The organism is Brevibacterium sp. 91QC2O2 (genome assembly GCF_024580695.1).
Taxonomy (GTDB): Bacteria; Actinomycetota; Actinomycetes; order Actinomycetales; family Brevibacteriaceae; genus Brevibacterium; species Brevibacterium moorei.
On sequence record NZ_JANIJY010000006.1, the window covers coordinates 1 to 57,671 of the forward strand.

General features: G+C 67.9%; 45 protein-coding genes and 1 tRNA gene. 22 read left to right on the plus strand and 24 right to left on the minus strand.

Annotation, left to right across the window (positions count from 1 at the left end):
• Nucleotides 1–301 precede the first annotated feature (301 nt).
• From NQ036_RS06235 to chrA, 3 genes are all read right to left on the minus strand, one after another.
• Nucleotides 302–1,039, minus strand: a complete 738-nt coding sequence (locus NQ036_RS06235) for a VIT family protein (protein ID WP_373456828.1) — start codon at nt 1,037–1,039, stop codon at nt 302–304.
• Nucleotides 1,036–2,994, minus strand: a complete 1,959-nt coding sequence (locus tag NQ036_RS06240) for a heavy metal translocating P-type ATPase (protein WP_257048963.1) — start codon at nt 2,992–2,994, stop codon at nt 1,036–1,038. The genes NQ036_RS06235 and NQ036_RS06240 overlap by 4 nt, the downstream gene beginning before the upstream one ends.
• Before the next feature lie 72 nt (nt 2,995–3,066).
• Complete coding sequence (chrA, locus tag NQ036_RS06245) at nt 3,067–4,281, minus strand: chromate efflux transporter (RefSeq protein ID WP_257048962.1); 1,215 nt, start codon at nt 4,279–4,281, stop codon at nt 3,067–3,069.
• Between the two features lie 205 nt (nt 4,282–4,486).
• On the opposite strand from chrA, the gene mobF reads away from it, so the two are divergent.
• Nucleotides 4,487–7,951 (plus strand): MobF family relaxase, encoded by a 3,465-nt coding sequence (gene mobF / locus NQ036_RS06250; RefSeq protein WP_257057726.1) that lies wholly within the window; start codon nt 4,487–4,489, stop codon nt 7,949–7,951.
• A gap of 53 nt (nt 7,952–8,004) precedes the next feature.
• Here the strand turns inward: mobF and NQ036_RS06255 are convergent, their stop codons facing one another.
• Complete coding sequence (locus NQ036_RS06255) at nt 8,005–8,388, minus strand: helix-turn-helix transcriptional regulator (protein ID WP_054682430.1); 384 nt, start codon at nt 8,386–8,388, stop codon at nt 8,005–8,007.
• A gap of 87 nt (nt 8,389–8,475) precedes the next feature.
• Here NQ036_RS06255 and arsM point away from each other — a divergent pair, with 87 nt between their 5' ends.
• Genes arsM through NQ036_RS06270 form a run of 3 tightly spaced genes read left to right on the plus strand, consistent with a single transcriptional unit; the run spans nt 8,476 to nt 10,839 of the window.
• Nucleotides 8,476–9,300: an arsenite methyltransferase gene (arsM, locus tag NQ036_RS06260; RefSeq protein WP_257048959.1), complete on the plus strand. Its 825-nt coding sequence runs from the start codon at nt 8,476–8,478 to the stop codon at nt 9,298–9,300.
• 25 nt (nt 9,301–9,325) lie between these two features.
• Nucleotides 9,326–10,438, plus strand: coding sequence for an ACR3 family arsenite efflux transporter (arsB, locus tag NQ036_RS06265; RefSeq protein WP_257048958.1), 1,113 nt, complete (start codon nt 9,326–9,328; stop codon nt 10,436–10,438).
• Nucleotides 10,435–10,839, plus strand: coding sequence for an arsenate reductase ArsC (locus NQ036_RS06270; protein ID WP_054682427.1), 405 nt, complete (start codon nt 10,435–10,437; stop codon nt 10,837–10,839). Before arsB ends, NQ036_RS06270 begins: the two co-directional genes overlap by 4 nt.
• Before the next feature lie 47 nt (nt 10,840–10,886).
• Here NQ036_RS06270 and NQ036_RS06275 read toward each other — a convergent pair whose 3' ends face one another.
• The 3 genes from NQ036_RS06275 to NQ036_RS06285 form a co-directional block, all read right to left on the minus strand.
• Nucleotides 10,887–11,939: a zeta toxin family protein gene (locus NQ036_RS06275; RefSeq protein ID WP_054682426.1), complete on the minus strand. Its 1,053-nt coding sequence runs from the start codon at nt 11,937–11,939 to the stop codon at nt 10,887–10,889.
• Nucleotides 11,936–12,223 (minus strand): hypothetical protein, encoded by a 288-nt coding sequence (locus NQ036_RS06280; protein WP_054682425.1) that lies wholly within the window; start codon nt 12,221–12,223, stop codon nt 11,936–11,938. Before NQ036_RS06280 ends, NQ036_RS06275 begins: the two co-directional genes overlap by 4 nt.
• A 92-nt stretch (nt 12,224–12,315) precedes the next feature.
• Nucleotides 12,316–12,534, minus strand: coding sequence for a helix-turn-helix domain-containing protein (locus NQ036_RS06285; protein WP_054686942.1), 219 nt, complete (start codon nt 12,532–12,534; stop codon nt 12,316–12,318).
• Between the two features lie 97 nt (nt 12,535–12,631).
• Here NQ036_RS06285 and NQ036_RS06290 point away from each other — a divergent pair, with 97 nt between their 5' ends.
• Nucleotides 12,632–13,285 (plus strand): helix-turn-helix domain-containing protein, encoded by a 654-nt coding sequence (locus NQ036_RS06290; protein ID WP_156366452.1) that lies wholly within the window; start codon nt 12,632–12,634, stop codon nt 13,283–13,285.
• On the plus strand, nt 13,282–14,550 hold the full coding sequence (locus tag NQ036_RS06295; RefSeq protein WP_257048954.1) for a tyrosine-type recombinase/integrase: 1,269 nt from the start codon (nt 13,282–13,284) through the stop codon (nt 14,548–14,550). The genes NQ036_RS06290 and NQ036_RS06295 overlap by 4 nt, the downstream gene beginning before the upstream one ends.
• 79 nt (nt 14,551–14,629) lie before the next feature.
• Here NQ036_RS06295 and NQ036_RS06300 read toward each other — a convergent pair.
• A tRNA-Leu gene (locus NQ036_RS06300) sits at nt 14,630–14,713 on the minus strand.
• A gap of 235 nt (nt 14,714–14,948) precedes the next feature.
• Here NQ036_RS06300 and NQ036_RS06305 point away from each other — a divergent pair.
• Together NQ036_RS06305 and NQ036_RS06310 are read left to right on the plus strand one after the other, a co-directional pair.
• Entirely contained in the window at nt 14,949–16,280 is a 1,332-nt protein-coding gene (locus tag NQ036_RS06305; RefSeq protein ID WP_257048952.1) for an ABC transporter permease, read from the plus strand.
• Between the two features lie 39 nt (nt 16,281–16,319).
• Nucleotides 16,320–21,566: an ATP-dependent helicase gene (locus NQ036_RS06310; RefSeq protein WP_257057737.1), complete on the plus strand. Its 5,247-nt coding sequence runs from the start codon at nt 16,320–16,322 to the stop codon at nt 21,564–21,566.
• A gap of 23 nt (nt 21,567–21,589) precedes the next feature.
• Here NQ036_RS06310 and NQ036_RS06315 read toward each other — a convergent pair whose 3' ends face one another.
• The 3 genes from NQ036_RS06315 to NQ036_RS06325 all read right to left on the minus strand — a co-directional run bounded on the left by NQ036_RS06315 (nt 21,590) and on the right by NQ036_RS06325 (nt 23,790).
• Nucleotides 21,590–22,033, minus strand: coding sequence for a hypothetical protein (locus tag NQ036_RS06315; RefSeq protein WP_257048950.1), 444 nt, complete (start codon nt 22,031–22,033; stop codon nt 21,590–21,592).
• The gene (locus tag NQ036_RS06320; RefSeq protein ID WP_257057739.1) at nt 22,030–23,106 is read right to left on the minus strand and encodes a serine hydrolase; all 1,077 of its coding nucleotides are present in this window, start codon (nt 23,104–23,106) and stop codon (nt 22,030–22,032) included. Before NQ036_RS06320 ends, NQ036_RS06315 begins: the two co-directional genes overlap by 4 nt.
• A 90-nt stretch (nt 23,107–23,196) precedes the next feature.
• Nucleotides 23,197–23,790, minus strand: coding sequence for a helix-turn-helix transcriptional regulator (locus NQ036_RS06325; RefSeq protein WP_257057742.1), 594 nt, complete (start codon nt 23,788–23,790; stop codon nt 23,197–23,199).
• Nucleotides 23,791–23,933: 143 nt separating this feature from the next.
• On the opposite strand from NQ036_RS06325, the gene NQ036_RS06330 reads away from it, so the two are divergent.
• From NQ036_RS06330 to NQ036_RS06340, 3 genes are all read left to right on the plus strand, one after another.
• Nucleotides 23,934–25,187, plus strand: coding sequence for an MFS transporter (locus NQ036_RS06330; protein WP_257057744.1), 1,254 nt, complete (start codon nt 23,934–23,936; stop codon nt 25,185–25,187).
• A 134-nt stretch (nt 25,188–25,321) separates the two neighbouring features.
• Nucleotides 25,322–26,431, plus strand: a complete 1,110-nt coding sequence (locus tag NQ036_RS06335) for a zinc-binding alcohol dehydrogenase family protein (protein ID WP_257057746.1) — start codon at nt 25,322–25,324, stop codon at nt 26,429–26,431.
• Between the two features lie 38 nt (nt 26,432–26,469).
• Entirely contained in the window at nt 26,470–28,617 is a 2,148-nt protein-coding gene (locus NQ036_RS06340; protein WP_257057747.1) for an NAD(+) synthase, read from the plus strand.
• Nucleotides 28,618–28,637: 20 nt separating this feature from the next.
• Here NQ036_RS06340 and NQ036_RS06345 read toward each other — a convergent pair whose 3' ends face one another.
• Together NQ036_RS06345 and NQ036_RS06350 are read right to left on the minus strand one after the other, a co-directional pair.
• Nucleotides 28,638–30,014: a M20/M25/M40 family metallo-hydrolase gene (locus NQ036_RS06345; protein ID WP_257057750.1), complete on the minus strand. Its 1,377-nt coding sequence runs from the start codon at nt 30,012–30,014 to the stop codon at nt 28,638–28,640.
• Between the two features lie 100 nt (nt 30,015–30,114).
• Nucleotides 30,115–30,465 carry a VOC family protein gene (locus NQ036_RS06350; RefSeq protein WP_257057752.1) on the minus strand — a complete coding sequence of 117 codons (351 nt, stop codon included), beginning with the start codon at nt 30,463–30,465 and terminating at the stop codon, nt 30,115–30,117.
• A gap of 267 nt (nt 30,466–30,732) precedes the next feature.
• On the opposite strand from NQ036_RS06350, the gene NQ036_RS06355 reads away from it, so the two are divergent.
• Nucleotides 30,733–31,956, plus strand: a complete 1,224-nt coding sequence (locus NQ036_RS06355) for a serine hydrolase (RefSeq protein WP_257057754.1) — start codon at nt 30,733–30,735, stop codon at nt 31,954–31,956.
• A gap of 26 nt (nt 31,957–31,982) precedes the next feature.
• Here the strand turns inward: NQ036_RS06355 and NQ036_RS06360 are convergent, their stop codons facing one another.
• The 3 genes from NQ036_RS06360 to NQ036_RS06370 all read right to left on the minus strand — a co-directional run bounded on the left by NQ036_RS06360 (nt 31,983) and on the right by NQ036_RS06370 (nt 36,638).
• Nucleotides 31,983–33,056 (minus strand): Rv2578c family radical SAM protein, encoded by a 1,074-nt coding sequence (locus NQ036_RS06360; RefSeq protein ID WP_257057756.1) that lies wholly within the window; start codon nt 33,054–33,056, stop codon nt 31,983–31,985.
• A gap of 46 nt (nt 33,057–33,102) precedes the next feature.
• On the minus strand, nt 33,103–35,490 hold the full coding sequence (locus tag NQ036_RS06365) for an FAD/NAD(P)-binding protein (protein ID WP_257057758.1): 2,388 nt from the start codon (nt 35,488–35,490) through the stop codon (nt 33,103–33,105).
• A 185-nt stretch (nt 35,491–35,675) separates the two neighbouring features.
• Nucleotides 35,676–36,638 carry an aldo/keto reductase gene (locus NQ036_RS06370; RefSeq protein ID WP_257057760.1) on the minus strand — a complete coding sequence of 321 codons (963 nt, stop codon included), beginning with the start codon at nt 36,636–36,638 and terminating at the stop codon, nt 35,676–35,678.
• A gap of 143 nt (nt 36,639–36,781) precedes the next feature.
• Between NQ036_RS06370 and NQ036_RS06375 the strand changes: the two genes are divergently transcribed.
• The gene (locus NQ036_RS06375; RefSeq protein WP_257057762.1) at nt 36,782–39,307 is read left to right on the plus strand and encodes a VaFE repeat-containing surface-anchored protein; all 2,526 of its coding nucleotides are present in this window, start codon (nt 36,782–36,784) and stop codon (nt 39,305–39,307) included.
• Between the two features lie 60 nt (nt 39,308–39,367).
• Here NQ036_RS06375 and NQ036_RS06380 read toward each other — a convergent pair whose 3' ends face one another.
• The 4 genes from NQ036_RS06380 to betT all read right to left on the minus strand — a co-directional run bounded on the left by NQ036_RS06380 (nt 39,368) and on the right by betT (nt 47,769).
• On the minus strand, nt 39,368–42,196 hold the full coding sequence (locus tag NQ036_RS06380; protein ID WP_257057764.1) for a LuxR family transcriptional regulator: 2,829 nt from the start codon (nt 42,194–42,196) through the stop codon (nt 39,368–39,370).
• Between the two features lie 99 nt (nt 42,197–42,295).
• Nucleotides 42,296–43,888: a GMC family oxidoreductase gene (locus NQ036_RS06385; protein ID WP_257048924.1), complete on the minus strand. Its 1,593-nt coding sequence runs from the start codon at nt 43,886–43,888 to the stop codon at nt 42,296–42,298.
• 3 nt (nt 43,889–43,891) lie between these two features.
• Nucleotides 43,892–45,391 (minus strand): aldehyde dehydrogenase family protein, encoded by a 1,500-nt coding sequence (locus tag NQ036_RS06390; protein WP_257048923.1) that lies wholly within the window; start codon nt 45,389–45,391, stop codon nt 43,892–43,894.
• Nucleotides 45,388–47,769 carry a choline BCCT transporter BetT gene (betT, locus tag NQ036_RS06395; protein ID WP_257048922.1) on the minus strand — a complete coding sequence of 794 codons (2,382 nt, stop codon included), beginning with the start codon at nt 47,767–47,769 and terminating at the stop codon, nt 45,388–45,390. The genes NQ036_RS06390 and betT overlap by 4 nt, the downstream gene beginning before the upstream one ends.
• Nucleotides 47,770–47,908: 139 nt before the next feature.
• On the opposite strand from betT, the gene NQ036_RS06405 reads away from it, so the two are divergent.
• Genes NQ036_RS06405 through NQ036_RS06415 form a run of 3 tightly spaced genes read left to right on the plus strand, consistent with a single transcriptional unit; the run spans nt 47,909 to nt 49,340 of the window.
• The gene (locus tag NQ036_RS06405; protein WP_306439954.1) at nt 47,909–48,562 is read left to right on the plus strand and encodes a TetR/AcrR family transcriptional regulator; all 654 of its coding nucleotides are present in this window, start codon (nt 47,909–47,911) and stop codon (nt 48,560–48,562) included.
• Nucleotides 48,562–49,020, plus strand: coding sequence for a multidrug efflux SMR transporter (locus NQ036_RS06410; RefSeq protein ID WP_257057765.1), 459 nt, complete (start codon nt 48,562–48,564; stop codon nt 49,018–49,020). Before NQ036_RS06405 ends, NQ036_RS06410 begins: the two co-directional genes overlap by 1 nt.
• Nucleotides 49,017–49,340: a multidrug efflux SMR transporter gene (locus tag NQ036_RS06415; protein WP_257057767.1), complete on the plus strand. Its 324-nt coding sequence runs from the start codon at nt 49,017–49,019 to the stop codon at nt 49,338–49,340. The genes NQ036_RS06410 and NQ036_RS06415 overlap by 4 nt, the downstream gene beginning before the upstream one ends.
• A gap of 9 nt (nt 49,341–49,349) precedes the next feature.
• Here NQ036_RS06415 and NQ036_RS06420 read toward each other — a convergent pair whose 3' ends face one another.
• Nucleotides 49,350–49,757: a hypothetical protein gene (locus NQ036_RS06420; RefSeq protein WP_257057769.1), complete on the minus strand. Its 408-nt coding sequence runs from the start codon at nt 49,755–49,757 to the stop codon at nt 49,350–49,352.
• Between the two features lie 216 nt (nt 49,758–49,973).
• Here NQ036_RS06420 and NQ036_RS06425 point away from each other — a divergent pair, with 216 nt between their 5' ends.
• From NQ036_RS06425 to NQ036_RS06435, 3 genes are all read left to right on the plus strand, one after another.
• Complete coding sequence (locus tag NQ036_RS06425) at nt 49,974–50,471, plus strand: MerR family transcriptional regulator (protein WP_257057770.1); 498 nt, start codon at nt 49,974–49,976, stop codon at nt 50,469–50,471.
• Between the two features lie 35 nt (nt 50,472–50,506).
• Complete coding sequence (locus NQ036_RS06430) at nt 50,507–51,628, plus strand: aldo/keto reductase (RefSeq protein WP_257057772.1); 1,122 nt, start codon at nt 50,507–50,509, stop codon at nt 51,626–51,628.
• 152 nt (nt 51,629–51,780) lie between these two features.
• Nucleotides 51,781–52,146 (plus strand): hypothetical protein, encoded by a 366-nt coding sequence (locus NQ036_RS06435; RefSeq protein WP_257057774.1) that lies wholly within the window; start codon nt 51,781–51,783, stop codon nt 52,144–52,146.
• Nucleotides 52,147–52,175: 29 nt separating this feature from the next.
• Here the strand turns inward: NQ036_RS06435 and NQ036_RS06440 are convergent, their stop codons facing one another.
• The 3 genes from NQ036_RS06440 to NQ036_RS06450 form a co-directional block, all read right to left on the minus strand.
• On the minus strand, nt 52,176–53,525 hold the full coding sequence (locus NQ036_RS06440; protein ID WP_257057776.1) for a threonine/serine exporter family protein: 1,350 nt from the start codon (nt 53,523–53,525) through the stop codon (nt 52,176–52,178).
• Between the two features lie 35 nt (nt 53,526–53,560).
• Nucleotides 53,561–55,252: an ATP-binding cassette domain-containing protein gene (locus NQ036_RS06445; RefSeq protein ID WP_257057779.1), complete on the minus strand. Its 1,692-nt coding sequence runs from the start codon at nt 55,250–55,252 to the stop codon at nt 53,561–53,563.
• 220 nt (nt 55,253–55,472) lie between these two features.
• Nucleotides 55,473–55,688 carry a hypothetical protein gene (locus NQ036_RS06450; protein ID WP_257057782.1) on the minus strand — a complete coding sequence of 72 codons (216 nt, stop codon included), beginning with the start codon at nt 55,686–55,688 and terminating at the stop codon, nt 55,473–55,475.
• 59 nt (nt 55,689–55,747) lie between these two features.
• On the opposite strand from NQ036_RS06450, the gene NQ036_RS06455 reads away from it, so the two are divergent.
• From NQ036_RS06455 to NQ036_RS06465, 3 genes are read left to right on the plus strand one after another with little or no spacing between them, the layout of a single operon-like run.
• Nucleotides 55,748–56,059, plus strand: a complete 312-nt coding sequence (locus NQ036_RS06455) for a transposase (RefSeq protein ID WP_257057784.1) — start codon at nt 55,748–55,750, stop codon at nt 56,057–56,059.
• A gap of 50 nt (nt 56,060–56,109) precedes the next feature.
• The gene (locus NQ036_RS06460; RefSeq protein WP_257057944.1) at nt 56,110–56,979 is read left to right on the plus strand and encodes an IS3 family transposase; all 870 of its coding nucleotides are present in this window, start codon (nt 56,110–56,112) and stop codon (nt 56,977–56,979) included.
• A 36-nt stretch (nt 56,980–57,015) separates the two neighbouring features.
• Complete coding sequence (locus NQ036_RS06465; protein WP_257057788.1) at nt 57,016–57,504, plus strand: hypothetical protein; 489 nt, start codon at nt 57,016–57,018, stop codon at nt 57,502–57,504.
• The last annotated feature ends 167 nt before the right edge of the window (nt 57,505–57,671 follow it).

Sequence of the window (57,671 nt, forward strand, 5' to 3'; positions counted from 1 at the left end):
ATGCCTATCGGAACCCGGTGACAACACCCCCCGGATCATCAATGACTGGGGGCATAAGTCATGCCGGGCCCGACGGGCCAGCAGTCCTGATCCTGTCACGAACCAGGGCTACTAAAAAGGTAACGGGACTTGAACTGATCCGTTCCCCCTCGCACACGAAATCGTGAATCGGCGTTCTGCCGCATGATTCCGCGGTTTCTGCGAGGCCCACCTGTGGATAACTGCACCGCGATTCACAACCTAGCAGCGTCGGTAGCACATGAGTTAGCACATGAAAGCGGGCCGGATCACGAGAAGCGGCCTATCCGATGGCCACGCCAAAGAGTGCCCCAATGGCGTATGTGGCGATCATGGTCGCTGAGCCCATGACCACGTTCCGGAGAATTGCGCGACCGCGCGGCGCGCCACCGAGCGCAGCGCTGATCCAACCGGTGAGGAAGAGGCCGATCACAACTGCGATGGCTGCGATCCAAACTCGGTGTCCGCCGACGGGGAGCAAGATCATGATGAGTGGGATCAGCGCTCCAACGGCGAACGCAATGAACGATGACACGGCGGCTGCCCACGGGCTTGTGAACTCTTCATGGTCGATTCCGAGTTCGACCTCTGCGTGAGCGGCGAGAGCGTCCGTCTCGGTAAGCTGCACCGCGACCTGATGTGCGAGGTCATCTGAGAGGCCCCGCTGTCGATAGAGCTCGGTGAGTTCTTCAAGCTCCTCCTTGGGCATGGTTTCGAGCTCCCACCGTTCTTTTGCGATGAGCGCTTTCTCTGTGTCGCGTTGGGTGCTCACCGAAACATACTCTCCGCCAGCCATTGAGAACGCCCCGGCAACTACGGCGGCGATACCGGCCGTCGCGATTGCCAGTACGTTGTTTGGTGTAGCGGCAGCGACACCGACGACGACACCCGCGGTAGAGACGATGCCGTCGTTTGCGCCGAGCACCCCTGCACGTAGCCAGTTCAAACGTTGGCCCACGTTCTGCAGGTGGGCTTCGCCGGGATGCGGCGTGGTGCTTGATCCGGATGCCATATTGTTCATTTCCTGTCTTGGGTCGTGCTGAAGTGAAGTTGTTCCGTCGATGCGACTGGTGATGATCGTGTGATTCGCTCAGATCGTGGGCCGACTGCACGGAGTGCGCCGAGGATGGCCACCAGGTCAACGACTTCTTGCAGCCACGCGCCGAGGAGTGCGGGGAGGAACCCGAAGGCGGCGATGAGCATGAGGCCGACGCTGATGATGATGCCGAGCCAGATGCTTTGCAATGCGATGCGCACGGTGTCTTTGCCGATGCTCACCGCGCGCGGCAGGGCCGAGAGTGTGTCGTAGCGGTTCACGATGTCCGCAGACTCCGATGCTGCGGTTGCACCGCGCGCCCCCATCGCAAAGCCAATATCCGCAGCAGCGAGCACTGGGGCATCGTTGAGGCCGTCACCGACCATGATGAGCGGGCGGGGCTGCACGCTACTGACAATGCGAACTTTGTCGCCGGGGCGGCACTCGGCGTGCACCTCGCCGATTCCAAGGTGCTGTGCGATGGGTTCGGCGGTGGCTGCAACGTCTCCGGTAACCATGAGCGTGCGCACGATGCCAAGTTCGCCCAGATCTTGGAGCGCTTGGCTTGCTTCTTCGCGCACTTGGTCGCGCATGACGATGGCTCCGGCGAAGCGGTCATCGACCGAGACGTAGATCGCGAGTTCCCCTGGAGCAAGGTCTGCCAGCACGAGGTCGGGCGCGGAATCGCGCACCCAGGAGGGCTTGCCGATACGAACCGTCACTGCCTCAGATGCGTCAGGAGTGCGGAGCACAGCCGCGACTCCGTTCGTCGCGATCTCCTCGGCATGTTCGGCTTCGATGAGCGACAGACCGTGCTGTTTCGCGGCCTGCACGACGGAGCCCGCGAGCACATGGGAGGAGTACACCTCCGCTGAGGCTGCGAAACGCAGCAGTTCGTCTTTGCCGGTGCGGGCGGCGGGCAGGATGCGTTCGAGCACCGGTTTGCCGGTAGTGATGGTGCCGGTCTTATCGAATGCCGCCGAGCGGGCTCGTGAAAGCTGTTCGAGAGTGCCGCCACCCTTCACGATCAGCCCGAACCTCGCGGCACGGCTCATGCCCCCGAGAAATGCGACCGGCGCGGCGATCAGCAGCGGGCATGGCGTCGCCACCACCAGCACCTCGGCAAACCGGACAGCCTCTCCACTGACCGCCCACGCGATCCCAGCGATCACGAGCGCGAGCACTGTGAACGGCACCGCGTACCGATCTGCGAGCCTCACGACTTTGGCTTTGCTGCCCGCGGCCTGTTCGACGAGCCGAACAATCTGCTGATACTCGCTCTCGGCGGCCGGAGCCGCGGCCCGCATGGTGACTGCGGCTTGTCCATTCACCGCACCGCTCGACACTTTCTCTCCCGCGTCACGCTCAACGGGCAGGCTTTCACCGGTCAATGACGACTCATCGAACACGGCGTGCTCGGAGACGAGGATCGAGTCCACAGGCACGAGTGCACCCGGCCGCACCAACAACAGATCACCCACCTCGACTTCTTCGACCGGTATGTCCTCGGTCGTGACCTCGGCAGTATGCCCGTGCATGTCCGCGCCGAGTGCGCTTGGGGCGAGAATGCGCGTGGCCTGCTGGGGTGCCTTACGCAGCAGCGCGGTCAGTTCCCGCTTCGAACGGTTCTCAGCGTAATCTTCGAGGGCCGCCCCGCCGGTGAGCATCAGCACCACCACGAGCGCCGCCCACGGCTCCCCAACGAGCACTGCAGCGGTGATTGCCGTCACCGCAAGAATGTCGAGCCCGGCGTGCCCTCGGATGAGCTGCCGGATCATCCCGACCGCCTCCCACCCGGCAATCACGAGCGCATACGCACCCACAATCCAGCTGGCCGACTCACTGGCCGGAGTCGCTAAGAGAACCAACCCGATCATAGCCACCAACAGTGTTGCGATCACGAGTGGATATGCCCTGACCAGAGATGAAAAACGGCTCATGCTTCAATCCTCCCAGGCGGGCACGCTTCTCGCATTGCAGGCCAGCCTCGTCTGAGTATCCGCGTAGCGCATTCAGAGCAGCAATGCCCCGGCTCCTGCGGCCCCGAGCACTACCGCCCATGCCGGTGTTTTCCAGGACGTGAGTGCGACGAACGCGAGTGCCGCGACGACGAGTGATGCGGCGTTCGTGACACCCGCGGTGAATACGGGGTCGTACAGCGCGGCGGCAAGCAGCCCGACGACTCCGGAGTTCACGCCCGTCAGCACACGCTGCACTCTCGGCGCACGACGCAACCGCTCACAGAAGGGCAGCACCCCCATCACGAGCAGCGCAGACGGCAGAAAGATCGCGAGCAGCGCAATGGATGCGCCGAGCAGCCCACTCGGGCCGCTCGTGGTGACCGCTCCGAGAAACGCGGCGAAGGTGAACAGCGGCCCTGGCACCGCCTGCGCGGCACCATACCCCGCGAGGAACGCACCCGGCTCCACCAGTCCAGTCTGCACTGTCTCAGCCTGCAAAAGCGGGAGCACGACATGCCCGCCGCCGAACACGAGCGACCCCGCACGATAGAAGGTGTCAATCAGGCCTACCGTGGCGTTGCCGGTGAACGCAGCAAGAATCGGCAACCCTGCGAGCAGCATGACGAACACAGCCAGGCTCAACCATCCGACTGCGGGCCGCAGGCGCACCCGGAAACGCGGTTCATCGTTCTCGGCCGTGCTCGGGGATCGACAGACGAAGAACCCCGCGATCCCGGCCAAGGCCATCGCGCCGAACATCGTCAGCGGGCCGGGTACGAGCAGCACGACAGTGAGCACCCCGACAGCAATCGTCGCTCGTCGCGCATCAGGCGTGAGTGACTTTGCCATCCCGAGCACAGCATGACCCACGACCGCGACCGCCGCAGCCTTCAGGCCCAGCACCCATCCAGCCTGCGATACGTCGCCAAGGGTCGATACGCCGAGCGCGAACCCGAACAGCAATACCGCAGATGGCAGTGTGAACCCGAGCCATGCCGCGACAAGACCGAGTATTCCAGCTCTCTGCAAACCGATCGCCATGCCGACCTGGCTTGATGCCGGGCCGGGAAGAAACTGGCACAATGCGACAAGATCCGCATACGCGCGATCACCCAGCCACCTGCGTCGCTCGACGAACTCTGCTCGAAAATATCCAAGATGAGCGACCGGGCCACCGAACGACGTGCACCCTAACCTCAAGAACACCAGAAGGACCAGCAATGGCGCGCCAAAGTCGGTTCGACGGCCACCTTCTGCGGATAACATTTCTTACTCAGAATGGGGCACCGTCCGGGACTGGCGCTACTCGCCGCGCTGCATTCACGCAGTGTTCACTCGCGGCTCAGAAGCCGTCACCGACTTACGCGAACCTTCCGTGTCGCACAGTGCGATTCTAAGATCGCTCTGCTGACTTCTGAATGAACGTATGTTACCGTGGTAGGTAACACAGTTTCTGTATTAGAAACATCAGGTGGTGGTCCTCATGCATGGCGGCGTGATCCTGTTCCGGAGAACCGGAGCCGACGCGCGCCGCTATGTCGAAGCTGACCGTTCCCGCGCTGACGATTACTACCTCGGGGACGACGCCTCTGTCGCGCAGTTCACGACCCTCGACAGTAAGGGCAACGTCACCGCTGCTCTCGGGCTCGACCCGGAGGCCTACGCCGGATGGGTGGACTGGGTGAACCCGGTCACGGGCGAGTCGATGGGAAAGCCGCGACTGCCTGGTCAGGGGCGGCAGGGATCGCCGCGGTTCGCGGAGATGGTCGTCAACGCCCCCAAGTCTTTGTCGATCGCCGCCGCACTCCACCCGGAGGTCTCCGATGCCCTCGACCTGGCGGAACAGGATGCCGTGGCGGAGATTCGGCGATGGATTGCCCAGCACTCCGTTACTCGCGTCGGCCCTCGCGGGAAGCAGGAGGTCGTGCCCGCCCGCGAGGTGCAGACGGTTGCCGTGTCGCACCGCACGAGCCGTGCGGGTGATCCGCATCGGCATATCCATTTCCAGATCGGCACCCGCGTGCAAGCGGCCGGGAAATGGCGCGCCTTGGATACGGCGGCGTTATTCAAGCAGCAGGGAGCGATCCGTGCCCTCGGCACCGCCGTCATCGCCGCGCACCCCGAGCTCGCCGAGGTGCTCGACCGGCACAGCCTCACCCTCGACACCATGACGGGTGAGGTGGTCGAGCTCGAACGGTTCAACCCCGTGATGAGCAAACGCGGCGAGCAGGTGCGCAAGCATCTGGAACGGTTCGAGGCCGAATGGGAGGCGGCGCATCCGGGCGAGACGATGGGGCCGGTCGTCTCCGCCCGCCTCGCGGCGAAAGCGTGGGCGCACGAGCGCCCCGCGAAGAAGACCACCACCCTGCACGAGGAACAGGCGTGGATCGCGGAGTTACGGGAGGCCGGCTACGACCCCGACACGTTGCAACGCCCCGCCCCACGTGCACGGGTATCGCTCGATGACCTCTCCGTGCAAGAGGTGGCGAGTCGTGCACTCGATCGCTGCGCGGCAGGCGGGTCGGCGTGGACGCGGCACAGCGTGCAGGGGCACGCGACTCGCGTCATGACCGACTACGGCGTGCACGCCACCCCTGCCGAGATACGCGAGTTCGTCAGTATCGCAACGGGGTTGGTGTTGGAGGATTGCTTATCGATCCTCCCGCCCGGCGCACCGACGCCCGAGCATGTTGCGCACCTCACGAGCGTGCGGGTGGTGCAGGCCGAGACCGAGCTGCGCGACCTCCTCACCCAGTGCGCACCGAAGCGCGAACCGCGTCACCCCGACCTGGACGAGACCGCGCACGCGCACGGTCTGGACGCCGGGCAGACGATCGCGGCTGCCGCGGTCGCGTCGCGTGATCCGCTTGTGGTCGTGGAGGGTGCGGCCGGTGCGGGCAAGACCACGATGCTCGGCGCTGCAATCGAGGTCGCAGCGCAGCACGGTCGGGCGGCTCGAGTCGTGGCGCCGACGTTGCGTGCCGCGCAGGTCGCGCACGACGAACTCGGCGTGCCCGCGACGAGTGTTGCAGCGCTCGTGCACGCCCACGGCTGGCGCTGGAACGACGACGGTGTTTGGACGCGCCTCACCCCCGGCGACACCGACCCCGAGACGGGCCGCACCTACAACGGCCCGAACATGGAGGCGCGGCTTGCGCGGGGTGAGCGGGTGATCGTGGACGAGGCCGGGATGCTCGACCAAGACACCGCCCTCGCCCTCCTCACCATCACCACCGAAGCGAAAGCGACGGTCGCGCTCGTTGGGGATCGTGCGCAGCTTCCCGCGGTCGGTCGTGGCGGGGTGCTCGACATGGCCGCGCAGATTCGGGGTCGCACGTTCGACATGGCCGAGGTGCACCGCTTCACCGACCCCGCCTACGCCGACCTCACCTTGCGCATGCGCGACGGCACCGACCCCGGCGATGTGTTCGACCGACTCAACGCCGAGGGGCTTGTACGGCTCCACGCCAGCGGCGAGGACGCGCACGCCCATGTCGCCCGGCAGCCGGAGGATGGTGAGGCGGTGACAGTGAGCACGAATGACGAGGCCCGCACCGTCAACGCCGCCATCCGCGAGGTGCGTGTCGCTCAGGGTGTCGTCGACGATACCCGCACCGTCTACGGCAGCGATGATCTCGCTATCGGGGCGGGTGATCTGATCCAGACGCGACAGAACGACTCCGGTATCGGGGTGGCGAACCGGCAGCAATGGATCGTGCAACACGTCGAGGACGACGGTGCGCTCCGCGTCCGCGAACACGGGAACGGGCGCAAACAGCAGCACACCGTCCGCCTACCCGCCGCATACGTGGCCGAGCACGCCCACCTCTCCTACGCGGCAACCTCCTACGGGGTCCAGGGCGCAACCGTGACGGGAGCGCACACGCTCCTCACCGACGCCACGAGCGCCGCGAGCGTCTACGTCGGCATGACCCGAGGCCGCGACCACAACCTGTTGCACGTGGTGGCGGAGAGCGAGGCGGATGCGCGGGCGCAGTTCATCGAGGCGATGGCACGCGACCGCGCCGACCGCGGCCTCACCACCGCCACACGGCGCGCCACGGAAGCCGTAGCTGGGCTGACCGACGACGGGCCGGTGAAGTTCGTCAACGAGAAGATCGCCGCGCTGATGCACCGCGCCCAGACCGCCGAGGTGCAGGCGGCACGGTGGCAGCAGGTCGGCACCGCCCTCGCCGACCTCCGCGAACGCGAGACGGCTAGCCGGGAAAGGGCACGCGCGGCCGAGGAGGCGGCAAGGCAGCGGGCCGTTGAGGTGCGTGCCGAGGTCGCCGCCCCGGTCGTATCAGCGGCAGAGGCGGCGCTGAGCGACTGGCAGGATGCCGACGCCGCCGAGCAGAGAGCAGCCGATCAAGTACAGGCGGTGTCGTGGTTCGGGAAGCGTCGTGCCCGCACCGACCACGAAACCGCGCAGGCTCGCGCCCAGCAGGCACGCCAGCATCTCACGGACGAGTGGGGCGGCCCGCCGAAGTGGATCGAGAACAGCGAGGCGTGGATGCAGCGCGTCACCGGGCCGTTGGTCGACGGCGACTCCCGCGTGACCGAGGCTGAGCGCGAGCACCGGGAAGCGCGCGACGCCCTGGTCGGTCGGCCCGAGCAGGCGCAGATGGCTCGGTTGGCAGCGTACGCGCGCGCGTTCGGCACTGAGAGAGTGCACCGCAATCGAGAGAACTACCTCAACGCCAATCCCGCGCAGCAGGCGGCGCGGGCGGCACAGGCGGCGAAACAGGCAAGGGAGGACGCCGAGCTGCTCGCCACCCTCACTCCTGCAGAGGCGACGGCGAGGATCGAGCAGAGCCAGTCTGAGCAGGCCGCGCGCGAGGCGCGGCGTGTCGAGCGGGAGCGCGCGCTTCTGCACGATGTCGAACAGGAGCACCGCACCACGCCCCGCCGCGAGGGACCGGGCCTGAGCTTCTAATCTGTCGTGAACGCGGCTACCGACGGTGGTCCTCGACTAGAGTTCCTTGTCTCTCAGCAGGAGGAAGCCGGGATTCCGGTTCCGAGTGTCTGCGGGTCTAGAGCTGCCGCGAGCATGGTCAGGATCTCGGGCACGATCGCGTAGTAGGCCCACTTGCCACGCTGCTCGCGGGTGACGAGACCGGCGTCGACGAGCTGCTTCATGTGATGGGAGACGGTGGGCTGGGAGAGGCCGACCGGCTCGGTCAGATCGCACACGCACGCCTCCCCGTCGGACTGCGCGGCGATCATCGACAACAACCGGACCCTGGTCGGATCACCCAGCGCCTTGAACATCCGCGCCAACCGCTGCGCGTCCTCGACCGCGAGCACACCGCCCGTCACCGGGGCGCAGCATCCTCCGGCATCAGTCGCGATCAGCGGTAATGAGGTCGTCATGATCCTGATCCTACGGCACGCATTGACAACTGTCGATACATCGAAGAGTATCAATGCGTAGAGATGCACGATCCCGAGGAGTAGATGATGAGCGAGAACACCGAGCTGCGCGAACAGATCCGCGCCCGCTATGCCCAGGCCGCGACCGCGGTCACCGGCGGCACCCGCAACGCCGACCTCCTGATCGAGGAGACGCCTGTCACCTCGTGCTGTTCGAGCGTGCCTGCTGCCGAGGGCACGGGCTCGGATTCGGGTTCGTGCTGCGCCCCGACCGAGCGGAGCTTCGGCGCGGGCCTCTACGACGAGGCCACCGCGGCCGGTCTGCCCCTCGAAGCTGTTGAGGCGAGCCTGGGCTGCGGCAACCCCACCGCGGTCGCCGAGCTCCACGAGGGTGAACGCGTCCTCGATCTCGGCTCCGGCGGCGGCATCGATGTGCTGCTGTCTGCCCGTCGTGTTGGGCCGACCGGGTTCGCCTACGGGGTGGACATGACTGACGAGATGCTCGCCCTGGCCGAGAAGAACAAGACCGAGGCCGGTGCGGAGAACGTCGAGTTCCTCAAGGGCACCATCGAGGAGGTGCCGCTTTCGGACGGGGCGGTGGATGTGGTGATCTCCAACTGCGTCATCAACCTCTCCACCGACAAGCCCGCCGTGCTCGCCGAGATGTTCCGCGTCCTCACCCCCGGCGGGCGGATCGGGGTCTCCGATGTCGTCGCCGAAGACCGCCTCACCCCCGGGCAGCGGGCCGAACGCGGCTCCTACGTCGGCTGCATCGCCGGAGCCCTCTCCCAGACCGAGTACCTCGACGGACTCGACAAGGCGGGGTTCACGGATGCGAGCGTGAAGTTCACCCACGAGGCCGCGGACGGGATGCACGCCGCGATCATCCGAGCCACCAAACCCACCAACTGAACTGACGAGGAGATAGAGCGTCCCGATGCCCGCACCCCAGAACACCACGAACACTCCAGCGCCTGCGGCTGCGGCGACGCGGCGGTTGTCGACGCTGGATAAGTGGCTGCCCGTCTGGATCGGGCTGGCCATGATCGCCGGCCTCCTCCTCGGACGCTTCATCCCCGCCCTGGCCGACGTGCTCGCCCGGATGGAGGTCGCGGGCATCTCGGTGCCGATCGGCCTGGGCCTGCTGGTGATGATGTACCCGGTGCTGGCGAAAGTCCGCTACGACAAGATCGCCGCCGTCACCGGCGACAAGAAGCTCTTGGCGTCGTCGCTGGTGCTGAACTGGCTGCTCGGCCCCGCGGTGATGTTCGCCCTCGCCTGGGTATTCCTGCCCGACCTGCCCGAGTACCGCACCGGCCTCATCATCGTCGGCCTCGCACGCTGCATCGCGATGGTCGTGATCTGGAACGACCTCGCCTGCGGCGACCGGGAAGCAACAGCGGTGCTGGTGGCGATCAACTCGATCTTCCAGGTCGTGATGTTTTCCGTGCTCGGCTGGTTCTACCTCACGATACTCCCCGGCTGGCTCGGCCTCGACACGCAGGGCTTGGACGTCTCGGTGGGGCAGATCGCCCTCAACGTGCTCGTCTTCCTTGGTGTGCCGCTGGTCGCGGGGTTCGCGACCCGGTGGATCGGCGAGAAGCACCGCAACCGCGAATGGTACGAAGAGAAGTTCATCCCGCGCATCGGGCCGTGGGCACTCTATGGACTGCTGCTCACGATCGTGCTGCTCTTCGCCCTCCAGGGCGAGGCGATCACGCAGAATCCCCTCGATGTGGCCCGGATCGCGCTGCCGCTGCTGGTGTACTTCGCGCTCATGTGGTTCGCGGGCCTCTTGCTCGGCAAGGGCATCGGCCTCGGCTACGCCCGCTCCACGACGCTGGCGTTCACCGCGGCGGGCAACAACTTCGAGCTCGCCATCGCCGTCGCCATCGGCACGTTCGGCGCCACCAGTGGACAGGCTCTCGCTGGGGTGGTCGGGCCGCTGATCGAGGTGCCCGTTCTTGTCGGTCTCGTCTACGTCTCCCTGTGGGCTGCACGCCGTTGGTTCCACACCGACCCCTACCAGACAGAAACGAGCCCCCGATGACCGCCGAAGCCATACCGTCCGTGTTGTTCGTCTGCGTCCATAACGCCGGACGCTCCCAGATGGCCGCCGCCTTCCTCACCCACATCGCCGCGGGACGCATCGAGGTTCGCTCCGCCGGGTCCGAACCCGCCGATCACCTCAATCCGGCTGTCGTGGAGGCGATGCGTGAGGTCGGCATCGACATCACGGCCGAGCGTCCGAAGCTGCTCACCATCGACGCCGTGGAGACCGCCGATGTGGTCATCACGATGGGCTGCGGCGACACGTGCCCGATCTTCCCCGGCAAACGCTACGAGGACTGGCAGCTCGACGATCCCGCCGGCCAAGGCCTCGACGCCGTGCGTGCTATACGCGACGACATCGCATCCCGCATCCGCGACCTCGTTTCTGAGCTCACCTGACACCAGATCGCGCCTATACAGAGGGCTCGTCTCTCGGATGGGTTGTCCTACCGTCCGAGGGTCGGCGGTTCGCGGCGGCTGGTCGGGCCAGGGTGTTCCGGCCAGTCTGGCAGTTCAGGCGGCGCTGCGAGCCGTCTTTGGGGCGGCAGTAGCCCGGTCGGTAGCACCCGTTCCAGAGGCTTCCGCCGTGCCCGCTGTTCCCGTTCCAGTTGACCGAGCGGCGCGCCGGGCGTCTGACTCAGGGTGCGAATCATGGTCTGCGCGTCACGTTGGAGACCGATGTAGGCCGGAGCGGTCTCCCGTCCGAGGTAGCCGGGGCGTGCCTGGGCTTTGGCAAAGACGGCGGCGTAGCCCTGCAACCAGTCAAACGCCTCGCGCACCCTAAATGGGCGGTGCTGTTCCCGGCGAAGCACGGCTGCCGCCTCAGCGGGCCGTTCCCAGTCCCCGGCGTCGGTGCGCGTGTTGTCGAACAGGAGCTGTTCGCGGGAGAACACCTGCATCCGTTGGACGTGCGGGAGCGCTTCGAGCGCGGCCACAACGCCCGCCGACTCCAACAGCGCGCTTTCGTGAGCTTGGGGCGGTGTCCAGCGACCCACGGCCGGGTATCCGGCGTCGAGGGAACGCATCTCCGCCGACAGTCGGGAGACCGCCGCCGGGGTCGCCACCGCGACGACCTCGACCCGGTACCCGGCTTCGGCGAACCGGGTCGCGGTGGCGGTGACCATGCCCACGTCGCGGAACGTGCCCTCCAACAGCACCGAGTACCGATGTGCGAGCGCGTGGTCCAGGGCCAGGCTGACGAGGCCGCCCGAGACGGGGGCGGTCGCGGCGGGCATCTCCAATGGTGCGTGATCGGCCAGGCGCGCATAGTCGGGGTGGTACTCGCGCAGATCATCTCCGGTGATCTCGACCAGATCATCGGCGGCGTGCTCGCGGAGGATCACTCGCTGTGCCCGTGTCTTTCCCGGCGCCGGTTGCCCGCCGAGGAGCACCAGAACGGGAGCTGCTTGGTCGGGAGCGTGCCCGGTAAAGAGTTCGTCGCGAACGTCAGCGTCGAAGGCCTGGGCGAGCCAGGCGTGGGAGCCGACCGGTTCGGTCACTCGGTGCCAGTGAGGGCGAGCTTTTCCAGCCGCCACACTTCGTCTTGTGCGATGAGCCCGGCCCGGTCGTCCGCGTCCAGTGCCCGGACCTGCTTCTTGACCAGGCGGCGTCGCGCCGCCCAGTGATCGCGCTCAGTATCATCGGCGGCGTCGTTCTTGCGGGTGAGGAGGATCGAGGAGAGCACCGAAGCGGTGTGCCGAGCGATGTCGTAGACCATCGCGTCGGAGACATGCTCGAAGTCCGCCCGCGCCTGCGGCGGCTGGGTCAGGATCGTGTCACTCATGCGCTCCTCCGTTCCTCATCTACTAGGAGTTTACCGCGGTCGACTGACCGTGCCCAGGGCGGTGGTGCCGATTCGGCACGCCCGGCAACGTCTCATCCGTCCTCGGGGCGGACATCGGCGAACAGGGCGAGGAACTTCTCGCGCGGGATCACGACCCGGCGGCCGAGCCTGACCGAGGGGATCGTGCCCTCGTTGATGCTCGTTGTGATCGTGCGGGGATCGACCCCGAGGGCTTCGGCGGCTTCTTTCCGGGTGATGACCAGGCTGCGCCGCCTGCGCAAGTCTTCCATGTCGAGAGTGCTCTGCCGCATCATCACACCATCCGTTCCAGTTACGCGCGCGCGGGGTGCATACCAAGATAGAACGACCGGGCTTGCGATGTCAAGCATCGCGTTGTAGATTTCTTACATGGAAACAGAACGAGTACGGGGCAACCCCGCAGGCATCACGAACACGCACGTCGCCAACAACATCCGCACCGCCCGGCAGGCGATCGGCATGGACTTGCGCACCCTCTCCGACGGCATGGCACAGGCCGGGCGGAAACTCTCCCCGTCGGGGATCAGCAAGCTAGAGGCCGGAGACCGCCGCGTCGACGTGGACGACCTCATCGTCATCGCCTACCTGCTGCGCACCAGCCCCGCCGCGCTCCTGACCCCGCCAGGGCAGGCGACGACGCTCACCGGCGTACCCGACGACTACGAGCCGGAGGAGATCGACCGGTGGATGCGCGGGGAACTCGTGCTCACCGACGAGGGCCTGTTCAACTACTGGCAGCAGGAATGGGTCATCTGCACCGACCGCATCCACTACCTCGAAACCACGCTCGCGGGCATGACTGCACCGAGTCAGGACGATCCTGAGAAGCCGCAGGCGCATCCCAAGACGATTGCCGCCTACCAGGAGCGCTTGGAGACAGCGCGGGCGCGAGCGCGGGCGATCCGGGAACGCGGCGTGCAACTCGATCCCGAGGGGCGCGTGTTCAACGCCGCCGACTACATCGACAACTACGCCCAGACCCACCAGCCCGGACAGACGACAGCAAGGAGCACCCTGTCATGACCATTAAGACCCCATCCGGTGCCGATGAGCGCGGCGGGGGTGAGAAAAAGCAGCGGCGTTCCAGGTCGCGGCATCGGGGATCGCTGGGCGACTACCAGACCCGCAAGGGCAAGCGGTGGAAGTTCCAGATCTATGTGCTCATCGACCCCGAGAAGCCCGAGCTGGGCGAGAAGCGAGTCACCCGTGGCGGGTTCACCGACCTCGAAGAAGCCCAGGCCGCCCTCACCGAGGCATTGAAGAAGAAAGCGAAGAACGAGAAGTTCCTCGGCAAGGTGCCCACCCTCGCCGTCTACGCCGATCACTGGGCCGACAGCCTCCGGTTGGCGGACTCCACGATCAAGGGGTACCGGAAGATCATCCGCAACCACATCACCCCCGATCTCGGCAAGATCAAGCTCGACAAGCTCACCGCAACCCGCATCGGCTCCCACTACCGAGAGCTGGAGAAGCACGGCCGCAAGGACGAGCATGGCAAGGGCAAGCCCCTCTCAGCCAACAGCGTCCACAAGGTGCATGTCGTGCTCGGAGCGATCCTCGATGCCGCGATCGACGACGGGCTGATCTCGGTGAACCCGTCGAAGAAGCGCCGCACCGTCAACGCGCCGAAATCGAGCGAGGTGCGGGCGCAGAAGCCCGAGATCGTCACCTGGACAGGCGAGCAGTTGCACACGTTCCTCACCTGGAACCGCGACGACCGGCAAGACGAGATGTTCCCGCTGTGGCGGCTCATCGCCTACACCGGTATGCGACGCAGCGAAGCCCTCGCGCTGAAGTGGAACGACATCAACACCAGAACAGGTCGTGTCAGCATCCGTCGCGCGGTCAACACCGAGGACTGGACGGAGACGAAGACCACGAAGACGGGCAACGCCCGCGTGATCGACGTGGACGCCGCGACCCTTAAGGTGCTCGCCTCGTACAAGGTCGCACGCGCCGAGGTGTCGTTCGAGCTGGCGAAAGCCGACGCCTATGTCTTCGGTGACGATGACGGGAAGCTGCGCTCACCCGACGCGATGACGAGCCGCTGGGATCGCCGCATGAAGTGGCTGAGCAAGCAGCACCCGAGCCTCCCGCGGGTCACGATCAAGGGGCTTCGCCATACGCACGCCACGCTCCTGCTGGAGCTGGGCGAGCATCCCAAGGTGGTGCAGGAGCGCCTCGGGCACTCCACCATCACCACCACGATGAACATCTACAGCCATGTCACCCCGACGATGCAGAAAGCCGCAGCCGACCGCTTCGCACAGCACCTCGGGAACGCTTAGCACATATTTCAGCACATGGCATGAAAATGACCCCCGGCCCGGTTTTCAAAACCCCAGGTCAGAGGCCATTTTCCATTCGTGCGCGAGGGGGGACTTGAACCCCCACGACCTTGCGATCACTGGCACCTGAAGCCAGCGCGTCTACCAATTCCGCCACTCGCGCGAACTCGTCCAACATTACACGACTCCAGCGCCCATGCAAAATCGGGTTCCGGCAACATCTTCCGTGCCGAATCATCCCTCATAAACGCCCCGCCCTCGAGCACAGCTCCACCGATTTTCGGCGCACGTTCAGGCCCAACACATATTCTGAGGTTATGAGTACGCCGCCTACCCCACAGGAACCATCAGCAGAGCAGCCTTCAGAGCAGCCGCCAGAACAATCCCCGGCTCAGCCCGTGGCACCGGCCTCCACTCCAGCCCCCTCGGTCGTTTCAGTCGCCCCGACCGCCCAGGACATCGACCCGGCACGCATCCACGCTGCACCGGAGAAGAACGCCTTCCGCCGCGCCTTCGCCAAACTGCATCCGTCCCTGCAGCTGGTACTCCTGCAGTTCTGGATGCCCGCCTTCATGGCGATCATGTTCGTCCTGTGTTACGTGGGCGGCTTCCAGCACCTGTCCCCACACGATGTCCCGGTGGCCGTCGTGGGCGACTCCGTCTCCGATTCGCGCAGCACCGCCGCGCAGTTCCAGGAGATCACCGATAAGGCGATGCCCGGCGGCTGGGACTTCAGCGTTGCGAAGTCCGAGGCCGCGGCCAGGGAGGACGTACGCACCGGCGAGGTGGCGGCGGCCTATGACGCCCAGAAGAACACCCTCATCATGGCCTCGGCCCATCAGGCGCAGTTGACCACGCTGATGCCCAAGTACCTGGACACCCTGCTGTTCTCCAAGGCCCCGGCCACCATCGAGGACATCGCTCCCCTGCCGGCCGGCGATATGGGCATGACGCCCATGTACCTCATGCTCACCTGGTGCATCACCGGTTATCTGGCCGCCATGTTCATCGGCCTGATGGGCGCGCCCCTGCGGCGTATGACCCGCTTCGCCATCATCGTCGGCGGATCGGTCTTCCTCACCGGGATCTCCTGCATCCTGGTCGACCCGGTGCTGGGCGCCATCACCGGACACTTCTGGGCCCTGTGGGGCCTGGGCGCCTGCTGGGCGATTGCGATCGGCACCGCGGTCAACGGTCTGAGCTACTTCTTCGGCAGGTTCATCGCTGCACCCGCCATGATCCTGTTCATCTTCCTATCGATCCCCGCATCCGGGGCCGCCATGCCGCAGTGGTTCATCGGCCAGCCCTTCAACTGGCTCAACCACGTGGTGGTGGGCTCGGGGATCACGGAGATGCTCAAGCGCCTGGTCTACGACGTGGGCCCCGGCTACAACCGCGGCTGGATCATGCTGGCCTGCTATCTGGTGATCGGCGTCCTGCTGACCATAGTGGGCAAGCCCTACTGGGAGGCCCGCCGCGTCCGCCATATGCTGCGGGGCCGGACCACGATGTTCCAGGACGCACAGCGCGCCAACGGCCGCCTGCACGAGGCGGAGCGCAAGGCGATCCTGGGCCGCTACAATCTGGAACCCGGCCCCGAGGGCACCGTCATCAAGCAGGAAGCCGACGATGAGGAGCTCTACGATCAGCCCTCCGACGCCTTCGGCTTCGGATCCGCGCTCGAACCGGACATCGACGAGTCCCCGCGGGCGGGCCATCCGCGTCACTGAGACGGCGGTGTCCATGCCCCGCGCTAGGCTGGCGGCACGATGAACACCACATCCGGACTCCCGTTCGCGCGCGCCACCAGGGACTGGTTCGCCGCGGCCTTCGCAGCGCCCACGCCCGTGCAGCTGCAGGCCTGGCGCGCCATCGACGCGGGCGAGAACGCCCTGGTCATCGCCCCGACCGGCTCCGGCAAGACCCTGGCGGCCTTCCTCCACGCGATCGACCGACTGGCCGCCGGCGGAACCGAGGCCGCAGCGGCTACCGCTGCCACCGCATGTGCCGCCTTGGACGAGTCCGGCGCCGCGGCCTCGGCCACCGCCGCGGGCGCGCGGAATGCCGGCACCCGCGTCCTCTACATTTCCCCGGTCAAGGCGCTGGCCGCCGATGTGCGCAAGAACCTGGGTATCCCCCTGGCCGGGATCGACGCCCGGCGGGCGGAACTGGGCCTGGACCCGCACGGCATCTCCGTGGGGATGCGCACCGGCGACACTCCGCCGAACGAGCGCGCGCGGCTGGTCCGCCGGCCCCCTGACATGCTGGTGACCACCCCGGAGTCCCTGTACCTGATGCTCAGTTCGCGGGCACGGGAGACTCTGCGCGGGGTCGACACCGTCATCGTCGACGAGGTGCACTCGGTCGCAGGGACCAAGCGCGGAGCCCACCTGGCTGTATCACTGGAGCGCCTGGACGATCTGGTCGGATCGCCCGTGCAGCGCATCGGCCTGTCGGCCACGGTCAGTCCCGAGGCCGAGGTCGCCGCTTTCCTGGGCGGGCCCCATCCGGTGCGGATCGTGCATCCCCAGGGCTCGAAGGCCCCGCAGCTGGACATCATCGTCGCGGTCGAGGACTTAGGCGACATCGCAGCCGGCAGCGGTTCAACCGGCGGCACATCCGAGCTGTCCGAGTCCGCGGCGGCCAGAGCCGGCTCGATCTGGCCGCATATCGAGGCCCAGGTGCTGGATCGCGTGTTGGACCACGGTTCGACCATCGTGTTCGTGAACTCCCGCGGCCTGGCCGAACGTCTGGCCGCCCGGCTCAACGAGCTGCACGCCGAGAGGCTGGGGCAGCCCTTCCCCGAGGCGCGCCATTCCGCCTCGGGACCGACCACAGGCAGGACCGAGGATGGAGACCGACCCCAGGGCGGCCGGACCTCGGGCCCGTCGGCCGAACGCGATTCCGTGGCGGCCAGTGCAACGGCTGCGGCGACTTCGACAACTGCGGCCGAATCGCCCATCATCGCCCGGGCCCACCACGGCTCCGTATCCAAGGAACAGCGTCTGCTGGTGGAGAACCAGTTGAAGTCCGGGGAGCTGCGCTGCGTCGTGGCGACCAGTTCCCTGGAGCTGGGCATCGACATGGGCGCGGTCGACCTGGTCGTCCAGATCGCCCCTCCGCCGGATGTGGCCAGCGGCCTGCAGCGGGTGGGCCGGGCGAACCACCGGGTCGACGGAGTGGCCCGTGGGCTGATCTTCCCCCGCACCAGGCGCGATCTGGTCCAGGCCCAGGTGATCGCCGAGCGAATGTCCGAGGGGCTGCTCGAGCCACTGTCCCCGCCCCGCAATCCCCTTGACGTGTTGGCGCAGCACACGGTGTCAGCCGTGGCGATCGCTGACGCGGACTCCGCTGCGTCGCTGACCGCGGACTCCTGGTTCGCCACGGTGCGCCGGGCCCATTCCTTCACCGCCCTGTCCCGCCGGTCCTTCGACAGCGTGCTTGCAATGTTGGCCGGCGCCTGGACCACCCGGGAGTTCGCGGGGCTGCGGCCGTCCATCGTGTTCAATCGCTCCAACGGAGAACTCCACGGACGTCCCGGCGCCCAGCGCCTGGCCGTGACGAACGCCGGAACGATCCCCGACCGCGGCGCGTATTCGGTGGTGTTGCCCGCCGGCGTCGAGGACACCGGCAACCGGCGCGTCGGTGAGCTGGACGAGGAAATGGTCCACGAATCGCGGGTCGGCGACATCATCACCCTGGGGGCCTCGGCCTGGCGGATCCAGGAGATCGCGACGAATCAGGTGGTCGTCGTGCCCGCGCCCGGTAGGTCCTCGCGCCTGCCGTTCTGGCATGGCGATGGGCCCGGTCGGCCCCTGGCGCTGGGCCGGGCGATGGGCGCCTTCGTCCGCATGGCCTCGACGCAGCCCGCCACGCAGTCCGAGGCCGGCGCCGAGCGGGCCCGGGAGAACCGGGTCAGGGCGAACACCGTGCGCTTCCTCGACGAGCAGCGCGAGGCCACGGAAGTGGTGCCCGACGATACCGATCTGGTACTGGAGGTCTGCCCCGACGAGACCGGTGATCAGCGCCTGGTGTTGCATTCGCCCTTCGGCCGAAGGGTCCACGCGCCGTGGGCCCTGGCCCTGTCGGAACGCCTGCTGGCAGCCTACGGATCGGATGCCTCGGTCATGGCCGCAGACGACGGGATCGTCGCCCGGATACCCGCGGATGCCGCCGTGCCGGACGCGCGGTTCTTCCAGTTCGATCCCGAATCGCTCTCCCCGCGCATCGAACGACTGGTGGGCGGATCCGCATTGTTCGCCGCACGGTTCCGCGAATGCGCCTCGCGCGCCCTCTTGCTGCCGCGCCGGGATCCCGGCAAGCGGACTCCACTGTGGCAGCAGCGCCAGCGGGCCGGACAGCTCCTGGAGGCGCTGGCGGAGTTTCCCGATTTCCCAATACTGACGGAGACCGCGCGCGAGTGCCTGCACGATGTCTACGATCTGCCGGGGCTGCAGGATCTGATGCGGGAATTGGGCTCCGGACGCATCCTGTTTCACGTGAAACACACGCGCGTGCCCTCGCCCTTCGCCGGCGATCTACTGTTCGGCTATGTGGGCGAGTTCCTCTACGATTCGGACCGCCCGCTGGCCGAACGCCGCGCCGGGGCCCTCGCCCTGGACCCGGCCCTACTGGCCGAACTCCTGGGCTCCCCCGATGCCGAAAAGCTCCTGGACCCCAGGATCCTGGCCCGTATCGAGGCCGAACTCCAACGCCTGGCCCCCGACCGGCGAGCGCGCGGCATGGAGGGTGTCGCCGATCTGCTGCGCGACTTGGGGCCCCTGGACACCGCGCAGCTCGCCGCCCGGCTACGGGATGAGGAGGGGACGGAGGTCTTCGGGTACGTGCGCGAACTGGCCTCCGCCGGACGAGCGATTCCGGTGCGGATCGCCGGGCAGACCGCCTGGGCCGCAGCCGAGGACGCGGGCCGTCTGCGCGCGGCACTGGGCGAGGACACCGTACCGAGTACTCCTGGGGCCGGCGGTGCCGAAGCGGATGTCGCCGGGGTGGACTGCGTCGATCGACCCACACTGCCCGCAGAATTCCTGAACCCGGGCCCTGACCCCATGGGCGATCTCGTGGCCCGCTTCGCGCGCACCCACGGCACCTTCACGACCTCGGCCCTGGCGCGGGCGTTCGGACTCGGACCCGCCGTTGTCGAACCTGTCCTGCGCGGATTCCGCGACTCCGGCACACTCATCGCGATCGGGGCGCACGGCCAAGTCCCGGACACGGTCCCCCATGCGGCACCCGGCGAAGCGCGCGAGCAGGCCGGCGGGCCCTCGGCGGTGTGGATCGATGCCGAGGTCTTCGCCCGGGTGAGACGGTCCGCCCTGCGCGCCGCGCGGGAGGCCACACGGCCGGCCCCGGCCCCGGCCTTCACCTCCCTGCTACTCGAACGCCAGTTCATCACCCACCCCTTGCACGGTGCCGATGGCCTGGCCAGGGTGATCGAGCAGTTGGACGGCCTGGCTCTGCCCGCATCCCTGTGGGAGTCGCAGATCCTGCCCGCGCGAGTTGCGGACTATGGACCGCACCTGCTCGACGAGCTGCTGGCCGAGGGCTCGGTCACCTGGGTCCCCGTCTTCGCCGGCGGCGCGGCGGTGGGCGCCCGGGCCTCCGGAGCCGGTGCTGCCGAGCCGCTCATCTCGCTGCGCCTACAGGACCTGGGACCGGTGCAGGCCGTCGACCCCGCACCACTGACTCCGCTGCAGGAGGCGATCCTCGATGTGTTGGCCGGCGGCGGCGCCTGGAGTGCCGCCGAACTGGGCCGGCGGGCAGATACCGGGGCCGATGCTGTGGACGCTGGAGCCGGCCCTGGGGCAGGACCCGGCGCCAGGGCCGGTTCGGCCTCGGCCACTGCTGCCGAACCACTCGACGCCGACGCCCTGTTCCGGGCCCTGTGGGGCCTGGCCGCGCGCGGAGCAGTGGCGACGGAGTCCTTCGGCCCGGTGCGGGGCCTGGCCGAGTTCGCAGCGGCCGGCAGTGGGCGGGGCGCCCATGGTTCAGCGGCGGGTGGAACCGCCGGTCGCGGTGCACGGCGCTCGGGTCGCCGGGGACGCTCCGGCCGGGCCGCGGGCCGCTATGGCGCTTCCGCGTACGGCTCCGCATACCGGTCCCTACCGGGGGTCGGCGGTGCCGGTCCGGGTCACGAAGCCGGTGGGGGCGGCCGGATACCGCGCAATCCGTTCTTAACCGCGGCCGATCCCAGGCTGCGGGGCCGCTGGGCCCTATCACCGTGGTTCGGCGATGAGGCCAACGGGGACGGTATCGCCTCTGCCGGCGCCGGTCCAACCGCAGAGTCGAGTCCAGACGGCAGTGCCGAGGAGCGCATCGTGGAGCGGGCCGAGGCCATGCTGGATCGCTACGGCGTCGTCACCCGGGCCGCCGCCGTACACGAATCCGTACCCGGCGGATTCCCCGCCCTGGCCCGCGCGCTGACCGCCTTCGAGGATGCGGGCCGGGCCATCCGCGGGCGCTTCGTCGCGGGTTTGGGTGGCAGTCAGTACGCCGAGCACCAGACGGTGGACCGTCTGCGCGATCTGTGGCAGGGACTCGAGGGCCCGGTGGAGTCCGCGGCAACCGCCGGTGCCATCTATGTGTTGGCCGCCAACGACCCGGCCAATCCCTATGGTGTTGGGCTCGCCTGGCCGCAGGCGGGGACGTGGACCGAATCCGAAACACGGGATGGGACCGGGCACGGCGCACCCCGGTCGGAGGACGAGAGGCGACATGTCCCCAAACCGAACCGGGCCGCGGGCGCATTGCTCGTCCTCGATCCGCACGCGGGCGCGGTCGCCTGGCTGGCCCGCGGCGGAAAGCACCTTGTGACCTTCACCGAACGGCAGGGACGTGCAGCCGAGGCCCTGCTTGCCGCATTCGACCGGTACCGGCTGCCGGGGTTCGTCTTGGAGACGATCGACGACAGGCCGGCCCTGGGCCATCCCTGGGCCGAGGCCCTACAACGGGCCGGCCTGCGCCTGGCCCCGCGTGGCCTGCGCTACTACGGGAATTAAGGGCACGGACTGGGCACACCATCCTATATGTTGAGGAAGCAGCGCACGGCCAGGGCCAGGATGATCACGAGCTCGACGGCCAGGACCACCATCGTCTTCCTCGACAGGCCGCGCCGGGCACCGCCTAAACGGCTCGCCTTTGCCAGGCCCTCCCCCGCCGGACCAGTCCCTGCCGGACTCGCCGGGCCCGCGCCAATCGAAACCCCACCGGCGACCACCCGCCAGACGGCGATCCCGGCCAGGACCGCTGCGAGCAGCCAGACGACCAGCAGCAGGGTGCCGGCCGGCCACAGGATGCGCACCAGCAGCATGCCGATCAAATAGCTGCCGGCCATCCGCGCACCGGCCTCCGGGTTCAGGGTGCCGCGCCGCAACCGGATCAGGGCCAGCACCGGCGGGCCCAGCAGCAGCCAGGCGGACACCAGGAGCAGAATCAGACTCATGACCAGGGACAGTGTGCCGTTCATGGTTCGATCACCTTCTGTGCTTCGTCGACCGAGGTCGCGGTATCGCTAAGCACCACGATTCCCCTCGCGCCGTCCTTCTGCTTGCGGTCACCGGCGAAACCCAGATAGCTGGAGAAGCCCCCGGTGCCGCCGTTGTGCCAGACAGTCCCCGCGCCCGTGTGCATCCAGGCGTAGCCGATGCGCTGGCCGGACCCTGCGTCCGCCCGGGCTTTGACCGCCTTGACCCCCGGCGCCTTTCCGGTCGCCACGGCTTGCAGCCACAGTCCCATATCGTGTGCGGTCGAGCGCATCGACCCGGCAGGGGCCTGCGCGCGCATCGTCCACCTGCCGGTGGGCAGGCCCGCGGCGTCGAAGCCGCGCGGAGCATCGGTCCCCAGGTCCGAGGCCTCGGTCGGCACCGTCGTCTCGTCCATTCCCAGCGGTGCGAGGATACGGGTCCGGATCAGCTCGGGATATTCCATCCCCGCACGTTTCGCCACGGCCTGGCCCAGCAGGGCGAAGCCCAGATTGGAGTATCCATACTCCTTCTTCCCACCCTGGCCCGTGGATACCCTGCTCTCGGCGGCCTGCGTCAAGAACTCTTCCTTATCCAGGGTGTAGGGGTCGAATCCCAGTAGCCCGCGGACGGTCTGCACGCCCACACCCGCCGCGCCGGATTCCAGCAGGCGGGACAGTCCCGAATGCTGAGTGGCCAGCTCCGCCAGCGTCACACTTCCCGCCGGACGGTCGCGGAAGTCGGGGAAGACCTCGTCAAGCCGGGTATCGGGGTCGACTTCGCCGCGGTCGATCGCATCCGCGAAGGCGGCGGCCGTGAAGGTCTTGGTCACCGATCCGATCTCGAATTCCGTATGCTCGTCCGCGCCCCAGCCGGCAAACGAGGTCTTACCGTCCTCGTCCAGGCGCAAAGCAACCAGGTGGTGGCGGAATCCGGTGCCCAGCAATCCGTCGATCTGGGACACCAATTCGGAATCTCCGTTGGCCTGGCCGCGCAATCCCAGGGGTTTCGGGGCCACGAGGGCGATGAGCAGGGCGGCCAGGAGTCCGGCCGCAATGGCTATTGTGTGTCGTCTCATGATGTCCTTCCTCGCACCGGCCGGATGCCGGTGCCGTGGCGGCCACTTCCGATGCGGGCACTGCAGTGCTGACACTGCGGGCTCCGGGCCTCAGTCGGTGGCAGCCATGATGATGACCAGCAACGGCACCACCCGGTCCGCGGGCACCCGCCAGTGGCCCCGGCGCGGGGACTGCAGCCAGCCGGTGGCTGCCAGCTGGTGTAAATGGTGGTAGACCTGCCCCGATGTGCCCATCCCCGGCAGAGCCGTCAGGTCCGCCGAGGTCGAGGTGCCCGCGAGTACCGCCTGGACCAGCGCCAGCCGCACGGGGTGCGAGAGCGCGGCCAGGCGTTCGCCCGCATCGGCGAAGTCGCGGCCCAACAGCTCGGCGGTGGGTCGCCCCCACTGCCAGGCCACCGGGCCCTCCGGCAGTTGTGCGGTGCCAGCGAAGTGCACGGCGTCCATGCCCGGATAGCGCCGGGCAGATTCCGTGAGGATCCAGGCCGATTCCGAAACTGCGGCCGATGTGGCCGCCGTATCGGCTCTGAGGCCCGGGGAGTCGGCACCGGAGCCAGTCGAGTCGGTGGAACCGGCACCGGGCGATTTCCCGCCGCGTTCCAGCAGCGCGAGCCGTTCCTCAAGCGCTCCGATCCGGTCTTCGAGCACCTCGACCCGATCCCGCTCGACATCATCTACATCCGTCATATTCTCACTATAACGTAATTACGTATTAATTGACTAGAGACAGACGGCAACAACTCTGCAACATTCCAGACACTTATTTATATATCTATCTGATATTCTTGCTGGCACAAGCACCCGACAGAAAGACCAGGGAAGTCACAGAAGTGAGCGCAGAGACAGAGAACCTAGCCACCGGGCAGACACCACCGGGCACGCATGCCACCGCCGCCGAGGTCGAGCCCGGCTGGTGGGTCCAGCCCAAGACCGTATGGGCGGTGGCGCTGGCCGCCGCAGTGTCCTTCATGGGCATCGGCCTGGTCGACCCGATCCTGCCTGCGATCAGCGCGGACCTGCACGCCACCCCGGCCCAGACCTCGCTCCTGTTCACCTCGTACCTGCTCATCACCGCCGTGGCGATGTTCTTCACCAGCTGGGTCTCCGGGCGGATCGGCGCGCGCAACACCCTGCTGATCGGCCTCGGCCTGATCGTGGTGTTCTCACTGGCCTCCGGCCTGGCCCCCAGCGTTCCGTGGATCATCGCCTTCCGCGCGGTCTGGGGCCTGGGCAACGCCCTGTTCATCTCGACCGCACTGTCGACGATCATGAGCGAATCGCGCAATCCCGACGGCGCGATCGTCCTCTACGAATCCGCACTGGGCGTCGGCATGGCCCTGGGCCCGCTGGTCGGCGGCCTGCTGGGCATGATCTCCTGGAAGGCGCCCTTCATCGGCACGGCCGTCCTCATGGCCGCGGGCTTCGTCGCCATCCTGACCATGCTGGACAAGAGCGCCGTCGAGAAGAGACACACCCCGGTCTTCGCCGCGTTCGGCGCCTTCAAGAAGCCGGCCCTACTGAGCTTCGGCCTCATCGCCATCTTCTACAACATGGCCTTCTTCGTCGTCCTCGCCGTCTCCCCCTATCCTCTGGGCTTCGGGGCGCTGGGCATCGGCCTGACCTTCACCGGCTGGGGCGTGGGTCTGGCTCTGACCTCGGTCTTCGGCGCACCGGCGCTATCCGCCCGGTTCAAGCGCACCACGATCATCGCCTCGGGCCTGGTCGCCCTGTTCATCGTCGTGGCCCTGGCGACCTTCCTCGTCAACGTGGTCCCGGCCCTCATCGCCCTCATCGTGGTCTCCGGTTTGATCCTGGGCGTGATGAACACCGTCCTGACCGAATCGTCCATGGAGTCCACCGACCTGCCGCGGCCGGTCGCCTCGAGCGCGTACTCCGGCATCCGCTTCCTAGGCGGCGCCATCGCCCCTCCGCTGGCCACCAGCCTGGGCCATGCCTTCGGTTGGAGCGCCTCCTATGTGTTCGGCGCTGCGGCACTCATCGTGGCGATCGTGCTCGTGTTCTCGCTGCACGGTCCTCTGTCGGCGGCCAATAAGCCCCACGACCGCGAGGTCGTCGCCGGCTGAGGCCCGCCCCTCCCCAACCCTTCGCGCCGAACCGTCGATAATGTGTGCTCTGCCCCTGGTGGAATCGCACATTATCGACGGTTCGACGCTGTTATGGGGTTCCCCTTGACCCGACGCCTGGGTAGATTCAGACCATGAGCGTTGCACAGCCGGCGAATCCGGTCACGACACCGCCAGAGGTACCCGCGACCATGCGCGCCTGGACCGTAACGGACCCCGCCCCGGTCCTCGCCGCTGATGGCTCCTCCCCTGCACCGGTTCCACCCTTGGAATTGCGCGAGGTGCCCGTCCCCACTCCAGGCCCCGGCGAACTGCTGATCCACGTCCACACCTGCGGCGTCTGCCGCACCGATCTGCACGTGGTCGAGGGCGACCTGGCCGTGCACCGGCCCCATGTCACACCCGGGCACGAGGTCGTCGGCCGCGTCGTCGCCTGCGGCCCGGGGACGGCCGGCCCCGGTGCTGCCGATCCCGGGACTACCCGGATCGGCCGCAGAGTGGGCGTCGCCTGGCTGCGCGGCACCTGCGGCCACTGCCGGTGGTGCACCACCGGGCGCGAGAACCTCTGCCCGGAATCTACCTACACCGGTTGGGACGCCGACGGCGGCTACGCGGAATACACCACGGTCCCCGCCGCCTACGCCTATGAACTGCCCGAGGTCGACGACACCGCCCTGGCGCCCCTACTGTGCGCCGGCATCATCGGCTACCACGCCCTGCTCAAGGCCGAACTGCCGGCCGGCGGACGCCTCGGCCTGTACGGATTCGGCGGCAGTGCCCATCTGTGCGCCCAACTCGCCCTGGCCCAGGGCGCCCGCGTCCACGTGCTGACACGTGACCGGGCGGCCAGGGAACTGGCGCTGGAACTGGGCGCGGCCTCGGCTGCCGGGGCCTACGATATGCCTCCGGAGCCGCTGGATTCGGCGATCCTGTTCGCGCCGGTGGGCGATATCGTCAAGCCGGCGATGCGGGCGCTGGACCGTGGCGGCGTGCTGTCGATCGCGGGCATCCACCTGTCGGACACTCCGCCGCTGAACTACGAGGACGAGCTGTTCTATGAGAAACAGATCCGCAGCGTGACCTCGAATACGCGGGACCAGGGCCGGGAGTTCCTGGAACTGGCGGCGCGCCACCGGGTGCGGGCCACGACCCACGAGTACCCGATGAGCCGGGCGCTCAACGCGCTGGAGGATCTGCAGGCCGGACGGTTCGACGGTGCCGCGGTGCTGGTCAACGACCTCTGAGGCCGCCGAGCCGGAGCCGGGCGTGAAAGACTGAGACGGTGAGTGACGCAACTGAATTCGACAATGCCTTCGGCCACGGCTTCGCGCGGATCGCAGCCTGCACGGTCCCCCTTGCCATCGCGGACCCGGCGACGAACGCGCAGACGATCATCGACGCTACCCGTGACCTGGACGAACGCTCCGTCACCGTGGCGGTGTTCCCGGAGCTGTGCCTGTCCGGCTATGCGATCGACGACCTGGTACTCCAAGATGCGCTGCTCGACGGCGTGCTGGCGGCCATCCACCGGATCGCCCGCGAGACCGCCTCGTACTCGCCGCTGCTGCTGATCGGCGCACCCCTGGCCCACGGCAACCGCCTGTACAACTGCGCGGTGGCGATCAAGGCGGGCCGCGTCCTCGGCGTCGCCCCGAAGTCCTATCTGCCGACCTACCGCGAGTTCTACGAGCGCCGCTGGTACGCCCCCGGCGACGACCAGCGTGGCACCATCACCCTGCCCGATCCCGGCACAACGGGCCCGGCTGCAGCTGCCGAGGCGGCACCCGGTTCCACCGCGCTCAGCTCCGGATCCTCAGCGGCCGAGGCGGCGCCCGTCACCGTGCCCTTCGGCCCCGATCTGCTGTTCGCCGCCACGGACCTGCCCGGACTGGTCGTCCACGCCGAGATCTGCGAGGACATGTGGGTGCCCGTGCCGCCCTCGTCGCTGGCGGCCCTGGCCGGCGCCACGGTGCTGACCAACCTGTCCGGCAGCCCCATCACGGTCGCCAGGGCGGACGACCGGCACCTGCTGGCGCGTGCGGCCTCGGCACGGGGCCTGGCGGCCTATGCCTATGCCGCGGCGGGCCTGGGCGAGTCGACCAACGACGTGTCCTGGGACGGCATGACGATGATCTACGAGAACGGCGCACTGCTGGCCGAGACCGAGCGCTTCCCGCAGACCGCCGGGCATTCGATCGCGGACGTGGACCTGGACTCCCTGGTCCAGGACCGGCGCCGCCAGGGCACCTTCGACGACAACCGCCGGGCGCTGGGCGAGGCCTCGGCGTTCCGGACCGTGGAATTCCAGGCGAACCCGCCGCGCGGGGATGTGGGCCTGCTGCGCACGCTGCCGCGCTTCCCGTTCATCGCCACGGACGCCGCCAGGCTCGACCAGGACTGCTACGAGGCCTTCAACATCCAGGTGTCCGGGCTGGTGCAGCGGCTGCGCGCGATCGGCGGGCCCAAGCCGGTCATCGGCGTCTCCGGCGGGTTGGATTCCACGCACGCGCTGCTGGTCATCGCCCGCGCGATGGATCTGATGGGCAGGCCGCGCTCGGACATCCTGGCCTACACCATGCCCGGTTTCGCCACCAGCGACCATACGAAGTCCAATGCCCTGGCCCTGGCGCGGGCGATCGGCGCGAGTGTGGAGACGATCGACATCCGGCCGGCGGCCACGGAGATGCTGCGCCAGATGCACCACCCGGCAGGCGATGGCGAGCCCGTCTACGATGTCACCTTCGAGAACGTGCAGGCCGGGCTGCGCACCGACTATCTGTTCCGTCTGGCCAATCACCTGGGCGGGATCGTGGTGGGCACGGGCGATCTGTCCGAGATCGCGCTGGGCTGGTCGACCTACGGGGTGGGTGATCAGATGAGCCACTACGGGGTGAACTCGGGGATTCCCAAGACACTCATCCAGCACATCATCCGCTGGGTGATCGCGCGCGGGGACGTGGTCGACGAGGCCGGTGCCAAAGTGCTGCAGTCGGTGCTGGACACGGAGATCAGCCCCGAACTGGTGCCTGCCGGGCCCGATGGCCAGGTGCAGTCGACCGAGGACACGATCGGGCCCTACGCCCTGCACGACTTCACGCTGTTCCACATCATGCACGGGGCCCGTCCCTCGAAGATCGCGTTCATGGCCCGGCACGCCTGGGCGGGCGATCCGCATGTGGGGCTGTGGCCGGCGGGCTTCCCTGAACCCGACCGGTACTCCTATGACATGGCCACGATCCTGAAATGGGAGAAGGTGTTTTTGAAGCGCTTCTTCGGGTTCTCCCAGTTCAAACGCTCGGCGATCCCCAATGGGCCCAAGGTCCTGGCCGCCGGCGCGCTGAGCCCGCGCGGGGACTGGCGGGCGCCCTCGGACGGCAACGCCCGCCTGTGGCTGGCCGAGCTCGAGGCGGTCGAAGCGGCCATCGCATAGCCCGCCCCCGCCAATGGGCCTCAGGCGGTCTTGGTGAAGCGGCGGACCACCTGGTCCAGGGCATCAGCGGTCAGGTACAGGTCCTCCACTGGCAGGTGCTCATCGTGCTGGTGCAGCTGCGCGTTGATGAAGGCCTGCGTGGTCGACCGGCGGTGCAGACCGAAGCCATAACCCACCCCGCCGAGCTTCCGGGCGAAGCGCAGATCCGATCCGCCGCTGGCGATCGTCGGCACGATCGCGGCATCCGGGAAGTGCTCGGCCACGACCTGTTCCATGGTCTTAAACAGCTCCGAGTCCGTCGGGCTGGCCGAGGCCGGTTCGCTGATGAGCCGCTCGATGCGCACCTCGTCGGCCAGCTCCCCCAGCGCTCCGCGCAACACCGCATCCACCTCATCGTCCGTCTGGCCGGGCAGGGTGCGGATGTCCAGCTCCAGATAGGCCGCGCTGGGGAAGACATTGATCGCTTCGCCCGCGCGCAGCACGGTGGGCGAAACGGTCAGATGGGACACCGCATGGGCATAGGGCGCCAGTTCGCCGAAGGCCTCGTAAGCCGCCGGGTCCGTGCCCTCGAGCAGCGCCAGTTCGGTCGCCTCGTCGAAGCGGAAGGCCTTGACGTAGCCCTCCCAGATGGCATCCTGGGCGACTGCCGGGGCGAACCGGCCGATCGCCTCGGCGACGCGGCCGATCTTGGCCACCGCGAAGTCCCGGCCATAGGGCAGGGAGCCGTGGCCGGCGTCGCCGGTGACGTGCAGGCGGCGCTGGGCCGCGCCCTTCTCCCCCACGCCCAGGATCACGGCGTCCGAGCCGTCGGCCACGGGCAGGTGCGAGCCGCCGGTCTCCGACAGGCAGTTCTTCCAGGAGAACAGCTCGGGGTATTCCTCCGACAGCCATTTGGCGCCCAGCCCTCCGCGCGCCTCCTCATCGGCCACGCCCACGAAGGTCAGCGTGCCGGCCGGGCCCGCCGCCGGATCCGCCTGGGCGGCACGCGCGATCTGCCGGGTCACGACGGCCATCGAGGCGGTCAGGCACAGCATGTCGACCGCGCCGCGGCCCCAGATCGCCCCATCCTCGACCACCGCGCCGAAGGGGTCCTTCGTCCACTTGTCCGCATCCACCGGCACCACGTCCGTGTGCCCCAGCAGAGTCAGCGGCTCCGCTGCCGGGTCGGTTCCCGGCAGGGTCACGATGATGGTGGTGCGCCCCGGCCGTGGCTCGACCTTCTGGATCGTCACATTGTCCACGCCGGCGAAGAACTCCTCGAGCGTTTCGGCGCTGCGCACCTCCTGCCCGGAATCCGGGGTCAGGTCGTTGGCGCAGGCATTGCGGATCAGTGCCTGGAGCAGTTCCAGGGTCTCGGAGTGGAGTTGTTCGGCCGCAGGCGAGGTGGCAGTGGTCATCGGGCGGTTCCCTTTCGTTGGTGGATGGGCTGGGGCCAGTGGCTCAGCGGACGCCCGTTGGGCTCAACTGTCGGCTGGGCTCAGCGGGCGCGGGCTGGGCTCAGCGGCCCAGCGACTTGTAGAAGACCAGGCCGTTGCCCTGGTTGTCGTAGGCGACGGTGCGGCGTTCGTGCGCATCGTCGTACGGGCCCTTGACCACGGCGCCGCCCAGGGCCTCGATGTCCTTGGCGTCCTGATCCGGATCGTCGGACTTGATCGCGACGACGGTCTTGCCGGGCAGCGGGTGGTCGACCGAGGTGGCCAGGGCCAGGGCGATCGGGCCGCCGTCGAGCTGGGCGTAGTGGGCGCCGTCGCGGAATTTCAGGCTGTAGCCCAGCTTCTCGAAGAACTCGATCGAGGCGTCGAGGTCCTCGGTGCTCAGGATGATCTGGCGGATCAGGTGTTCGGCCATGTGCGTTTCCTCCTGTTGTGTTGTGGTTCGTGTGATGGTCGGTGTGGGGTGAACGTTCGCCTGCGACGACCTTCGCCTTCGACTCTACCGCCGGATGTCGTGGAGTTCCCGGCCGGATGCAACCTGACACGATGCAACGCGAATGCACCGGCTTGGCGCTACCTTTGAGTCATCCGGCGCCACGGCAACCAGGCAGCGGACAATCATCCGAATCGGTGGGATCACCGCACCGATACGAGCATCGAACCGGCAATGAAGGCGGTCAGCATGAACACTCCAGAGAACAGCACACAATCCACCGGACACGCCGTCGACTTCGCCGGCATCGCCGACCGCCTCGACGCGGTCGTCCAATTGGCCCCGTCTGTGGGCGGCACGGTGCCCGGGGTGGTCGCCGGGGCCAGCGGGCGCGATGGCGACCTGTACCTGGGCGCGGCCGGAGTGCGGGACCTGGGCACGAAGGAGCCGATGACAGTCGACACGGTCCACGCGATCTTCTCCACGACCAAGGCGATCACCGCCACCGCTGCGATGCAGCTGTACGAACAGGGCGATCTGGACCTGCAGGCGCCGGCCTCGCAGTACGCGCCGTGGCTGGCCGAGGTCCAGGTGCTCGACGGGTGGGACGGGCCCGGCAAGCCGCGGCTGCGCGCGCCCAAACGGCCCGTGACCACTCACGATCTGCTGACCCACCAGGCGGGCTTCGCCTATAACTTCTTCGATCAGGACTACCTGCGCCTGACCGAGGAATGCGGACAGCCACCGGTCACGGACGCCTCCATGGCCGCACTGCAGACCCCGCTGGTCTTCGATCCGGGCGAGAACTGGGAGTACGGGACGAACCTCGACTGGGCCGGCCAGGTGGTCGAGGGGATCACGGGGAAGAAACTGGGCGAGGTGTTCGCCGAACGGATCTTCGCACCCCTGGGCATGGAGTCCTCGAGCTTCGAGCCGGGCACTGAGATGACCGAGCGGGTCGCGTCGATCCACCAGCGCGGGGAGGACGGATCGCTCACTCCGATCGACGGCTATGTCATCCCTATCCGACCCCAGGTGCACCTGGGCGGCGCGGGTCTGTACAGCACGGTGGGCGACTATCTGAAGTTCATCCGGATGTGGCTCAACGATGGCAGTGCCGACGACGGCACGCAGGTGCTCAAGCCGGAGACGGTCGATTTCGCCACCGCCAATCACCTGGGCGACCGGCTGATCACGCCGCTGCCCGGGGTCATCCCGAGCCTGTCGAACGACGCCGAGTTCTTCCCCGGGCAGCCGAAGTCCTGGTCCTACGGCTTCATGATCAACAACGAGGACGCGCCCACCGGCCGGCCCGCGGGCTCCCAGGGCTGGGCGGGGCTGGCGAACCTGTATTACTGGATCGACAGGAAGAACGGACTGGGCGGCTTCTGGGCCACCCAGATCCTGCCGTTCGCCGACGCCGATTCCTTCGGTGGCTATCTGCGCTTCGAATCGGCGGCCTACGACAAGTAGGGAGTAGGGTCCAGGCTGCCGCCGACTCAGAAGAGTGCCGGCTCGGTGGGTTCTCCAGGGGAGCCGGTGGGCTCTGTCACCGTGCTCCCCGGGGCCGAGGCCTCCGCGGCGCCGTCGCGCGCGAGTTTCCTGGCGAAGCGCCTGGCCTCCGGGGTGTCGCCGTCGGGCAGCCAGTCCAACCCGGCGCGTTCCAACAGCGGCTGCATCCGGGCGTCGAGCCAGTCCCTGTACTCCCGCGAGGCATAGGCCGAGTCCGCGTACATTCTGCGATAGCGCGGGTACAGATCCGGACGGGTATGGCCGATCCAGCGCATGAACCACTCCTTGGCACCGGGGCGCAGGTGCAGCGCGCCATAGGTGACCCGGGTGGCCCCGGCCCGGGCGACCGCCTCGACCAGGGATTCCAGCTGGGCGCGCGAATCGGTCAGCGCCGGCATGATCGGCATGAGGAACACGGTGACATTGAAGCCCAGATCCGCGGCGGCCCGCACGGTCGCCAGCCGGGCCGAGGTGCGCGGGGTGCCTGGTTCGATCTGCTGTTGCAGCTCGTCGTCGACGATCGCAATCGACATGCCCAGTTCCACGGGAACGCGTTCGCGCGCCTGCACCAGCAGGGGCAGGTCGCGGCGCAGCAGTGTGCCCTTGGTCAGGATGGAGAACGGGGTGTCATGTTCGGCCAGGGCCGTGATGATGCCCGGCATCAGGCGGTAGCGGCCCTCGGCGCGCTGATAGGGGTCGGTGTTCGTCCCCAGCGCCACATGTTCGCGACCCCAGGACGCCCGCGCCAATTCCCGTTCCAGCACCTGGGCCGCATTGACTTTGACGATGACCTGCGAATCGAAGTCCCGCCCGGCGTCCAAGTCCAGATAGGTGTGGGTGTTGCGGGCGTAGCAGTAGACGCAGCCGTGTGAACAGCCGCGATAGGGGTTGATGGTCCACCGGAACGGCATCGAGGATGTCTCCGGCACCTTATTCAACAGGGACTTCGCGGTGATCTCGTGGAAGGTCAGACCGGCGAACTCCGGGGTCTGCACGGTGCGCAGCAGGCCCTTGACGCTCACCAGCCCGGGAGCTCCTTCTGCCTGTCCGCTCCACCTCATGCATGTATTCGAACACTTATTCGGATATGAGTCAAGCCGCACAGCCTCACTCCCCCGCCGGCGCGCCCACGATCGTCCGGGCCACCCGGTCGGTCTCGACCAGGAAGTTCGCTCCTGAGCGCGGATGCGGGCTGACGAAGCTGTGTCCGCTGACATCGTCATTGGGCAGCCCCAGGCTGAACAAGCCCGGCACCGCGCGGCCCGCCGGCCCGATCACCCGGTTGTCTGCGGTGATGTCGATACTGGTCGTCGGAATGCTGCCCCCGCTCGCCGACTCCAGGCTCGATGAGCGGACCAGGCCCGCCGCATATAGTCCGCACACCAGCGGATCCTCCGATTGGACCAGCATTGGATTGGCCAACCAGCCGTCGATCAGCACGTCCGCGGCCACCGGCGTGGCACTGTGCGCGGACTCGCAGACGAACACCGACCCCGTGAGCGCCTCCCCGCTCGGGTGGGACGCGGCTCCCGGCGCTGCCGGCGCTTGGTCCGAACCCGTCAGGGTCTCGTCCGAACCCCTCAGTGCCCCGTCCGAGTCGGTCAGCGCTCGCACGGTGGGACGGGCACCCAGGCCCGCCACGACCTCGGCGTCGATGAGGGCGGCCAGCTGCCGGTAGCGTTCCGGGGGCGGGCCGCCGCCCAGCCTGGCGCCCAGGGTGCGGAAGGGCTGGTAGGCGGTGCGGAAGGATTCCTCGGTGAGCACGCGGCCGCGGGTGAAGGCCGCAAGCGGGCCGCGCGCGGCGGACACCGAGCCGATGGCGGCGTTGAATGCCACGGCGGGTCCGGCCTCGGCGCGGGCGGCGTCGGCGGCGAAGAAGTCGCGCAGCCAGGCCGTGTAGTCCTGCCCGGCCGGCAGTGGGTTGGGCACCCGGGGGCGCAGCCGCACCGGGTCGAAGCGCTCTGCGGGGTTCGGGCAGGCGGCGGCCAACAGTTCCTCGTCCACGGCGTAGGGCTCCACCGCACCGAGGTCTCCGGCCGCGGCGATCGTCGCACATCGGTCCGCGATGGCCGCGCACAGTTCCGCGGTCGCGGCCACCGGAGCGCCGTCGAGCCGGACACGGGCACGGTAGTAGGCGATGGCGGCATCGGCGAGCACCGCGGGGTACAGCTCGGCGGCGAAGTCGACGGGCTCGCCGGTGGCCGCGCGCCGGGCCCCCGCGCGGGCGATAGCGGCGTGCAGCAGGGTGTGGTCGGCGGCCTCGGGGCCGTAGTCGGCGGGTTTGCAGCGGTAGGGGTTGCCCGAGTTCGAGGCCAGCAGCACGATGGGTTCGCGGCCCGAGGCCCGGTAAGCCAGGGGTCCGCGCGGCAGCGTCACCGGGCTGTCCGCGCTCGGGTCGCCCTGGGTTGTGCCGGCCTGCGCCGAGTCTTCGGCGCCGCCGGCGCCTGCTGAACCGCCGGAACCTGCGGAGGCGGCCATGTAGACGCCCCCGCGGCCCTCGGTCAGGCGGGCGATGATGTCCATCGCGGTCAGGCCCAGGCCGCGCACCACCACGCGCGCCCGGTCAGGGATCGCCTCCAGGTCGTGGCGCAGCACATGGCCCGGCGGCAGCCAGGCGATCCGGGGATCGTCAGGGCGGGCGGGGCCCGGATCGTTGGACACCCAGCCCAGGGCCAGGACCACCTCGTTCACGTGCAGGGAAGGAGCCGCGGCGGCCCACTGTGTTCGTCCCGCAGGCTCCTGCAGACCCTCGGCCTCCTGCGAGCCCACAGAGTCCGGCGGACCTGCAACCTCCGGCGAGCCGGCGAGTTCCACTTCCCAGCCGGATCCCCCCGCCTTTGCGCGGGACTCCTCCGCGCAATAATCCGCATCCGCGCGTGGCCCCGCCACCGGGCGCAATCCCACAACCCTGGCGTGGTGCACGCTCACGCGCATGTTCTCAGGCGCAGTGCGCACGACTCCGGCGAAGTACCAGCGCAGGTATTCGCCGTAGACGGCGCGCGGCAGGAAGGTGTCCTCCCGGGTGGCGGCGCACAGGGCGAGGATGTCGGCGGCCGGGGCGTAGTCTGGCGCGGTCCAGGCGGCGAAGAGTTCGGCTGCGATTGCGGGAACGCTCGCGCCCCCGCCCAGCCCCACGCGCTGCGCGATCAGCTGGGTCCACTCGTAGAGGTCGGGCCCGTTGCGCACGCGCGCGGCGCCGATCGTCTCATCGGTGAACAGGGTGAGTTGGCGGGCGGTGGCGTTGAGCAGCAGTTCGCGCGGCTGCTCGGGGTCCCAGATCTCGCCGGGTCCGGCCTCGGCGTCATCACAGACGTGGACGTGCAGTGTGCGGTCGGGAACCGTGGCGGCGTAGGCGCTCAACCGTTCCAGGACCGAGGTCCCGCGCGGGCCCGCGCCCACGATCGCCACGGAGTGGGGGCCGGCCGCGGTTTCCAGTGGAACTCCGGAGGAGGGATGGACGGACTCGGTCACGGGTGCGGGGATTTCTTCAGCCACGCACTCAATCCTAGAGAGTCACCCTGGCCGTCCCCACACATCCCGACTCGCAGCGACGCGGGGATGTGCTCGCGCTGCGCGACGCAGTGCGCGACGCGCCGCACATCGGCGGCCACCGCACCGGCCCGGACTACATTCGCGCGGTGTCCTGCACTCCGTCGTGCAGGACACCTAGCGAATACCCCTCAGGCGAAGGGCTGCGAGGCCTCGTCGAGGCGGGCGACGGCCTCGGCCGGCAGGTCGAGGTCCTGCGCGGCGAACAGCGCGGGCAGCTGCTCGGGGGTGCGGGCCGAGGCGATCGGCGCCGTGATCCCCTTGGCCAGCAGCCAGGCGATGGCCACGGAGGCCGGCTGGGCGCCCAGGCCGTCCGCGACCTCGCGCAGGGTGCCGACCAGCTTGAGGCCCTCGGGTGTGCCGTACTTCTTCAGCGAGTGCGCGCGGGGGGCGTTCTCGAAGTCCGCGGCGGTGGAGTACTTGCCGGTCAGCAGACCGGCGGCCAGGGACCAGTAGGAGAAGACGGCCAGGTCGAACTCTTCGGCCACGCTGCGGTAGCCGGCCTTCGGGGTCTCCGCCGGGCCCTCGTATTCGTGCCGGTAGACCAGCGAGTACTGCGGCTGGATCGCCACGGGGGCGGCCAGGCCCTCGCGCTTGGCGGTGAGCATCCAGTCGCGCTGGCGGGCCGGGCTCAGGTTCGACATGGCGATATAGCGGACCTTGCCGGACTTGACGGTGGCGTCGAAGGCCGCGGCGATGTCCTCGATCGGGGTGTAGTCGTCGTCGAAGTGCGCGTAGTACAGGTCGATGTAGTCGGTCTGCAGGCGGGTCAGGGATTCGTCCACGGTGGCCGCGATGTTCGCAGGCTCCAGGTTCTTCCGGCCCGGCTGGGCGCCCACCTTGGTGGCGATGACGACCTTGTCACGGTTGCCGCGGGCCGCCGTCCAATTGCCGATGATGGTCTCCGACAGGCCACCGACCGGACCGGTGTAGGACGCGGAGGAATCGATGAAGGTGCCGCCGCCTGCCACGAAGCCGTCGAGCACCTCGAAGGAGGTCGGTTCGTCGGAGGTCCAGCCGAAGACGTTGCCGCCCAGGTTGATGGTGCTCACGGACAGGTCGGTGTGCGGAATCAGAGTGTATTTCTCAGTCATACAAACAGTCTAAGGGCGGCACCGCCCTGCGCGACCCCTTGTGCCGTCCCTCGCTCATCCCAACGCTTCGCCCACACAATCCCAACGCCCGAACCGTCCTGTGGGCTAGTGTGCCCGTGCGCGGTTCTCAATAACGTCGAAACATGACCCGAAACGACCCGCGCACCGCCGCGCCCCCACCCCGCAACTCATCGAAGAACTCATCGTCACACCGTACCTCCGGCGCGTTCCGTACCACCGCGCGCCGCACCCTGCGTTCCATCCTGGCACTGCTGGTAGCCGGCCTACTGGCCCTGGCACCCGCCCTGTTCACGACCCCGGCCCAGGCCTTCACCTTCCCCGACGGCTATCCCAAAATGGGCAAGGTGGCCGAGGCCGTTAACGGCTACTCTGTGAAAACGGCTTCCAGCTCCGTTCGCACCACCCTGTTCCCGCTGTACACGGAAGCCGGCGATAAAGCCGACCAGCTGGCCTACTGTGTGGAATTCACCGTCAACGCCCAGTACGACATCGGCATGAACGTGGGCGACTGGAACAGCTTCCCGGGCGAGAACAACTTCGCCGAGAGCCTGGAGGTCAGAGAGAAAGTCGCCTGGATCGTCTCCCACTCCTACCCGCAGATGAGCCTGGACGCTCTGCGGCAGGCCTCCGGCATTTCAGGGCTGTCGGAGAAGGCGGCGATCGCCGGGACCCAGGCCGCCATCTGGAAGTTGACCGATGACTTCGTCTACCGCGGCTTGACCAGCAGCGCTCCGAACGCCGCGACGAAACAGGTGGGCGACCTCATCGCCTACCTGACCGGCGATGCGAACACGCGCGAAACCGAATCCGACGCACCGCAGCTGACCGCCAGTGGCCCGGACTCCGCAGGAGTCGCAGGCAGCAGGGTCGGCCCGTTCCGCTTCACCGCCTCCGCTCCCACCGTCGCGGTCACCGTTGATCCCGACTACCCGCTGGTCGATGCCAAGGGCAAGGCGATCGACGCCACGGCAGTGCCCGCCGGCACCGATTTCTACCTCGACGTACCCGCCTCGGCGGGTGCCGGCTCCGCGACGATCACCGCATCGCTGACCGGCCCGGAGCGGGTGGGCATGCTGGTGACGAACACGGAGCCGCGCGCCCAGACCCTGATGATCGCCCGCAGCGACCAGACCGAGGTCACCGCCTCCGCTCTGGCCGACTGGACCGATGTGCCCAAGATCGGCACCGAGGCCCGTGATGGGGACGACGAGGATTCCTTCCTCCCGGAGACCGGCCCCGCCACGATCGTCGACACCGTCGCCTACCAGAACCTGCGCCCCGGCACGGAATACACCGTCAGGGGCGAGTTGTTGGTCCGCGACGGCTCCGCCAACGGCAAGCCCACCGGCATCACGGCGGAGAAGACCTTCACTCCCGAAGAGGCATCCGGCTCCGTCGAGCTGACCTTCGAGGTTCCAGCCGACGTGCTGCGCGGCGAGGTCGTGGTCGTCTTCGAGCGCCTGTACCAGGACGATCAAGAGGTCGCCGTGCACACCGACATCGAGGACGCGGATCAGACCGTTTACCGGCCCGCCATCGACACGGACGCCTACGACTTCACCGGTCACGACCCCGACTCCGATCCGGACCGCGACACGCTGGGCAAGCAGCTGCCGGCCACCGGCGGTGTGCTGCGCGACTACGTGTCCTACTCCGGCCTGCGCCCGGGCGACACCTACCGCCTGCGCGGGACCGTAATGGACCAGGAGACCGGCGAATCCACCGGCATCACCGGAATGGCCGACTTCACCCCGGAGGAGTCCTCCGGCGTGGCCCACATGGACTTCGACATCCCGGCCGAGCACGCCGGACGCACCCTGGTCGTCTTCGAGCGCCTGTTCCTGCTGCCCGAATCCGCGGACGAGGTCCCGGCCGGGGAAACGCGGATGCACCGGTTCTCCTCCGAGACCGATGAGCCGAAGGAGAAGGAACTGGCCAAGCACGAGGACCTGGCATCGGCCAGGCAGACGGTCACCGTCTCCCCACCGCCCACTCCCGAACCCTCGGAAACGCCGACACCGGAGCCGTCCGAGACGCCGAGTGAGACGCCCACTCCAGAACCCTCGGAGACCCCGAGCGAAACGCCGACACCGGAACCCTCCGAGACGCCGACGCCAGAGCCATCTGAAACGCCGAGCGAAACACCTAGCTCGGAACCCAGCGAGACTCCCTCGGAGACTCCTTCCCCAGCGCCTTCCGAGACTCCCTCGGAGACCCCGAGTGAAACGCCCAGCCCGGAACCTTCGGAAACTCCGTCAGAGACCCCGAGCGAGACGCCCAGCCCTGAGCCCAGTGAGACGCCCTCTGAGACCCCATCGCCGGAACCGTCGGAAACGCCTGCCGACACTCCGAGTGAGACGCCGAAGCCGAGCGAGACCCCCGAGGAGGAGGTCCTGCCCAGCATCGTCCCGACCCCCGAGGACTCGCCCAGTGCGCCCGCGGCACCCCCGGCGGGCCCTGAAGCCCCACGTGGACCCGAGGCCCCGGAACAGCCCGAACAGCCGAAGCAGCCGGACACCCCGGAACGCCAGGGCGATCGCCTGCCGCGCACCGGTCTGGAAGCGGGCCTGGCACTGACTGCGGGGCTGTCCCTGCTGGCCATCGGCGGCATCACCATCGCGGTGAGCTACAGACGCCGCCGGAGCTGACCGTACCCGGTGCCGACCGGCCCAGCCGGGTGGGACCGGCACAGGCCCGGAATCCCGGGCTCAGGCCTTCGCCAAAGCGGCGGATACCTGGGCCCGGGATTCGACCTGCAGCTTGCGCAGGATATTCGACACATGGAAGCGCACGGTCGCCTGGGAGACGAAGAGCTCCCGGGCGATCGCCGGGTTGCCCAGCCCTGCGGCGATCAACTTGGCCACCTGGCGTTCCCGCTCGGTCAGCAGGCTCAGCTGCAGCTGGGCCACATCCCCGGACTGCGCCGTGATCCGCCGGCGCAGTTCGCCCACCCGATCGATATAGCCATAGGCTCTGATTCGGTCCAGTTCGCTCAGCGACTCCAATACCGCGTCCTCGGCCCGTTTGTAATCGCCCAGGCCCGCCAGGAACTCCGCCTGGTCGGCCAGGGTCAGCGCCCGCGGCAGCGGATAGGTCCGCACCTCCAGGGCGCGCGCATAGGCGGCAGCGGCGTCCGATTCAAGACCCCTGGCCTGTGCCAGCCTGGCCTGCAGCCAGTCCAGGGTGCCCCAGTACTCGAACCAGCCCGAGCCGCGCAGCCCGGACAGCCGCCCGATCAGTTCGGCGGCCTCGGCCACGCGCCCCAGGTCAAGCAGCGCATGGGCGCGGTAGCCCAGATAGCCGCGCCGGGAGTTGTGCGAGGTGAGCAGGGCCGGATCCGCGGTCGCGGCCAGCGCGGCCTCGGGGTCGCCTGCCACTCTGGCCGCCTCACAAGCGGCGATGATGGGCGTGTCGTGGCCGAAGGACTGCCAGTCCATCTCCACCAAGCGCTCGGTCCCGCGCAGGAAGCCGGCGGCCTCGCCGGAGCCGGTGATGCTCGCGTGCAGGGCGCGCAGCGCCGCTGCGGTCAGCCTCGTCTCGATGTCCAACAGGACCTCGAAGACATTCATGAAGGTCTCCAAGCGGTCCAGCGCAGCACCGTACTCCCCCAGCAGGATCTGCGCGTCGACGTAGAGCAGATAGGGCGCGCCCGCGCCCCAGGGCAGGCCCACCGTGTCCATCAGGGTCAGCGCCTGCTCCATCAGATCCCGCGCCTGAACCACCTGATCGCTGAACAACTGCGCCGAGGCCAGGGGCACCAGGCAGTCCGTCTTCAGGGGTGTGTCCGGCAGTGCGGCGGTCAGCTCCAGCAGCCGCGGGAGCGCGGCCATAATGCCGGGCACGTCATTGGCTCGGTAGACGGCGACGATCGTATAGCAGTCGACCACGGCGGAGAACTCCCGCGGGGTGACCATCCAGTGCAGCAGCGGATCCGCCACCTGCGCGGGGTCGCTGGGAGCCCTCTCGAAGATGCCTCTGACCAGCGGCACCATGGGCAGCAGGATGTTCGGCCCGTCGGGCGAGCGCAGGGTCATCATCGCCAGCAGGAAGGCCATGAACGACTGGATCGTGCGCTCGTCGGGGTCCTCGGTCGGCGCCTGCAGGACCGCCAGCGCCCGCTGCTGCGGAAACTCCTGATCGACCAGGTAGGCGCGCAGCATGAGAACGAGGAATTCCCGCAGAATGGACTGCGGCAAAGCTTCGAGTTCGCCCAGCAGGTCCAGGCACGCATAGCAGCTCTTCGCCTTGGTGTGGATGAGCGCCAGGCGGGTGATGAGGACACCGCGCCTGACGGGATCGTCGGTCAAGTCCAGGGCCAGGCGCAGCACCTCGATGGCGGACTCCGGCCGGCCGCGTTCCAGCGCCGCCGTCGTGCAGTATTCAATATCGCGGCCCAGTTCCTCGTCCCAGGCCGAGGCCCCGCGCAGGCGGTGCACCACGGCGGCGTGGCCGTCGCTGACCTGGGCCAGAGCGCGGTGCACGGCGGCGGCGCGCTCCCGTGGCACGGCCTGCCGCACCGCGTCCGCGACCAGGGCGTGGCGCGGCGCCAGGGTGGCGCCGAACCCGGCCTCGACGATGATCCCCGCCGCCAGGGCCCGCTCGAGCGCTACGGTGACCCAGTCGGCCGGTTCCGTGTCCGGCCTGCCGTCCTCGGTGTCGATCCCGGGGTCGGTGGCGGCGCGCACGGCGGCCTGGCGCAGCCGCTCGGCGGGGACCTCGGTGCCGGCCAGGCAGACCAGTTCGCCGATCAGCCGCGCGGCTGAGTCGGCCGCCCGGTATTCGGCGGTGAGGGGGTTCCTGGCGTCCAGGTTCCGGCGGATCGGCAGGTCCCACACCAGGTGCAGGCGGGAGACCTCATCGGGGGTCAGGCGGGAGAACAGCCCGTCGATGCCCAGGAAGGATCCGCCGGTGGCCCGGCACAGGTCCGCGGCGTTGCGGCGGGCGATGCGCACGGCGAAGCGGTCCAGTGCCAGGGCCTGGACCTCGTCGGGGGTCAGCGGTTCGACGTGCAGCACCCGGCCCGTTCCGCCGGATGCGGTGGCCAGCAGGAAGGAGCCCAGGCTGGAATCGGCGTGGGGTGTGCGGATGCCGATGGCCACCAGCACGCCGGGGCGCATCATCCGGGGCAGGGCGTAGCGCAGCACCCGTTCGGATTCCGCGTCGAGCCATTGGGCGTCGTCGATCACCAGCAGTCGGGCGCCGGTGTCGACCTTGGCCTGCAGGGCGCGCAGGCAGTGCCTGGCCACGGCCACCGGCTGGGGCAGGTCCTCGGCGTCGAAGATCGCATCGGCCTGGCCCAGGCTGCTGAGCAGTCGTTCGATGTAGGCGAAGGGGATGGACTGTTCGTCGTGGGCGGCGATGGTGCGGTGGACCCGCCAGGTGTCGTGGGCGCGGGCCTTCTCCACCAGCCGCCCCAGGGTCACGGTCTTGCCCATTCCGGACGGACCGTCGACGACGAACAGATGTGCCCTGCCCGCATTCGCTGCGGACAGGGCATCATCGAGTGCTGCTTCCCGGTGCGCTGTGGGACTACGCATGGATATTCCTTTTTCAGTGCAGGTAGTTCACCTCACATACTACGGGCATCCTGAGCAATCTCCTATGGCATTTTCCGACCGGTCAGCGCACCGTTGCGATCACTGCTCCGCTTTGATCAGATCGGAGGCCTTCTCCCCGATCAGCATGCATGTGATGTTCGGGTTGACGGCGGTCAGCTGCGGCATCACCGAGGCGTCGACCACGCGCAGGCCCGCCACGCCCTTGACCTTGAGATCCGGGGTCAACGGTGCCATCGGATCGTCGGCGGCACCCATCTTGCAGGTGCCGGCCGGGTGGTAGACGGTGTTGTGGGTCTTGGACACGTATTCGGCGATGTCCTCGTCCGACTGCGTCTGGACCCCGGGGAACAGTTCCCGCCCGGCGTACTGCGCCATCGCCGGTTCGGCTATGATCTTGCGCGCCAGTTTGATGCCCTCGACGGCGATCCGCATATCGTAGCCCTCGGGATCGGTGAAGTACTTCGGATCCACCATCGGCTTGTCGCGGTAGTCGATCGAGCGCAGCCGGACCGTGCCCGTGGACTTCGCATGGGTGATGTTGGGCGTCAGCGCGAAGGCCTCTTCCGCACTCGGGTAGCCGTAGCGGCGGGTGTGCATATCGAAGGGCACGCAGCCGTAGTGCATCATCAGGTCCGGCAGTCCGGTGCCGTCTGCGCCGTCCTGGTCGACCTTCGTGAAGATGCCGATCTCCCACCACTGGGTGGCGTCCCTGGTCATCGGGACCTGGGACTCCCAGGAGATCACCGCTTCGGGGTGATCGCGCAGGTTCGAGCCCACCCCGGGCGCATCGACCAGCACGTCCAGGCCCAGTTCGCCCAGGTGATCGGCAGGGCCGATCCCGGAGAGCATGAGCAGCTGCGGGGTGCCGATGGCACCGGCGGACAGGATGACCTCGCGGGTGGCGTGCAAGCGGGACGAGCGGTGGAAGGGGTTGTCCACGAACTCGACGCCGGTGGCGCGCGGGCCCTCGGGTCCCTGTTCGAAGATCAGCCGGGTGACCTGGCGATCGGTCAGGATGTCCAGATTCTCCCGGTCCAGGATCGGGTGCAGATAGGACACCGAGGATGAGGCGCGGGTGCCGTCGGCCTTCGAGTTGATCTGGAAGAAGTTCGCGCCGTGGCTGACCGTGCGTCCCTCGTTGAACAGCTCACGCGGGATCCCGGCTTCTTCGCAGGCGTCCAGCACCGCAACGCCCACCTGGTCCTCCGGCGGAACCGACATGAGTTCGACGGGGCCGTCGTGGCCATGGCCCTCGCCCGGACGGTCATTGGACTCCAGGCGCTTGAGCAGGGGCCTGACCTCGGCGGCCGACCAGCCGGTGCAGCCCAGGGACTCCCAGTAGTCCAGGTCCTCGGCCGGGGTGTGGAAGGCGATGCAGGAGTTGTGCGATGAACACCCTCCCAGCACCTTCGCGCGGGCGTGGCGCATGAAGGAGTTGCCGTTGGTCTGCGGTTCGATCGGGTAGTCCCAATCGAAGCCGGACTCCAGGAGTTCGGGCCAGCGGTTCAGGGTCAGCACCTCGGCCTTGTCCACATCCGTGGGGCCGGCTTCGAGCAGGGCGACGGTGATGTTCGGATCCTCGCTGAGCCGGGCCGCCACCGCGGCACCCGACGAGCCGCCACCGATCACGATGTAGTCGTATGAGTCGCGCGAGTCGTTGGTCTCAGTCATATGTCACTCTCCGTTCTGCTGCGGGAACCAACCGCTCACGGCCGGTTCGGTGTTCTCGTAAATGTGCTTGGCCTCGACGTATTCGCCCAGGCCGCTGGGCCCCAGCTCCCGGCCGATGCCCGAGTTCTTGAAACCGCCCCATTCGGCCTGCGGCACATAGGGGTGGTAGTCGTTGATCCAGATCGTGCCGTGGCGCAGGGCCCGCGACACCCGGTTCGCCGTCCCGGAATCCGAGGTCCACACGGCACCGGCCAGACCGTATTCGGTGTGGTTGGCGATCTCGACGGCCTCGGCCTCCGTGGAGAAGGTCTCGACCGTGATGACCGGGCCGAAGCCCTCCTCGACCACTGCGGGATTGTCCCAATCGCACTGATCGAGCACGGTCGGCGTGTAGAAGAAGCCGTCCTTGAGTTCGTCGCCGCCCCAGGATCCGCCCACGCGCAGGCGGGCGCCGGCGGCCACGCCGCGCTCCACATAGTCGGTGACCTTGTTCCGGTGTGCCTCGGAGATCAGCGGGCCGGTCTGCGCGGCCTCGTCGAAGGGCCCACCCAGGCGGATGTCCGCGGCCCTGCGGACCAGTTCGTCGACGAAGCGCTCGGCGATCGTGTCCTGCACGATCAACCGGGTGCCGGCCGAACACACCAGGCCGGAGTCCAGGAAGCCCGCGTTGAGCGCATTGTCCACCGCCGCGTCGAAGTCGGCATCGGCGAAGACCACGTTCGGGTTCTTCCCGCCCAGCTCCAGCGCGACCTTCTTGATGGTCTGCGCCGCCGACTGGGCGATCGTGCGCCCGGTGACCAGCCCACCGGTGAACGACACCAGGTCCACATCCGGGTGGCTGGACAGGGGCGCGCCCGCGGTGGCGCCGGCGCCGAGCACCAGGTTGCCGACACCGGCGGGCAGGCCCAGCTTGTCGAGCACGTCCATGATGAGGATCGCGGTGTGCGGGGTCAGCTCCGCCGGTTTGAGGATGAAGGTATCACCGGCGGCGATGGCCGGGGCGATCTTCCAGGAGGCCTGCAGCAGCGGGAAGTTCCACGGGGTGATCATCCCGCACACGCCCACCGGCTCGTTGACGACCCGGGAGATCACCGTGGGATCGCCCGTGTCGACCAGCCGGCCCGGATGCTGATCGGCGATCTTGCCGAAGAACCGGAAGCAGCCCATGATGTCGTCCATATCGCCTTCGGCCTCGACCAGGCGCTTACCGGTGTCCAGGGCCTCGGCACGGGCGAATTCGTCCTTGCGCTCCTTCATCGCATCCGCGACCGCCAGCAGCAGGTCGCCGCGCTGGGCGGCCGGCGTGGCCGACCACTGGCCTGCGTCGAAGGCCCGCCGGGCGGCGGCGATGGCGCGTTCGGTATCCGCCGCCGAGGCCTCGGACACCACGCCGACCGTGGAACCATCCGCGGGGCAGTGGATGGTGCGCGTCGCCCCGTCGGCCGCCGGCACCCATGCGCCGTCGATGTACAGCGTCGCCACGCCGTTAGTCTGCTCAGTCATCGTTCTCCTTCTTCGGGTTCCGTCCCATTCGAGTTCTCCTTCGAGCGCCGGGCAGCGGGCTCGGTCTCTGTGAGTAGTTGGCGGGGGTTCACGGGCCGGGCGGCTGCCCGCCGGTCCCCCGTGCCCCCGAGGTCCTCCGGCTGCGGCGGGCGCGGGCCGGCGGCCGGTTCCAGGGCGTCCTTGGCCTCGACGATCGACTCCGCGACCTGGTCGGCCAGGTTCTCCGCCTCGATCTGATCGACGTCGTCCCACTGTTCGGGCGCCGGGCCGTCGATCGGGCCGGTGTCCGATGCGCTGTCGAGGCTGGACAGGTACATCACCCTGGCGTCGTAGCCATCGAGCACATCGGAGATGATCTGCTCCTTCGTGTAGCCCATGATGTCCCGGCCCCGCGAACCGGTGGAGGAGAACACCTCGAGCTTGAAGTACACATCGTTGACCGTGCGCACGTTGACCGCGAAGCTGGGCACCGGATAGGCCACGGGGTATGCCTCGTATTTGAAGTGCTCGCCGTTGCTGAAGGTGACCACCAGGTCGGTGTACGGGATCGGATAATCCGGATGCTCGCCGCGCTCACAGCTGACATCGGCGCCGTTGCGCTCCATTTCGGCGGCGACCTCTTCCAGGGCGGGTGCGGCCACGGTCTCCACGAAGCGCTTGGCCTGGGCTGCCGAGGTGTAGTTCATCCGCCGGCCCAGGCGCTGGCGCCAGTTCCGGCGTGGGTCGCGACCGGCGTCGGCCCGCGAGGACAGGATGTCCGGCAGCGATTCCGCCCTGGCGTCGAGCACCATGCGCTCGCGCCGCAACACCTTGTACAGGCTGTACATGACGAGGTACACGAGAATCGACAGCGGCAGGCCCACCATCACGGTGGCCGCCTGCAGAGTGTAAACGCCGTCGATGAACAGCATCGACAGTGTCAGGCCGCCGGTGATGACCGCCCACACGATGCGCAGCCAGCGGGGGCCGTCATCATCGGTCGACAACGACTTCGACGTCATATTCGCCATCACCAACGAACCGGAATCGGCAGATGTCACGTAGAAGAACAGCCCGGTGATGACCGCCAGCGCGATCGTGAAGGTGGAGCCCGGATACTGTTCGAGCAGCGTGAAGAAACCGGATTCGGGCAGGTTGATCGCCTGATCCAGGAAGCCCCCGTCGCTGTTCGGGTCGCGGAAGAAGCTCAGCGCGGCATTGCCGAAGATCGACACCCACAGCATGATGAAGGCGAACGGGATGAGCAGCACGCCGATGACGAACTGGCGCAGGGTGCGCCCGCGGGAGATCCGGGCCAGGAACAGGCTGACGAAAGGCGCCCAGGCGATCCACCAGGCCCAGAAGAACAGGGTCCAGTCCTTCATCCACTGTTCGGCCGGGTAGCCCTCCGTCCCGCTGGTCTGGGCGAAGGTATTCATCATCATCGAGGCGAAGCCGGCGAAGAAGTCGCCCACGTTCTGCACCAGGGCATTCAGCAATTCGTGGGTGTTGCCGGAGAACAGCACCCACAGCATGAGGGCCACGGCCAGGTAGACGTTGAGTTCCGACAGCCGTCGGATGCCCTTGTCCACGCCGGAGACGGTGGACAGGATCGTGATGAACACGGCCAGAGCCATCAGGGCGATCTGCACGCCGATGGACTGCGGGATCCCGAAGATCGCCGACAGGCCGTAGTTGAGGAAGACCACGCCGATGCCCAGGGACACGGAGATGCCGAAGACGGTGCCGATGGTCGAGGCGATTTCGGCCACATGGCCAACGGTGCCCTTGACGCGCTTGCCGAAGATGGGGGCCAGGGCCGAACGGATGCTCAGGGGCAGGTGATAGCGGTAGGCGAACAGGCCGAAGGCCATGCCCATCAGCGCGTACATCGCCCAGCCGGGGATGCCGTAGTGGAATACCGTCCACACCGGTGCCCACTTGGCCGCGGCATCGGACTCCGGCGCCACGTCCGGCGGGGTCAGGTAGTTCGTGGCGGGTCCGGAGATGCCGAAGAACATGAGGTCCACGCCGATGCCGGCGGCGAACAGCATCGCCGACCAGGTGAACATATTGAAGTGGGGACGGGAGTGGTCGGGGCCCAGCCGGGTCCGTCCCACCCGGGAGCAGGCGACGACGATGACGAAGACCACGACGATGCTGGCCGTGAGTACGTAGTACCAGCCGAAGTTCGTGGCGACCCAGTCCATCGCACCGAAGATCACGGTCTCCGCCTGTTCGGGCAGGAGCATCGCCCACAGGGCGAAGGCGACCATGATGACCGCCGCCCCAATGAAGACCGGCCAGTTGACGGCAGAGGTGCCCGATGAGGGCTTGGCTCCGTCCTCTTGGTCCTCTTGCGGTCCGGGCCTCTGAGAACTCGGGGCTGCTTCTGTCAAAACACGGCCTACTTCCTTATGGACGACGAGTCGATTACATCAAGTTGCCTTCACAAGTCCCCTTCATCCTATGGGGCACCCCCTGAGGTTCGCCAGCCACGCCCCCTACTTTACCTACCGGATGGTAAAGTGTCGAAGTATGAGTTCCGCGCATCCGACCGACACCCGTCGGCGCATCCTCCAGGCCGCCAAGCAGATCGCCCAGGACAACCGTTCAATTCAGGGCGTGACCATCTCGCTGGAGGCCGTGGCCAAGCGTGCCGGGCTGACCAAACCGGGACTGCTGTACCACTTCCCGACTAAAGAGGCCCTGATCACCGGCCTGGTCGACGCGGCCGCGGCGAACTGGGCGCAGATGATCTCCGCCGCCTGTACGCAAGCCGCGGTGGAGGCCTCGAACGGGACGGGGGATTCTGGCTGCGCCGGAGCACCGGGACACGATCCGGAGCCGGCGGGGGAACCCGCGGACTTCAGCGTATTCGCCCGATACCGCGGCTATGTGCGGGTCGCGACCTCGGCCCGGGTGTCGCGAGCCGACTACTGGATCTTCGCCGATGCCCTCTATCACCCAGCACTGTCACATGTCTGGCACGACCGGCTGAACCCCTGGTTCTCCACGGCCGGGGTGTCCGCCGCCGCCCGGGCATGGCTCACCACCGCGCGCTTCTGCGCCGACGGCGCGTGGATGTCCGAGGCCACCGGCATGTTCCCCGCGGCGGAACTCGACTCCGTGCGCTCCCACGCTTTGGAGCTGGTGGATCGTGCACGGGCAGCGGAGGACGAGCACGGCTGATGAAGTCCTGGCTGTTCCTGTGCGCGGCGATCGCCGCCGAAGTCGTCGGCACCCTGGCACTGCGGGCCAGCTCCGAGCACGCCGCCTGGATCGCGCTGGTCATCGTCGCCTATGTCCTGGCGTTCACGCTCATCGCCCGGAGCCTGCGCACCGGCCTCGGGCTCACCGTCGTATACGGAACGTGGGCGGCGGCCGGGGTTGTGCTCGTCGCCCTGCTGAGCACCGTCGTATTCGCAGAGTCCCTCAGCCCACCGGCCATGGTTGGAATCGGGCTGACAGTCGTGGGCGTCGTCCTGGTGGAAACCGGATCCGGCGAATCCGAAACCAAGGACTGGGAGACCGCGCTCGACGACGTGGTCGATGACATGGTCGATCTCAGCACCGATCTCGGTGCCGATTTCAGTGCTGATCATGGTGCTGCGAGCGGTGATGAGAACCACAGGCGGGAGGGAACATGAGCTGGGTCTGGCTACTCGCCTCGGTCTGCTGCGAGGTCGCGGCGACACTGGGCCTGCGCATCGGCCAGGATGGTGACAAGCGCCGCAGCAAGTGGCGGTTCATACCGATCGGCCTGGGCTACGCCGCGGCCTTCGGCTGCCTCCGGCTGACCCTGGACGCCGGGATGCCCTTGGGCGTGGCCTACGGAATGTGGTCGGCCCTGGGCATCGTCAGCGTCGCACTGCTCTCACGCCTGATCTGGCGTGATCCCCTGACCCGCCGCATGCTGGCAGGAATCGGCCTGATCATCTGCGGCGTGGTGATGGTGGAGCTGGGCTGACCGCCGACCTCAGCGCGCGGACTTGGACTTGCCCTCGACCAGCAGGGCTCCGGCGATCGCGGCGAGCCAGGCGTTATGGGATACGGAGACGCCATCGCCGGCGGGGCGCACGCCGTCGTCCTTGGTGAAGTCCTCGGTGCGGAAGTACATGGTCAGCATGCCGGCGCTGAAGATCGCCAGGCCGGCACCGGCCACCCGGTTGGGCACGAACGGGGCGAGCAGCGCACCGCCCACGGCGATCTCACCGGCGGCCAACAGCTTGCCGAAGGCCTTGTCATCGAGCTGGTCCAGGAAGGGGAAGCCCTTGGCGGCCATGCCCTTGAGGAAGCCGGCGCTGCCGTCGTCCAGGCTGAGCTTCTCGATTCCGGCGTTGAGGATGGAGGCCCCGGACAGGCCTCGGAGGATTGCGGTGCTCAAGCGATGCGACATATTTCGACCTTCCGATCGGCAGGGTGGGATTGAGTCGCGCGCCCGCGGGCGCGTACCCGTCCACTGTAATCGGGTAGCCGGTCACGTGGTGCGAAGGGGCTACCGGGGCCCGTGTGCGAGTAGCCACACCACAGGACCGCACCCGGCCGGCCGGGCTGCGACTCATTTGCCCTGGAGCGCGCTCAAAGTCCTAGGCTCGGGGACATGACGAGGACTCAGGACCGCGGGAGGGCAGCCCACCACGGCACAGCGGATGAAGCCCCATCCGTGCCGCAGGCACTGGCAGAGGCCCTATCGCGCAGGGCACGGACCGAGGCATTCGACATCCCGGCCGATGCGCGGCTGACGGTGGCGCAGGTGTGCGAGCTGCTCGACATCGGCCAGCACACCCTGCGCTACTACGAGCGGCAGGGCCTGGTGCACGTGCCGCGCGACGCGGCGGGTCACCGCGAATACGGCCCCGCGCAGCTCCGCCGCGTCGAGTTCCTCAAGCGCATGCGGACATCCGGAATGTCGATGTCCAGGCTTGCACAGTACATCGCCCTGGTGGAACAGGGCGACGATACGGTGCCCCAGCGCCTTGCGCTCATGCGCGAACACCGCGAGTCGATCATCGCCCGCCTGCAGGAGATCCAGGTGGCGCTGGCCGCCACCGATTACAAGATCGAGACGTATGGCGGAATGCTGGGCGATGCGTCATGATCGCACACCAGAACCCCATGATTGGAAGGACAACGATGACCACCACTTCGATTCCCCGCCCGATACTCGGAGCGGGCGCAGCCGCCTTGGAAGTCTCGCCCATCGGATTCGGGTGCATGGCCTTGACCCACATCTACGGGGGCGGTGTCGCCGACGACGCTGCGCGTGCCACCCTGGATGCCGCCATCGACGCCGGCATCACACTGCTCGACACGGCCGATGTCTACGGTGAACCACGTGCCGGGCACAGGGGAGGCCCGGCCGGCACGAACGAGGAGATGCTGGCACCGCTGCTGGCCCGCCGGCGCGACGATGTGCAGCTGGCCACGAAGTTCGGCATCACAGGACTGTCCGTCGCAGCGCCGAATGCAGGTGGGGAGGTCCCGCGCACCGCCGGCAACAGCACGGACGGACGACCCGAATACGCACGCCGGGCCGTCGAGGCCTCGCTGGCCCGCCTGGGTGTGGAGACCATCGATCTGTACTATCTGCACCGCCCCGACCCCACAGTGCCCATCGAGGAAACGGTCGGCGCGATGGCCGAGCTGGTGGCCCAGGGCAAGGTGCGCCGTCTGGGCCTGTCCGAGGTCACCGCGGATGAGCTGCGGCGGGCCCACGCCGTCCACCCCATCACCGCCGTGCAGTCCGAGTGGAGTCTGTGGTCGCGCGATGTGGAGGCGCACATCCTGCCCGCCTGTGCCGAGCTGGGCGTGGGGTTCGTGCCCTACAGCCCGCTGGGGCGCGGCTTCCTGACCGGCACGCTGACGCGCGAGGCCGTGGCCAAGGACTTCCGCGGCGGCACGGCCCGGATGGGTGCGGCCTGGGACGCCAATCAGGCGGCGCTGGCCGTGGTGAAGGAGGTCGCCGGCGAAATCCCTCAGGTCTGCGGCGCTTCCGGCGCTTCCGCCGGCCAGGGCTCGGCCACCCAGTCCCAGGTCGCTCTGGCCTGGCTCAAGGCGAAGGGGCACCGGTTCGGAGTCGCCACGGTGCCGATCCCGGGATCGCGGAGGGCGGCCCGGATGGTCGAGAACCTGGCCGGCGCCGCAATCGACCTGACCGACGACCAGATCGCACGGCTGGACACCGTGGCGGGCCTGGTCACCGGCACCCGCAATATCAACGACAATCCGCAATGGATCAGTTCCGGCCGGGAATAGGGGCGTAGATTCTCCCTATGGATTTCTGTGCTGTATGCGGGTACGACTTCAACGCGATCACTGCGGACCGGATCGTCCCTCGAATCCGAACGGGAGTCTCAGAAATCTGCGAGATCCTCGATCCGGGAGCAGCGTTGGCCGACTCCTCGAGATTGACCACACGGCGGGCACCGGATGTCTGGTCGCCTCTGGAATACGCAGCCCATGTCCGCGACCTCCTGCTTCATGACCGGGGGACGATCGCCGCCGCCCTGGCCGAAGACACTCCCACCAGGCAGAGGATGTTCAGCGATCTGCGCGTGGATGCGGGCATGTACGCTCATGAACTCGCCGCAGAGACCGCGCAGGGCCTCCGTGTCGCCACCGGACTCTTCGCAGCTTCCTTCACCGTCTTGTCCCCCTGGCAGCTGGAACGGACCGCAGTGTGTTTCAACGAACCGCACACCCTGTTGTGGGTTGGTGCATTGGCGGTGCACGAGGTCGAGCACCACCTCGGCGACATCTGCGCCCAGTTCTGAAATCGCCCGGCCGACCACCGCGGCGATCCCTACGCCCGGGCGCCGAAGCGGTGCAGCCAGGCGTCTGTCCCGCGCCGGTGCCTGCGCACCACGTCGACGGGGTAGGCGCCCAGTCCCACCCCGGTGCCGATGCCCACGCAGATCGCGGCGGCCTCGGCGAAGGAGGACATGCCCTGGCCCCCTCCCATCAGTTGCAGGATCCCGAAGAACACCGGGATGCCGGGCATCAACGCGCCGGTGAAGCCCATGAGCGCCAGCACTTGTTGCGGATAGCCGGAGCGGACCGCATAGAATGCGGCCAAAGCCCCCAGCACCACCGCGGCCAGGGAGTTCGCCCACAGGGTGGGCAGCCCCGCCCCGATCAGCAGCGCCTGGTTGACCGCACCCGTCACCAGGCCCAGGCCGGCCGCCGGCAGCACCAGTGGCAGTCGGCCGCCATTGGCGAAGGCGTTGGCCACCGCGCCCAGCGCGCAGAACACCAGCACCAGGTACCAGGGGAAGGACGGCAGCTCGTCCAGGCGCGGATGCTCCATGTGCAGCACCTCCCCCAGCATGAAGGTGAAGGCCCCGGCTATCGTCAGGGAAATCACCGCGACCAGCAGGCTCGCAGTGCGCGTCATGGCGGAGACGAAGTCGGAGGCGATCGCATCGGAGACCGCCCCGATGACCTGCGGCAGCGGCACCAGGATCAGCCAGCTCACCGCGATCGCGGCGGCCGCGCCCACCGGGTCGACGAAGCCCACGAGCACCAGGACCGTGGCCAGCGCCCCCGAGGTGCAGCCCTGCACGGCGGTGGCGAAGAGCTTCGGCATGCGCACCGCACCGGTGGCCGCACCCATCAGAGACGAGGCCAACTGCACCAGTGCGGCGGGCACCCAGGCCTGCCAGGAGACCCCCACCTGCATGCTGATGAAGAAGGCCAGCATGGTCAGTCCGCCCATGGACAGCCACCATGGGGTGGCGGACTCACGCAGCCGGTCCACCCTGTCCTTGGCCGCATCCAGGCGCGCTTCGACCGCGAGCTCCGCCGTATCGGCCGAGGTCGCCGCCTGTACCAGCCCCATCGCCACGTCCTGCAGGGCGCGGGCCCTGGTGCAGTCGATCATGTCCAGCCCGCGGGCAGCACCCGACACAGAACTGGTCGACCCGTCGCCGCGCGTCGTATCGATCAGCAGAATCCGCCCGAAGGCGTTGAAACCCAGATTGTCCACGCCCAGCGCCACGGCGGTGCGCCGCACCACCGGCTCGACCTGCGAACTGGTCTGGCCCGATTCCATCAGTCCGTACGCCAGGACGGTGAGGAAGTCCAGACGCCGGCGGATCTGGGAGGCTGTCAGGGCCGGCGGCCGCTCCATCGGGGTCTCCTGCGGTGTCTCCATGAGTCGATGATAGTGCGAGCCCCGGCTCGGTCCGGTCAGTCCGGCAGCTCGGCCCTGCGGTGCAGCCGGCCGACCGCATCGAGCTCGACCACCGCATCGATGCCGATCCGGCGCAGGAACGGATGGTCGTGGCTGATCACCAGCAGCGCGCCGCGATAGGCGTCGAGCGCCTCGGCCAGCTGTTCGACGCTGGCGATGTCCAGATTGTTCGTCGGCTCGTCCAGGATCAGCAGCTGCGCAGGCGGATCGGCCAACAGCAGGCGGGCGATGCACACGCGGAAGCGCTCGCCGCCGGACAGGGTGGACACCGGGCGGTCCACCGTATCCCCGCGCAACAGCAGGCGCGCCAGACGGTTGCGGACCTCGCCGGCGGGCAGATCGGGGGCCACCGCCCTGACATTGTCCATCGCGCTCGCCTCATCGTCGAGCCCGTCGAGGCGCTGCGGCAGGTAGCCCACCCGCTCGGTCAACAGCCGACCGCCGGGACGGCTGGGTGCTTCGCCACCGCGGCGTCCGATTCCGCCTGCCGAGGCTCCTGCGGCCTCCCCCTGCGCCGGATCCGCTGCCGTACCGGCCAGCAGGCGGGCGACCAAAGTCGACTTACCTGTGCCGTTCCCGCCGACCAGGGCCAGGCGCTCCGGCCCCTGCAGCACGACCTCGGTGACCCCGTCCGTCAATTCCAGCAGACGGCGCGAGCGCGGCACCGCCGGATCCGGCAGATCCAGACGGATGTGTTCGTCCTCGCGCACTCGGGCGTCGGCGGCATCGACGGCAGCCTGCGCTGACCGCACCTTGTCCTCGTGCACGGCGCGCAGACCCGCCGCGGAATTCTGCGCCTTACGCGCCAGAGTCCCCGCCACGATCTTCGGCAGGCCGCCCTCGCGCTGGGCCCTCCGACCGGTGCGCTCGCGACGGGCCAGCTTGGTCTGGGATTCGATCTGCTGGCGCTTCTCCACCTTGAGCGCTTGGTCGGCGGTCCGGGCGGCCTGCTCTGCCGCTGCCTGTTCGTTCTCCAGGTGGGCGCGCCAGGCACTGTAGGGTCCGCCGAAGGTCTCCAGCCGACCGTCGTGCAGTTCGGCCGTGACGTCCATGCGTTCGAGCAGTTCGAGGTCGTGGCTGACGACCACCAGGGTGCCGGGCCAGTCGTCGATCAGTCCGGACAGGCGGGCGCGGGCGGAGCGGTCCAGATTGTTCGTCGGCTCATCGAGCAGGGTGATGGGGGTGCCGCGCAGCCGCAGGCCCGTCACGGCGGTGAGCATGGCCTCGCCGCCGGAGAGTTCGACGACCCGGCGGTCCAGTTCGATACCGGGCAGGCCGATCCGCTCCAGGGCAGCGGCGGCGCGGGCCTCGATGTCCCAGTCGTCGCCCACCGCATCGAAGTGTTCCTGGGCCACGTCCCCGGCTTCGATCGCGCGCAGGGCCGCCACGGTTCCGGCCACGCCCAGCAGATCCGCGATGGTGGTCGTGGCCTCCAGGGTCAGGGTCTGCGGCAGATAGCCGACCTCGCCGACCGTGTCGATATGACCTCTGGTGGGAGTCAGGAGGCCGGCGATCAGGCGCAGCAGTGTGGATTTGCCGGATCCGTTGCGCCCCACCAGGCCGGTGCGGCCGGGGGTGAAGGTGCCGGACAGGCCGGTCAGCGCCGGGGTGCCGTCGGGCCAGTCGAAGCTCAGATCGACCAGGGTGATGGAGGGCTTGGCAGGGGTGTGTGAATGATGGGTTGGCATGAAGATACTCGCGTTTCTCCCGGCGAGCGCGGTACAACGCGGCAGGTCCGGGTGTAATCAGTGATGGGGACGTGTGCTCACGCGTTCATCTTCATGCGCACCACCATAGCAGCCCCCACAACCCCACCCACAACGGGTTTGGACTGTTCATTTCAGATTGGACCGGACGTCCGGTCCAATCTGAAATGAACAGTCCAAACTTGTCGGCCCGCCGGGCCCGCTACGCGCTCTGCAGCTCCGTGAGCTCCGCCAGGCCGGCCCTGGCCTCAGCGGCCGCGGCCTGCAGCGCCGCGGGTTCGGCCGGAGTGCGGGGGAAGCCCTCGGGCAGGTCGGCCAGTGCCCGGGCGAACACCCGTGCGCGTTCGCTCCGCCGGAGTTCGACGGGCAGCTCCATCAGCGTCCGGTTGAAATCGTCGTACCAGGCAGACGGGAACACCGTATTGAATCGCCCCGGGGATAATAGAGGCAGGGAGATTGGAAGAAGGAGATTCTCTCGTGCCAGTGAAATACACCGACGAACTCAAGGCTCGCGCCGTCGCGCTCGTCATCCATGCCCGGGCCGATCCCGCAACGGCCAACGGAGCCATCGCCCGCGTTGCCAACGAACTCGGGCTGAGCAAAGAAACCCTGCGAGTCTGGGTGCGTAAACACAAAGACTCCGGCAAGGCCACCCCGGCCGAGTCGGTCGACTTGGAAGCGGAGAACCGCCGGCTGCGGGCTGAGTTGGCTGAAGCGAAGCGGGCCAACGAGATTCTGAAGAGGGCCTCGGCTTTCTTCGCAGCGGAGCTCGACCGCCCATCGAGGTGATCGTCGCCTTCATCGACGACAATCGCTGCGAGTTCGGAGTCGAGCCAATCGTGCGCGCCCTGAAAGGGACTGTGGCACGGATTGCTGTGAGCTCGTATTACGCCTACAAGAAGCGTCAACCATCGGCCAGAGCCCGTCGGGACCACGCACTGATGGTCGTGATCCAGGATGTCTATGAGGCGAACTATTCCTGTTACGGGGTGCGGAAGATGTGGAAGGCGATCAACCGCGAGTACGCCGACCAGTTCGGGCCGGTGGCCCGCTGCACGGTGGAACGGTTGATGCGCCGGTTGGGCATCGACGGGATCCGGCGGAGGCGGAAGCGTCCGAAGACGGCCTCGGCACGTGCTGAGGAGTGCCCGGACGATCTTGTTGAACGTGAGTTCGCGGCAGCGGCCCCGAATTGTTTGTGGGTCGCTGACATCACCTATGTTCCGACGTCTGCTGGGTGGGTGTACACGACGTTCATCCTTGATGTCTTCCACAGGGAGATCGTCGGCTGGCAGGTGACGAACCATATGCGGGAGTCCCTGGCCAGGGACGCACTCACGATGGCTTTGGCTGCGAAATACCGGGCCGGCGAAGATGTCTCCGGGCTCGTCCACCACTCGGATCGCGGGGTGCAGTTCCGGTCGATTCGCTATGGCGAGACCCTGGCGCAGTCCGAGGTCGTGGCGTCGGTGGGGTCACGCGGGGACTCATACGACAACGCCATGGCCGAGGCGCTGAACTCGGTCTACAAGGCAGAGCTGATCGACCGGAGGGTGTGGTCAGGGTTGATCGAGGTGATGGCGGAGACGTCGAAGTGGGTGGCCTGGTACAACCAGACGCGATTGCATTCGGCGATTGACTACCGACCGCCTGTCGAGGTCCATTCTGAATGGATCACCGAGACCGGGACGGAGTCCACGGCCGCTTAGGAAACCAAGAAAAGGAGCCTCTACAAAACCCGGGGCTTGACATTCCTCAAACACCGCACCCGCGCCCAATCCGGGATCACCAGGCCCGCATACGCCAGAACCAACCAGTCCTGGTGGTACACCCACATCCGCACCCGCAGAGCCCACAAACTGCTGGCCAACCTGATCCGCGCCGACCAGTTATTCACCTGGCTGAAACTCGCCGAAGACGGCTACACGATCGCGAAGACGACGAACGCGTTAGAAGGCGGACCGAACAAGGCGATCAAAGACTTCCTACGCCACCACCGTGGCATGTCGATCGACCATGCCAGGCGCGGAGTCGACTGGCTGCTTTACCGGCGCACACAAGCACCTGAAGACCCCTGGATGCTCGTCACACCAGCCCACTGGAGGACCAAAACGACCCGGACAACTGTCAAGCCCGAGACCGGGCGCGAGGAAACCAACCTGCTCTACGGCACCGCCTTCAGCCCCGAAGACGGCAACGGAATCCAACACGGGTGGGGTGGAAGAAGACGCTAGACACGACGACGCTGTACACACATTCTTGCCGCTAACCCTCATGCTCATCCACGATCGCCACGTGACCACATCACACGCCGACACCGGAGAGGTCCTGGCCGAACACACCATCGGCCCCGCCAAGAACTCTACCAGGCACCCATCCGCAAAACCCGATGAACCCCCAC

Bases quoted from the DNA above. Each gene is read 5' to 3' on its own strand.
- NQ036_RS06235 (WP_373456828.1), bottom strand. From the start codon at position 1,039: ATGAACAATATGGCATCCGGATCAAGCACCACGCCGCATCCCGGCGAA.
- NQ036_RS06240 (WP_257048963.1), bottom strand. From the start codon at position 2,994: ATGAGCCGTTTTTCATCTCTGGTCAGGGCATATCCACTCGTGATCGCA.
- chrA (WP_257048962.1), bottom strand. From the start codon at position 4,281: ATGTTATCCGCAGAAGGTGGCCGTCGAACCGACTTTGGCGCGCCATTG.
- NQ036_RS06255 (WP_054682430.1), bottom strand. From the start codon at position 8,388: ATGACGACCTCATTACCGCTGATCGCGACTGATGCCGGAGGATGCTGC.
- arsM (WP_257048959.1), top strand. From the start codon at position 8,476: ATGAGCGAGAACACCGAGCTGCGCGAACAGATCCGCGCCCGCTATGCC.
- arsB (WP_257048958.1), top strand. From the start codon at position 9,326: ATGCCCGCACCCCAGAACACCACGAACACTCCAGCGCCTGCGGCTGCG.
- NQ036_RS06270 (WP_054682427.1), top strand. From the start codon at position 10,435: ATGACCGCCGAAGCCATACCGTCCGTGTTGTTCGTCTGCGTCCATAAC.
- NQ036_RS06280 (WP_054682425.1), bottom strand. From the start codon at position 12,223: ATGAGTGACACGATCCTGACCCAGCCGCCGCAGGCGCGGGCGGACTTC.
- NQ036_RS06285 (WP_054686942.1), bottom strand. From the start codon at position 12,534: ATGCGGCAGAGCACTCTCGACATGGAAGACTTGCGCAGGCGGCGCAGC.
- NQ036_RS06290 (WP_156366452.1), top strand. From the start codon at position 12,632: ATGGAAACAGAACGAGTACGGGGCAACCCCGCAGGCATCACGAACACG.
- NQ036_RS06295 (WP_257048954.1), top strand. From the start codon at position 13,282: ATGACCATTAAGACCCCATCCGGTGCCGATGAGCGCGGCGGGGGTGAG.
- NQ036_RS06310 (WP_257057737.1), top strand. From the start codon at position 16,320: ATGAACACCACATCCGGACTCCCGTTCGCGCGCGCCACCAGGGACTGG.
- NQ036_RS06315 (WP_257048950.1), bottom strand. From the start codon at position 22,033: ATGAACGGCACACTGTCCCTGGTCATGAGTCTGATTCTGCTCCTGGTG.
- NQ036_RS06320 (WP_257057739.1), bottom strand. From the start codon at position 23,106: ATGAGACGACACACAATAGCCATTGCGGCCGGACTCCTGGCCGCCCTG.
- NQ036_RS06325 (WP_257057742.1), bottom strand. From the start codon at position 23,790: ATGACGGATGTAGATGATGTCGAGCGGGATCGGGTCGAGGTGCTCGAA.
- NQ036_RS06335 (WP_257057746.1), top strand. From the start codon at position 25,322: ATGAGCGTTGCACAGCCGGCGAATCCGGTCACGACACCGCCAGAGGTA.
- NQ036_RS06345 (WP_257057750.1), bottom strand. From the start codon at position 30,014: ATGACCACTGCCACCTCGCCTGCGGCCGAACAACTCCACTCCGAGACC.
- NQ036_RS06350 (WP_257057752.1), bottom strand. From the start codon at position 30,465: ATGGCCGAACACCTGATCCGCCAGATCATCCTGAGCACCGAGGACCTC.
- NQ036_RS06355 (WP_257057754.1), top strand. From the start codon at position 30,733: ATGAACACTCCAGAGAACAGCACACAATCCACCGGACACGCCGTCGAC.
- NQ036_RS06360 (WP_257057756.1), bottom strand. From the start codon at position 33,056: ATGAGGTGGAGCGGACAGGCAGAAGGAGCTCCCGGGCTGGTGAGCGTC.
- NQ036_RS06370 (WP_257057760.1), bottom strand. From the start codon at position 36,638: ATGACTGAGAAATACACTCTGATTCCGCACACCGACCTGTCCGTGAGC.
- NQ036_RS06375 (WP_257057762.1), top strand. From the start codon at position 36,782: ATGACCCGAAACGACCCGCGCACCGCCGCGCCCCCACCCCGCAACTCA.
- NQ036_RS06380 (WP_257057764.1), bottom strand. From the start codon at position 42,196: ATGCGTAGTCCCACAGCGCACCGGGAAGCAGCACTCGATGATGCCCTG.
- NQ036_RS06385 (WP_257048924.1), bottom strand. From the start codon at position 43,888: ATGACTGAGACCAACGACTCGCGCGACTCATACGACTACATCGTGATC.
- NQ036_RS06390 (WP_257048923.1), bottom strand. From the start codon at position 45,391: ATGACTGAGCAGACTAACGGCGTGGCGACGCTGTACATCGACGGCGCA.
- NQ036_RS06405 (WP_306439954.1), top strand. From the start codon at position 47,909: ATGAGTTCCGCGCATCCGACCGACACCCGTCGGCGCATCCTCCAGGCC.
- NQ036_RS06410 (WP_257057765.1), top strand. From the start codon at position 48,562: ATGAAGTCCTGGCTGTTCCTGTGCGCGGCGATCGCCGCCGAAGTCGTC.
- NQ036_RS06415 (WP_257057767.1), top strand. From the start codon at position 49,017: ATGAGCTGGGTCTGGCTACTCGCCTCGGTCTGCTGCGAGGTCGCGGCG.
- NQ036_RS06425 (WP_257057770.1), top strand. From the start codon at position 49,974: ATGACGAGGACTCAGGACCGCGGGAGGGCAGCCCACCACGGCACAGCG.
- NQ036_RS06430 (WP_257057772.1), top strand. From the start codon at position 50,507: ATGACCACCACTTCGATTCCCCGCCCGATACTCGGAGCGGGCGCAGCC.
- NQ036_RS06440 (WP_257057776.1), bottom strand. From the start codon at position 53,525: ATGGAGACACCGCAGGAGACCCCGATGGAGCGGCCGCCGGCCCTGACA.
- NQ036_RS06445 (WP_257057779.1), bottom strand. From the start codon at position 55,252: ATGCCAACCCATCATTCACACACCCCTGCCAAGCCCTCCATCACCCTG.